Genomic DNA, 54,224 nt, shown 5'->3' on the forward strand with positions numbered 1-54,224 from the left:
GCCAAGCGCTTGCCGACGCCCCACCACCCACCAGGGAGTTTCGGGATCGAGGTCTGGAGGTTTGCGCTACCAGATAGCGGCGAAGGCCACCGCGCCGAGGAGCATCGTCCCCAGCGCAACGGCAGCGAGCGCTGGGGCACCGGGGAGGGCAGGTGATCCGGCCCGAGCCAGGATCTCATCAGCATGGCGCAGCTTGGCGGTGGCCAGCCACAGCACCACGGCCACCACTACCCCAACGATCACGGCCGCCCATGGAGCGATGGAACGCACGACGAGCAAGCCAGCAACAAGGCCCGCAAGCCCCGTGCGCTGCCAGGCTAAGCGGGTGCGCTCGGGTTGGAGGCCGGGATCAAAAAGCTCGCTCACGCTAGCAGCTCGCCCACCAGAATCATCAAGCCGATGATGATGACTACACCAACAATCAACGCCAACGCCGGGCTTGCCGGGAGCGGACGCGCATGGCGCATCGCGCGCTCGGAGGCACCCCAGTGAAACCACGCCACCGCCGGCAGGACGATGGCCACGATCAGCATGATGACAGAGACAACGCGAGTCAGCGTGGTGTTCAGCGGCAACTCGAAGGTCTCCAGCGCCACGCCACCGGCGATAAAGGCCAAGGACGTGCGGATCCAGGCCAAGAACGTGCGCTCATTAGCCATGCTGAAGCGCGGATCAGGTTCCTCCCCTGTTCCATACACCGAGCCCGGGAAACGTGCCTTCGTCATAGGCGCTACTGTAGCGCCCCGCTCCTAACTCCACAGCGCGAGGCACCCCGAGCGCGGCGCCTAAGACTGCGAGAAGGCCTCGAGATCTCCGGGACTACCGGCGACGACGATGAGGTCGCGGTGGGTGAGCTCGGTGCCGTCGTCAAGCGGGCGCCACTGCCCCGGCCCCTGACAGCGGGAGATGAGCTGGACGTTGTGCTCTTCCCACACCTTGTGAAGGTTGAGAGGGCCCTTGCTTATCGACGCCGGCGGGGTCATCGCCGTCACGCCATAATCGGTGGCGATCTCCGCGAAATCCTCGAAGCGCCCGCCCAGCAGGTGTGCCACGCGGCGGCCCGTATCGCGCTCCGGGCGGATCACGTGGTGCACTCCGAGTTGGCGCAGGATGCGGGCATGAGCATCTGAATCGGCCTTGGCCCAGATATCGCTCACCCCGAGCTCCACGAGGTTGGAGGCGGTAAGGATGGAATCCTCCAGATCCGAACCGATGGCCACGACCACGCGCTCTACCTCATCGACGCCGAGCTGGCGGAGGGCCTCGGCGTCGGTAGTATCGGCGGTCACCGCCTCGGTGAGGTACGCGGCGTGCTCGCGCACGTGTTTCTCCTCAGCATCGATACCGAGGACTTCCACGCCATGCTCCATCAGCTCGCGAGCCAGGGAAGAACCAAACCGACCCATGCCAATGACGACGACCGGCGGGATATTAATGGAAGACTTTTCACGCCGCAGGGCGCTGAACATGTTAACCAATGAACGGCCTTTCTTCTGGGTAGCGGTAGCGCAGGGTAATGGTCCGGGCGGCCAGTGCCGCCACGAAGGTGGTGGGGCCTACGCGGCCAACGTACATGATGAGGCACAGCATGAGCTGTGATGGTGCGGACAAACTTGCGGTAATACCCGTGGACAAACCCACGGTGGCGAAGGCAGACATGACTTCGAATGTGACCTGGTCCGCGGTGAACTCGGGGTCCCAGATGCGCAGCGTTGCCACGCCGAGGGCCACGACCACCATTCCGGCGGCCGTGAGCGCGAGGGCTTGGCGGAAGGTGGACAGCGGCAGGCGCCGGTGCCCGATGGAGGTGTCCTCCCGGCCCAAGAATTCCGAGATCATCGCGGCGCCCAGAACGCATGTGGTGGTGACCTTGATGCCGCCCGCAGTACCGGCGGAGCCACCGCCGATAAACATCAAGATGTCCGTCACCATCAACGTCAACGGGTGCGCCTCACCGTAATCAATAGCGTTAAAACCTGCCGTCCGGGGCGAAGCGCTCATGAAGAAGGCGTTGATGAGCTTCTGGCCCAACGGCATCCCGTTCAGCACACCGGAGCCCTCAGAGAGGAAGAAGATCACGGTGCCACCCAGCAACAAGAACGCGGTGGCGCCCAGCGTCATCCGGGCGGTCATGGACATGCGGTGAATGCGCGGCGTGCCGCCGCGCCAGCGCGTTAGCCGTGCGCGGGCCCGTCGCACGAACTCCGCCAGCATGGGATAGCCCAAGCCACCCGTAATCAGGGCGAAGGCGAGAGGAATCAGAATCCAGCCATCGGCGGCAAAGGAAACGACGCTATCGGAATAGGTACTAAACCCGGCATTATTGAAGGCCGAAATAGCGTGAAAAACTCCTTCCCACACCGCGCGTCCTGGTGCCACGCCGTGTTCGGTGGCTAGGCGCACACCGATGAACACGGCAACTGTGGCCTCACAGATCAGGGTCATGACCAAGGTGAGCAAAAGAGCGCGGCGAATGCCACCAGAAGCCACAGCACGGCCTTCCGCAGCCATGGTCCGGCGGGCTTTGAAGCTGATGCGACCAGTCAACAACATGCCTGATAACGATGCCAGGCTCATAATGCCGAGGCCGCCCAGCTGGATGAGCGCGATGATGACCGCTTGGCCGAAAGGCGTCCAATAGGTACCGGTGTCCTCCACTACGAGGCCCGTCAAAGAAACCGCCGAGGTAGCCGTAAAGAGTGCCGGCAGGAACGGGGTCCACTGCGGAACGTTGGCGGAAATCGGCAGCATCAGCAGCAGCGTTCCCACGAGGATGAGGAGGATAAAGCCCGCGGCGGTGAGCCGAGCTGGGCCCAGGAAATGACCGCGTTTCACAGCGCTTCACACTACGCTTCACGCCCTCTCAAGTCACCCCCATTGCCTGTGAATTTGCCGGCAATTTTATTAGTTCACCTTTTGTAATAAATAGCACTAAGAGTAGCTTCCCAATAGACAATTACACGACAGGTATTAGGAACGAATCGGCCCTTTACCCGGATACGAAAGCGAGGCCACCATGGATCATAAAGCGACCACACACACGGCGGACGGCGCTGAAGCTGCCAAACCAAGAATCGAATGGCCAACCATCAAGGCTATCCTCGCCGCTTCCAGCGGAAACCTTGTGGAATGGTTTGATTTTTATATCTACGCCTTCTTCAGCGTCTATTTTGCAGATCAGTTCTTCAGCGGCACCGGCGAAACCGGTGCGCTCATGAAGTCTGCGGGCGTCTTCTTTATCGGGTTCCTCATGCGCCCCATCGGCGGCTATGTCTTCGGGCGCATCGCCGACCGCTACGGCCGCAAGCGCTCAATGCTGATCGCAATCATCATGATGTGTGCCGGCTCCCTCCTCTTTGCGGCCTTACCCACCGCGGCGACCGTTGGTGCCTGGGCCCCAGTGCTGATGCTCATCGTGCGCTGCATCCAGGGACTCTCCGTGGGTGGTGAGTACGGAGCAACGGCCACTTACATGTCGGAGATTGCTTCCTCAGGACGCCGCGGCTTCTACTCCTCCTTCCAATACGTCACGCTCATCGGCGGGCAATTGCTGGCCAGCCTCCTCGCCGTCATCATGACCTCCACGCTGGGAGAAGAAGCAATCACAAATGGGTGGTGGCGCCTGCCTTTCGTAATCGGTGCACTCGCCGCTGTGGTAAGCCTCTGGCTACGAAACGGTCTTGAAGAAACGACGTCGAGCACCGAGCGCAGTGAGGAGGGAGCCGGAACACTTCGCCAACTCATGCAGCACCCGCGCTCGTTCTGGGTCGTCCTTGGTATTACCGCAATCGGCTCACTGACCTTCTACACCTACACCACATACATGCAGAAGTTCCTCATCAATACGGGTGGTTTTGCCAAAGGCGACGTTGCCCGGACGATGACAGTATGCCTCTTCGTCTTTATGATCCTGCAGCCGCTGACAGGCTTGCTTTCTGACAAGATCGGCCGCAAGAACACCATCCTCATTTTCGGTGTGGCATCCACGGTCGGCACCATCCCCGCCTTCATGCTCCTGGAAGCCCAATCCACTCTGATCGGCGCCGGGGCAGTCATCATTCTCATCTTCGTCTTCGAAAGCGGCTACACCTCGATTTCCGGAATTCTCAAAGCCGAGATGTTCCCCACCTACATCCGCGGCCTCGGCGTGGGATTCACCTACGCCGTAGGCAACTCGCTCTTCGGCGGCTCGGCCGAATACGTCGCTCTGGGTCTAAAGAACGCCGGTCATGCTAACGCCTTCCCCATTTATGTCACTGTCATGGCGGCGCTGGGTGTGGTTGCCATGCTCTTCCTACATGACAGCCGCACTCACTCCACAATCGACAACCCCGAAAGCAGCGCCTACGCCAAGAAATAGGCGCTACATCAGCTTGGTCTTGTCCAAGGTCTCCACCCAGCCGTTGGTGAATTTCTCCAACGGCTTGTGGAAGACCACGCCCAGAACAAGCATCGGTACAGCAAAGAGCAGCAGGCACAGCAACGCCAGCCAGTAATCACCGTGGTAGGTTCCGGCGATAGCCGCGCGGAAAGCACGGATGGTATAGGTCGCCGGCAGCCACGGGCTAATGTTCTGGAACCAGTCCGGGAGCACCTGCAAGGGGTAGGCACCGCCCGACGACGATACTTGGACCACCAGCATGAGCACCGCTAGGGCCTTGCCCGCGTTGGCGAAGGACACCACGAAGGTGTAGCAAATCAGCATAAAGATGAGCGAGCTAACCCAGCCCGCCAACAGCATGAGAATCGGGTGCGCGGGCTCAATGCCCACGAAGAAGATGAGGCCCAGAATCAGCATCGTCGACTGCACGAGGCCAACCGCGGCAAACATTCCGAAGCGGCCGAAGAAGCGCTGCATCGGCGAATATGTATCCTTATCCACCACATCCGTGCGCACGCTCACCGCAGTCAGCAGCGCGCCGACCCACAGCGCCAGCGCCGTGTACATGGGTGTCATGCCGGCACCGAAACTCTTGACTGGGTAGACCGCTTGCCTGTCGACGTCCACCGGAGCCGCAATCGCGTGCGCCAGAGCGTCCGGATCGGAACCGATGAGGTCCGCCAGCTTCTTCAGGTCACCAGATGCCGCAGCGGAGTCGATATCCTTCCGCAGGTCGCCGAACTTGTTGGCCTTATCCTGCAGGCCAGAGGCGAGCTTCTGTACTGCATCCCGAGCATCCGTCAGGGAAGAGGAATCAATGGTGACGGGAGTCTTCGCGGTATCCAGATCCGCGCTTACCTGGCCCAGGGAATCCTGCAGCGCGCGCAAGGATTCACGCAGACCAGAGGTGGAGATTCCCTCCACTGCCTTCTTGGCATTGTCGATGCTGGAGAGATCCGGCTTCGTGGGTTCGGGAGCATTCGCGGCCGCAGTGAGGCGCGCGTGGAGAGTGCGCTGCGCGTCGATGGCCTCCTCGATACGGCTGAGCGCCTTCTCTTTATCCCCGGCAGGAATTGGCAGGGCCTCAATGTGGCCGTGCAGGTTCTGATACTGGGCAATGGTGCCTTCTACCTGGCCGGCCAAGGTGTTGAGCGCGGCGACGCGGTCGGCGCGGGAGGCGGAGGCGTCGGCGTAAAGCGCATCAATGCGTTGGCGCACCACGTCATAACTAGCGCTGGTGGCATCGAGCGATTGCTGCAGCGCATCCGTGGACACGTTCAGTGAGGAAGACTGAATCTCCGGCAGCTTCAGGTCCGCCGAGTCCGCAATGCGCTGGGCGCTTTCCATGAGCGGAACCGCAGTATCCACGAGGCCAGCGAGGGAACGCGCGGTACGCGCCGCCATATCCAGCTGAGTCTGCACGCCATCCGCGCGCGCCTGCATCCGGTCCAATACAGCCTTGGTATCGCCCTTGCTCAAGAAATCGGAGAGTGAGGTGACCAGATCGAAGGACACGTTACCGACCGTCGTCGTGAAAGCCTCGGCAACCTGGGCTGACACCCCCTCTGCGCCTTGACCGGTGATCTTCGGCGCCAGCGCGTTCTTCTTCTCATTCATGTAGAAGGACAAATCCGCGGGCTGGGAACCATCCGTGTAGAAGTTCATCATGTCGGTACTGAAATCTTCGGGGAGCACGATGGCTGCGTAATACTCGCCGGACTTGGTACCTTCAATCGCCTCATCAGAGGTGGTCACAACCCAATCCAGCTGATCGTTCGCGCGCAGCTCATTGAGTACTTGGTCGCCAACGTTGATGGGCACCGGCAAAAGATCGCTCTCATAGCCGGTGTCCTTGCTGGCCACCGCCACCTTGAGCTGGCTGGTGTTATCAAAGGGATCCCAGCTAGCCAACACGTTAAACCACGTGAACAGCATCGGAATGACGACGAGACCCACGAGCATCACCGCGCTCATCACGTTGCGGCATGCGGTGCGGATATCGTTGAGGAAAAGATCGAGTGTTCCACGCATTAGTTATCCCCCTCCGTGGACTCTGCGCCGATGCGGGACGGATGAATAAGGTCATCTTCATCCAGCGTCACGAGCTCCGCGGACTGCTTCAGACTGATGCGCAGGTATTCCAGGGTGACCGCGGCGACAATGATGAGGAAGCACCACGCCGTCCAAATACCCAAGAGCAACGGCTTCTGGTCGGGCAAGAGGCCCGAGACGATGATGAGGATGACCACGCCGATAACGCCCGCGATGGCCACCATCTTGAGCCAATAGCCCCAGTTATGAGCGCGGCGGTCCAAATCCCTCTTGAGGCCACTGCGGCTATCCAGCGCCTGGATGACGTCCGCGATGCGGTAGCCGGAGCCCACAACCTGCACGTTTTCATAGTCGAAGAGTTCGGTGTCCCGCAGCTCGCGATTGAAGATGACGTTGAAGTGCGCCAACGCCTTGCGCAGTAGAAGACCGAAGACGAAGAAGAGAATGAACATGAAGGCGAGCACGCCCATCTTCTTGAAGTAATGGTTGCCGTAGAACCCGCCGATGGTTTCGCGCATGGCGTCAATGCCGTACGTGAACGGAAGCAGCGGGTAGATGCTGTGGAAGAAGCTGGGCAGCAGCTCAATCGGGTACAGGCCCGACGCACCTGGAATCTGAATGATGGCAAAGACCACGCAGAGGCCGCGGCCGAGGTGACCCAGAGACGTCGACAACCCATAGATAATGCTCAAGTAGGCCAGCCCCACGAGCACGCCCGTCAGAATGAAGGCAGGCGCGTTCACGGTCTGCACGCCGATGAGCAGATCACCCACGGTCACCGTGACGGCCTGGATGATGACCATCAGGGCCATGAGGAGGAAGCGGCCCAAGTAGGCCTGGCCCACCGTGATGCGGTCGAAGCCCTCCTTATCGACCTCAACCCGGAAGATCACCATGAGGACGAAGGCACCAATCCACAGAGAGAGGTTAGTAAACAGCGCCGCCATGGCGGAGCCGTAGCTGTCCACCGGGTACACGGTTTCGGTCTTCAGCTCGATGGGCTCCGCAAAGAATTTACCGATTTCTTCCGCGTCCAGCCCGGTGACATTTTGAACGACTTTGGAGTTCATCGCGGCACGCAGCGAACCCACATCGCCCTGCATAGCGCGCAGGCTGTCCTGCAGGGCCAGGAGGTTGGTATCGAAATCGGACAAGGTGTCCTTCGTGGCGCGCAGCTGCTGGGCCACGCCGTCCAGGAGACCATTGGCCTCCTGCATGGTTCCCTTCTGAGCTTCCAGGGTGGAGCTCAAAGCACTCGCCATGGAGCTCAGATTGCTCATGGCACGGTTGATTTCGGGCACAGCGGTGGTCACGGTATCGCGCAGCGTTTGCGAGGTGGCCTTGGTATCTGCCGCCGCCTGGTTGATGGCCTCCGCACTTGCCTGCACGTTGTCCGCTGCGGCCTGGGTATCCTTGCTCAGCGCATTCAGGTTCCCCACCAGCTGGCGGTTGGATTCATTGCCCTCATCGAGGCGCTGGATGGCGTCATCGATCTCCTTGGCCACCTGCGGTGAAAGCGTTGCGGAATCGCGCAACGCCTTAAGCTGCGCAATCGATTCCGCACTCGCGTCAATAGCAGTGTTCGCCCGTTGCGTGGCGTAATCGAAACGGTCACCGGCCTGGTTCAGGCCAGCTGTGACATCCGCAATGGATTCCTGCGCCTGTGCGATGCCGTCTGCCACCGCACTTGCGCCACTGACGAAGGCACCGGTGGTCTGGTCGGTGAAGTCACCGATGCCCCCTTGGGCCTGCTCGACTAGGGAGGAGACCTCGGCGAGGGCTGTTTGGGCGTCGCCCAGCGCAGCACTCACATCAGCCACCGTGGACTTGGCGCCCAACGTGGAATCAGCAGCGGCGTCAAGCTTTCCCTGGATCCGCGCGAGGTTCTCACGGTTACCGTCAATCTCCTGCGCGGTCTCCCCGAACGCGGAGCTGGTGTTGTTCATCGCCCGCGTGACTTTTCGCTCGAAGTCAGTACCGGTGTCCTTGACGTTCTCCGCCGCGACGGTGGCCACCTGCTCCTTGAAGGCCGCCGTGATCTGCTTGTCCAGACCTTTGGCACCGGTATCCGTAATCTTCACGGCGATGGCGTTGTTCTTCTCGTTGACGCGGTAAACCAGTTGCGGCTGCGTGAACTTCCCGTCGAGCATGCTCACGAGGTTCTCGCTGAAGTCCTCAGGAATCGTCACCGAGGCATACACGTCTCCCTCTAAAAGGGCTTTCTCGGCTTCGTCGCGCTCGAGGAATTGCCAGCCTAGCTGGTCATTCTTTTTGAGTTTCTCAATGACCTCGCTGCCGACATCTATCTTCCCCGTCAGCTCGTTGTTAGCACCCTTATCCTCGTTGACCACGGCCACCTTGATGTTGTTGGTATGGCCGTAGGGGTCACGAAAAGCCGCGATGTTCACCCATGAATACAACGCGGGGGTGATGATAAGCCCGATGAGGATGATCCACGCCCTGGGGACGCGGCCAAGCCTGGCTACATCTCTAATAAAAATCTTCCAACTTTGGCGCACTGAAGGCAGTGTACCCGTTGAAGCTTCGAGTCTCTAACCTGCCGAAATACATAAAGTAATTTAAATAATTAACAAATAAACTTTAACATGGTTTGCCGGATCAAACCCCTGGCTTGAACATATGGCGATGAAAACTAGACTTCAAGTAGTTGAACTTTTGGTATGGAGATGCCTATGCGTAAGACCTTAATCAGCCTCACCGGCCCCGCCTTCGTTGCTGCAGTGGCTTACGTCGACCCCGGCAACGTAGCCGCCAACATCAGCGCCGGCTCCCACTACGGCTACCTCCTGGTGTGGGTACTCGTCGTGGCCAACCTCATGGCCATGTTCATCCAGTACCACTCCGCCAAACTGGGCCTAGTCACCCACCGCTCCCTGCCGGAAATCATGGGCGAGCGTCTCTCCCGCCGCGCGCGCCTAGGCATGTGGGCCCAGGCCGAGCTCATCGCCGCGGCCACCGACCTCGCCGAAGTCATCGGCGGCGCCATTGCCCTGCAACTCCTCTTCAACCTCCCCCTGTTCGCGGGCGCGCTCATCATCGGCGCGGTCTCCATCATTCTCCTCATCTTCCAGAAGAAGAACCAGTGGTTCGAGGGGCTTGTCATCGGCCTGCTCCTGGTCATCTGCATCGGCTTCCTTGCCGGCCTCGCCATCGCCCCGCCCGACCCCGCCGACGTGGCCGGCGGCCTCATCCCCCGCCTAGAGGGCAAGGACAGCATCCTGCTGGCCGCCTCCATGTTGGGCGCCACCGTCATGCCGCACGCCATTTACCTACACTCCTCCCTGACCAAGCAGCGCTACCCCGACCTGGAAATCCCCCACGTGCTGGCCGGCACCCGCGCGGACATCGCCGTGGCGCTGTCCATCGCCGGGCTCGTCAACGTGGGCCTGCTGGTCCTGGCGGGCTCGGCCCTCTACGGCGTGGACGGCACAGAGACCATCTCCGGGGCCCACACGGCGATTGCCAGCCACCTCGGCCCGCTGGCCGGCGTTCTCTTCGCCATCGGCCTGCTGGCCAGCGGCCTCGCCTCGACGTCAGTGGGCGCCTACGCCGGCTCCGAAATCATGGACGGCCTGCTTCACATCAAGGTCCCCCTACTAGTCCGCCGCCTGGTCACGCTCATCCCGGCGCTGGTCATCATCGGCTGCGGGGTCGACCCCACTATGGCACTGGTGGTCAGCCAGGCACTTCTTTCCCTGGGCATCCCCTTCGCCATCATCCCGCTTTTCCGCTATGCCGGCTCCCGGGACGTCATGGGTGAGTTCGCCGCGAAACCCTGGTCTATGGCCGTGGGCTGGACGCTTGCCGCGCTGGTCATCGCACTCAATCTCGCCCTCGTGCTCCTGCCGCTGCTCTAGGCCGTCTACAATCAGCAGCCATGATTGAAGTAGCAGCCGTCGTCATCCGCAACCCACAAGGCCACGTGCTTACCGTGCGCAAGAAGTCCTCCACCAAGTACCAACTGCCCGGCGGCAAGCCCGAGGCGGGCGAGGCGCTTGTCGACGCCGCCCTGCGCGAAGTTGCCGAAGAAGTAGGCCTCACCCTCGACGCCGAGAGCCTCAACAAACTCGGCACCTTCGACGCTCCCGCCGCCAACGAACCGGGCGAGGTCGTCGTCGGCACCATCTTCACCTACACCCGCACCGTCACCACCGACGAACCCCACGCCGCCGCCGAAATCGGGGACACCGCCTGGGTCAACCCAGCAGCCCCCGACCGCGAGCTTGCACACCTGCTGCGCGACCGCGTCTTCCCCACGCTGGCCTAGCGCCAACTGTCAACACTTCGGCGTCATTGACCTCGAAACCATCAAGAGCTACCCTTTTGAACATGTTCACTGAACACGTTCACTCATCGCGCTCGGCCGCCAAAGCTGGCACCGTCAGCAAGGTCCTAGCCACCGCCTACGAACTCTTCCTCACTCAGGGCTACGCCACCACCAGCATCCGGACTATCGCATCCGAAGCTGGCGTTAGCGTGGGAACCGTCATGGGAGTCGGCGACAAACAAACGCTGCTCATCCGCACCATTGGCCAACACATTTCAGAACTCCACGATGACATCCGGGGACAATCCGATAGCCTTCTCGATGTCCTGAGACCTTTCCTCCAGATGTTTACCGGCCACGAAGAGCTCTCCCGCGCCTTTGGCGCAGCACTCATCCAACAAGGCAATCAAGGCGAAGCGCTCACCGCACTCAAAACGCTCCTGACCGATGAAATCACCCTGCGACTCGGCACCAGGCTCAGCAGCGCCGATGCGGCCGAGTACGCCGACCTGCTGTACAACGTCTACCTCGGCTTACTCATCGGCTGGGCCGCCGGAATCTACGACACCGAGCACCTCACATCCCAAGCCGCCTCATCGATCGAACGCCTCAACACCGCATTCGGAGTAACCCAATGATCCTAGAATCTTCCCCAGCCTGGCCCTCCCTTCTACTAGCAGCCATTCTGCTTGGCGACGCCGCCCTCTCCCTCAAACCAGTCCCCTTCATCGAAGCCTGCCTCAGCGGCGTCAAACTCCCCAAGGACTGGTGGTGGGCGCTCATTGTCATCAAGTGCCTCGCCGCCGTAGGACTCATTGCCGGCCTCTGGTTCCCCGGCGTAGGAATCACAGCCATGATTGGAGTCATCGCCTATTTCTGCGCGGCCGCAGCAGCCCATGTCCGCGCCCACTTCCTCGGTAGCGCATTCTGGATCAACTGCTTAGGCATGCTCGCATTCTCCATCGGAGTACCGATCCTGACGCTCGCACTGACTTAAGACACCAGTCAACCATTCACGGCTTCCAGAAGGAAGATGCATCATCGCACCTATTGATTGATGACTTGATGCTTTCTACCCTAAAGGTATGCACACCAGGATAAACCTCCCCTCCTTCGATTGCGGCGGACCAGCTCTAGTTGATCTCAGCGACAAAGAAGCCGTATGGGCGGTGCTCGATGATCATTCCTGATGTCAACATTCTCGTTTATGCCTTCCACTCCGCAGCACCACAACATAAACCCGCTCAGCAGTGGTTAAGTGGTGCGCTGAATCGGCATGAAACAATTGGGCTCCTGGATGTTGTGGCAACGGGCCTTGTTCGAGTTATGACCAACCACAAGCTATTCCACAAACCACTAACCGCCCAGCAAGCACTGACTGCACTCAATACCATTTTAGCGGCCCCAAACGGGCACTCTTTTGAGCTCCAGCCCAGGGACCTGGACAACCTTCACTGAACTGGTGCGCTTGCACAAGCTTAAAGCCAGCGACATCCCTGATGCCTGGATAGCCGCGTCCGTAATAGAAGAAGAAGCAACCTTACTGAGCCAAGATCAGGGCTTTGCCCGCTTCCGAGAGCTGCGCTGGCACCCGCTTCTAGAATGACAACAACAAACGCAGATCCCGAGCCACCGGTGAACGATGACTAGGGTTCTATAAGTTGAAGCAGCGAAATCAAGCAATCAATAAACCGACAAGCCCTCGACTAAAGCGACAAAATTAACGCACTCTAAAACTTCTCGATGTTAGGACAAGGACTAGTATTGAGGCATCTGCCGATGGCGCTACGTCCGCCGACTAACAAAATACACTCGGCAACAACCAACACCGTCCAAATCCGACTCGTCGCTAGCGCAGGAAGTCGTTGAGCAGATTCCGCCTCCTCTTTTGCGTAGCAGCTGCAACTAGTCGTTAGATAAAGCGGAAAATCTCCTAGCAAACAGGCTGTGTAATTTAACCATTTCCTTTACACTCATTAGAAGAAGAGTCTTCAGAGAGTTTTTCCTCCAGGAAAGAAAGCGGCGTGATAGTAGTATCCCCTTTCCCATTGCCGCCTTCAATGAGGGCCACCAATTCTCCTGCAGGATTATAGACAGGGGCGCCTGAATCCCCAGGTTTTGAAGTCATTTGAGCCTTTAGAGTTCGCGCCTGATATTCTCTCCCATTGATGGAAAATGCCTCACAATATAAGTTCTTGTCGTTGACAACCCCATCAATTCTCCCTCCGAGAAAGGTTTTTGCAAAAATAGCTGAAGGTATTTCGATACTTTTATCACTAATTTTATCAGCCCGAAGAACGTAATCTACCGGAGGATCAAGAAGTATTTCTGAAACATCTATCCCTTGGTTACTCCACAAGTAGTTTTCACCAATACTTCCAATACGCCTACCTTTCGAATACACTTCATCCGCACTTTCACCACAATGACCGGCAGTCAAGGCCCGCTGCTGGGAAATGATAGTCACAGAACACGTCACCGCCCCTCGGGGAGGACCCACCTGCACCTCATCTCCACTTTCAATATATGAAAGAGGATCGAAATTCCTCTGTTGAGCAGTAGATATTGATGAAGCCGTGGCCCCAAAAGATACGCTAGCCAGAAAGAAAAGAGCTAGCCTGCCTACTATAGAAATAGTATTTTGTTTCATAACTTAATAAATAATCAATCTAAAACAGAGGCAGGCCCGCTAAAATACCCACCTCTGCTCAGATATTTACTTCTTCCCAGATGGAACAAACACAAGGAAAATGACCAAAATTGCTAGAGCAATCGTGACCCCATACGGCCACTGAAGTTGAGCGGAAAGCATCATCAATAAAACGCCCACAGTGGCCAATATCTTTTTCCACATATTTTACTCTCCAGAACCATTTCTATTCTTGCCAGGCGGCAGATTCTCTTGGACTGTTATCTGAACAATGCAGAAACATCCATATGGCAAAATTCCAATTACCTTTCCCTAAACCCCTTTCTGTTTAGAGGAAGGATAATTTATTGAAAACCAACCCGCTGAGGATATGCATTATGTGTGAAAGCGCCAGCCACAATCGAACCAATGCCATAGTCTGCATACATACCACCGGGCGCAAGACCAGCAATAGCCCCTCCAGTAGCTAGGATTTTGGAAAGAACTGGCTCGGGAATCCAGACTCCAGCGATTGTGACACCGCCACCCACCCGGTTAATCGTCGTTTTAGACAGTAGCACCCTCACATAAGTCCCATGGAATTCAATTCCATTCCGACCCTCTTGAAAGTATGGATCAATGTCATCATCATCAGCGCTCGAAATCTTCGGCCCTTTTTCCCAGAAAGTTATCGAGTCTCCCGCCACCTTCATCTCAAGGTTACTATCAGCCTTGGCCTCGCTGATCCTTTCGTTCTGAGTCTCTACTTCATTTTTGATTTCTTGCAGTTCCTTTTGCGAAAGAGCGCTTTCTGCCTCTCTAGCAATCGCGAATTGGTCTCCCTGAAGGAAAACATAGGAATCTGCTTTTTCCGCAACTTCTGAGGAAACAGAAGACTGAGAGGCATTATTCTGAGTCGACTCAGCGAGGTCAGTCTCAGTACCGGCACTAGCATTGACTGGTGCAAAAACTGTTGCTGCCGCAACCAGCACCACTAAACGCGTAGATTTCTTGAGACGATACATGTCCATAATCCTTTCTAGAAAAGATGGCTGAAAATCGGACACCCCTAGAGTTACATCCAGTAGGGATAATTGGAAGCAAAAGATGTAAAATGTAGACTATTGTATAAACTTCCTCAAGATTTGTTGCGAGGGCGCACAAGAAGGCATATAATCCCTCCCCTTCCCCGCAAACCCTAGTCTTTTGAGACTCGGGTTAACCAGCGCCCCAAAGACTGGTGGTGGGCGCTCATTGTCATCAAGTGCCGCGCAGCCACAGGAGTCATCGACGGACTCTGGTTCCCAAGCGTAGGAATCGCATCCATGTTTTGAGTCATCGCATATTTCTGCGCAGCCTCAGCAGCCCGTGTCCGCGCCCACTTCCTCGACAGTGAATTCTGGATCAACTGCTTAGGCATGCTCGCGCTCTCAACCGGTGTATTGGTCCTGCCGCTAGTGCTGAATTAGGCGACCAAAAATTCTTCGGAACCACCCCTGCCCCATTTCGCCATCAAGCACATTCGCCCGATATTTACTTCTTTTTCATCCCCCACCTCACTATGCCGTTCGTTGCTTTGGGAAGTGGCTGAGGGGAATAGCACTCATGAATTTTGGAAAGAACAAAATATTCGGACAAAGTTCTCATCGGGATCGATGTTCGCGTTACTTTCCACATCCCAAATTGGCTCTTTTAGTAACTCCATGACGCTCCCAGCCAGCACAGATTAAGGTCAGCGCCTTCATTCTAAGTTCCCTGCTCACGGGCTGTCGGCATACGAAGGAACTGAAAACGTAAAATCCCGAGCCACCGGTGAAACGATGACTCGGGTTCTGTAGTTTGCGGAGACGAGAGGATTTGAACCTCCGGACCTACGCAAGTAAGTCAACTCCTTAGCAGGGAGCCCCATTCGGCCGCTCTGGCACGTCTCCAGCGATTCGCAATGAATCGTCCATCACTCTACCTGAGCGCTTCCCCTAGGGACAAAATGGGGCTTCCCTATTCTTTCCCTGAAGCGCCGCATGCAGCTTAAGGGCAACGTAGAGAGCCGCGCAGCGCCAGCCATCATCCAGCACGCCGGGCCCGAGAATCTCGCGGACGCGGTCTAGGCGGTAGTGCAGCGTGGCACGGTGAATGTAGAGTGCAGCGGCGGTCGCAGAGACGTTGCGGGAATACTCAAAGTAGGTCAGCAGAGTGTGCCAGTAGGAGTTGCGGGGGTCGTCGAGAAGCACGGCGGCATCGGGGCTCATCTCCACCACGGTTGCCGGGGTCAGCTCCCACCCGCGCAGCAGCCGCCACGCGCCGGCCTCTTCCCAGCGCAGTGAATCCTGGCCACAAAGCTTGGCCACGTCCGCCATGAGTCGCGCCTGCGGGGCCGTCGGCGCTGAGCCGCGCGCCACAACCTCAGCGCCGGCGACAAGCGCGGCACTCTGCAGCTCCTCCATGAGGGCCTCGGTGTCCTTGCCATCGCGGCGGCACTCAACGAGCACGAGGGAATCGTGGGAATCCGCGACCAAGAAAGGCCGGCGCGCCAACGGTCGGGCAAGTTCCACGGCCACCGCGCGCTGATCACCCTCCACCAGCACGCGATGCACCGTCAGCTCACCATCGTTAGGCAGGAGATCGCGCTCCCGGGCACCCGCCAGCGCGGCCGGATCGCCGGTGAGCACCTCGCGGGCCAACTCGCCGAGCTGTTGGGCGCGGGCGGCGAGAGGAGCATCGCGTTCGTCGATAAGCCTGGCAAGGGGCGCAAGCAATGAATCCAGGCGGGCCAAGGGGACGTCGCCCAGCGCGGGCTCATCGATGATCCACAGGTAGCCTACCAGCCGGTCCTCGTGACGCAGGGGGATGACCACGCGGGGCAGCATGTCATAGCGCGGGTTGGCGGGCAGGCGTACCGGCAGCACAGCCTCCTGGATGCCGAAGCTGAGCATCCACGGGATGGGCTCCGGGGGCGGGGTGCGATTAAGAATGGAGGCCGCCCTGTTCTTATCGATGGCACCGATCTGCGCACTAGCCGCAATCACCGCGATGGCGGGGGTGGTCACCTCAACGGAGCGCTGCAGGATCTGGGCGCATTCGTCGACGATATCCTGGATGCTCGTCAGCTGCGGGGGTGTCACTTTTGACATATGTCAAAGATACTTCCGAATATTGTCTAGTGACAAACAAAACTGTGCTGCGCAATAATCTCCTACAGCTAAATGACCCACGTCACACATATACGTTCATGAAGGGCGTCTACATGACCACAACCAACAATTCCGTCAGGGCACAGGACGTTGTCGCCAGCGATAACACCAGTGCAGACGACGGCCTGCAGCGCGGCATGAAATCGCGCCACCTGCAAATGATCGCCTTCGGCTCGTGCATCGGCACGGGCCTCTTCTTGGGCTCCGGTGCCTCCATCCAGGAGGCCGGTCCCGGCGTTATCGCCGCCTACGCCATCGGCGGCTTCATCATCTTCCTCATCATGCGCATGCTCGGTGAGATGGCCGTGGAGCACCCCGTCGCCGGCTCCTTCAGCGCCTACGCCCGCGAGTACATCGGCCCTATTGCCGGCTTTGTCACCGGCTGGAACTGGTGGTTCACCACCATCGTTGTCGGCATGGTGGAGCTCACCGCTGCGGGCACCATCATGGACTTCTGGTTCCCCGGTATCCCGCACTGGCTCACCGCCCTCGTCGCGCTCGTCATCGTCACCGCCATCAACCTGGTGCACGTCGGCGCCTTCGCCGAGGCGGAGTTCTGGCTCTCCCTCATCAAGGTCGCTGCGCTCATCCTCATGATCGTCGTCGGCGCGGCCATCGTCTTCGGCCTCACCCCGGAGCCTGCCCTTGGGCTAAGCAATATCACCGAGCACGGCGGTTTCTTCCCCAACGGTGCCGCCGGTGTGCTCTTCTCCCTCGTCGCCGTAATTTTCTCCTTCGGCGGCATCATCTCCATCGGCACCGCCGCAGGCGAGGCCCAAGATCCCGCCAAGAGCCTGCCCAAGGCCATCAACAACGTGATCTGGCGCATTCTCATCTTCTACGTCGGCGGCATCGGCATCATCGTGCTGCTCGCCCCGTGGAATGAGCTCGATACCTCCACCTCGCCCTTCGTGCGCGCGCTGAGCACCCTGGGCATTAGTGCCGCGGCCACGGGCCTTAACCTCATCGTGCTCGTCGCTGCCGTCTCCGTGTTCAACACCATGACCTTCTCCGGCGCGCGTATGTTGCGGGATCTCTCCCGCGGCGGCCAAGCCCCGCCCTTCTTCAATTCCGTCAGCGCCAAGGGCGTGCCGGTTCGCGCTCTGCTTTTCAACGCCCTGCTCATGGGCTCGGCCGTGCTACTTAACTTCCTCTTCGAGGGCAAGATCCTGATTGTTCTCCTCGCCATCATCGTCGGCGCGGAGCTCATCTCCTGGTCCGCCATTGCCGTAGCACACCTGAACTTCCGCAAGCGCTGCCCGGACGCGGCCTTCCGCGCGCCCCTCTACCCCATCGCTAACTACCTGTGCTTGGCCTTCTTCGCTCTCGTCATCGTTTTGATGTTCATGTTGCCCGACTACCGCACCGGCGCCATTGTCCTACCCTGTTGGATTGTGACCTTGGCCCTCATCTGGCTGGGCAAGAAGCGCCACGACGCCCGAAACAAATAGAAAGGACCCTCTCATGCAGACCACCATTGGTGATTTCATCCTGGACCGCCTCAAGGCCATCGGCATTACTGAAATCATCGGCGTGCCCGGTGACTTCAACCTGAGCTTCCTCGAGCAGATCGAGGCCTCCGAGGGCATCCGCTTCGTCGGCGCCTGCAACGAGCTCAACGCCGCCTATGCCGCCGACGGCTATGCCCGCCAGAAAGGTGTGGGCTGCCTGCTCACCACCTATGGCGTGGGCGAGCTTTCCGCCCTCAACGGCATCGCCGGTGCCCGCGCCGAGCACGTCCCGCTGGTGTCGCTGGCGGGTGCCCCGCCGCAGTATGCGACCGAATTCCGCTGGAACCTGCACCACTCGCTTGCCGACGGCGACTTTGCCAACATGCTGGATTCCTTTGCACCCTTCACCGAGGTGGCCACGCGTGTGTCCCCCATGAACGTGGTCGAGGAATTTGACCGCGCCCTACACACCTGCCTGCGCGAAAAGCGCCCGGTGCACATCCAGATTCCTTCCGATATCACTCACCTGACCATCGAGGTCCCCGACGAGCCTTTCTCCACCGAGCTCGCCCCCTCCGATCCCGAGCGCCTGAACGCCGCTGCGGACTACGTGCTCGAACACCTCGCGAAGGCCAAGGACCCGATCATCCTCATCGACCAGGACACCAACCGCCACGGTTTCACGGAGAAGTTCCGCGCCATCATCGACAAGGCCCAGCTGCCCTACTCCCAGCTCTCCTCCGGCAAGGCCATCTTGTCCGAGCGCCACCCGCTGTTCATCGGCACCTATAACGGCGCGGCCTCTGCCCCGGGTGTGCAGGAGCGCATCGAAAAATCCGACTTCCTGGTCACCACGAACCCGCGCTTCATCGAGGTCAACTCCGGCTCCTTCACCCACAACCTGGCCGATGCCCGCGTCTACAACTTCGGCGACCAGCACCTCAACGCCGACGGCGAGTACTTCGTGGGCATTAATACGCTGGAGCTTCTCGACGTCCTCCTCGACCGCATCCCGGAAGCCGGGGCATCGACAAGCGCGGCTTTCGAACCCGAGCCCTTCGAGCCGAACCCGGATGCCCCGCTGACCCAGGAGCGCATCTGGCCGCAGATGCTCGGCTTCATCCAGGAAGATGACGTGGTCATCGCCGAGGCCGGCACCTCCAATATCGGTCTGGGCCAACAGCGCATGCCCGAGGGCGTGCAGTACATCAACTCCACCATTTGGGGTTCCATCGGCTTTACCCTGCCGTGCGTGCTCGGCTCGCAGCTGGCCAACCCGGAGCGCCGCCACGTCCTCTTCATCGGTGATGGCTCCTTCCAGCTCACCGCCCAGGAGCTCTCCACCATCGTGCGTCAGGACCTCAAACCCATCATCGTGCTGGTCAACAACGATGGCTACACCATCGAGCGCTACATCCTGGGCATGGAGCGCGAGTACAACGAGATCCAGATGTGGGATTACACGGCGCTGCCGAAGGTGTTCATGAAGGACACCACGATGGAGTCCTACGTGGCATCGACCGAAGGCGAATTAGCGAAGGCCTTGGAGGACATCGCCGCCCACCCGGAGCGCGGTGCCTTCCTCGAGGTGCGCCTCGACGCTTTCGATGCGCCGAAGGGACTTCAGGCCTTCGGCCCGCAGACCGCTGATTTCGACTTCGGGCCCCGCGGCCCCCGCAACGCCTAAGGTGGAGAACATGATTCGACCAGACCTTTCCTCCCTGCCCGTCTACGTCCCCGGCAAGAATGCCGAGCACGCACTGAAGCTCTCCTCCAACGAGGCAACCCAGGAGCCGCTGCCCGGCGCGCTGAAGGCCATGGAGACTGCCGTCGCGCACGTCAACCGCTACCCGGATATGGGCGCGGTGGAAATCCGCAAGGCACTCGCCGAAAACCTTGGCGTCACCCCGGAGCAGGTCACCACCGGCGCGGGTTCCTCCGCGATTTGCCAGCAGCTGGTGCAGATCACCTCGGTGCCCGGTGATGAGATTGTCTTCCCGTGGCGCTCCTTTGAGGCTTATCCCATCTTCGCGCAGGTCGTGGGCGCTACCCCGATCAAGGTCCCGCTCACCGCGGACCACCGCGTGGACTTGGAGGCCATGGCGGCTGCCATCACGGATAAGACCCGCCTGATCTTCGTGTGTAACCCGAATAACCCCACCGGTTCCATCATCACCAAGGAGGAGTTCGACGCCTTCTTGGCCAAGGTCCCGAAGGACGTCATCGTGGCGCTCGATGAGGCCTACATCGAATACAACCGCAACGAGGCCGTCCCGCTGGCCACCGACTATGTCCACACCCACGACAACGTCATTGGCCTGCGCACCTTCTCCAAGGCTTATGGCCTGGCCGGCATCCGTTTGGGCTATGCCTTCGGCAACGCCGAGATCATCGAGGCACTGAGCAAGGTGGCCATCCCCTTCTCCGTGAACTCGGTGGCGCAGGTTGGTGCAGCGGCCTCGCTGGCCGCTCAGAAGGAGCTGCGTGAGCGCACCGATGAGACCGTTAAGCAGCGCGACCGCCTGGTGGAGCACTTCGCAGACTTTGGCGTTCCGGAGTCCCAGGCCAACCACATCTGGTTCGCCGCCGACTCCATTGCGAAGCTGGGCTCCCCGCAGGAGGTCGCCGCACAGCTCGCGGAGAATGACGTCCTCGTCCGCGCCTTCCCTGAGGGCGTGCGCGTCACCGTCACTACGGCGGAGGAGACCGAGACGCTGCTCAAGGCCTGGGACGCGGCCTTCGGTGCAGAGGGCTAGTTTCCGCGTTAGAGTGCAGTTGTGAAGACATTTATCAATTTTGCACTCAACGTCATTGCCGTCGCGGTGGCCTTCTGGGCCGTGGTGGCGATTGTCCCCGGAATCGACATCGTCCCTGCGACCACCCAGAATTTCCTGCTCATCGCGGCGGTCTTCATCATCGTCAACGAGGTCGTCACCCCGATTCTCCGCTTCCTCGGCGCACCGCTGACCTGCCTAACACTGGGCCTCTTCGCGCTCGTCATCAACGGCGCGGTCCTGCTCCTCGTCAGCGCGCTCATGGACTCACTCGTCATCGACGGCTGGGGTGCTGCCATCATCGGCGCGATTGTCCTCGCGATTGTCTCAAGCGTGGTGAACTTCTTCACCAGCCCGCTGCGGGTCCGCAACTAACCGCCAGCAAAAGGCGGGAGGACATCGACGCGGGAGGCGTCGGCAAGCACGGCGTCTTCCTTTGCGCTCGCGCCATCCACCAGGAATGTGCAGCGCTCCAGCACCTCCGCAAAGCTCATGCCGGCCTCGGTGCTGCCAGTATGCCGAGCACGCAACACGTCCAGCAGCTCCCCCAGCGTCGCCGCCTGTGCTGTGTCCTGCGCGCGCCCCGCGGCGGCGCGGGCTGCGGCAAAGTAGTGTATGTCAACCATGGCTGCCACTATGCCAGCCTCCGTGACAGGAAGGAACTCGATGCGCACTTATGAGGAACACCTTGCCGCCGTTCGCGCGGCCCTTCCGCAGCCCCGGGCGGTCTCCACTCCCCTGGCCAACGCCTTCGGCCGCCGCGCCGCCGTCACCTACCGCGCGGAGCAGGACCTTCCGCCTTTCGATAATTCGCAGATGGATGGCTATGCGCTTTCCACATGTGACGGCGGCACCTTCACTGTCGGCCGCACCATCGCGGCGGGTGATCCTCCGGGGGACCTCACCGAAGGCACCGCCCTCCCCATCATGACCGGCGCGAAAATCCCTGAGGGCACCGCGACCATCGTCCCCGTCGAGCACTGCGAGCCCCCGCGCTTCCCGGAAGAGGGCGCCACGGTCACCGTGCCGGCAGCCCCCGAGCAGTTCATCCGCCGCGCCGGTTCCGATGTCAAGGCCGGAACCACCCTCATCAATGAGCACGCGCTTCTCGACGCCCCCTCCATCGCCACCCTCGCCTCCCAGGGCCTGACCGAGGTCCTCACCTTTGCGCCCGCCCGCATCCTCATCTGCACCGGCGGTGCGGAAATCGGTGGCGAAGGCGAGGCCTCCATCCCCGATTCCAATGCACCAATGCTCGCGGCCTTGGCCGCGCAATACGGCATCGAGGTGGCCGGCTTCGTGCGCACGAATGACGATCCTTCTGTCCTTCGCGCGGACCTCGCCGAAGCAGTCATCACACGCCGCCCCGATGTCATCGTCACCTCCGGCGGCATCTCCCACGGAAAGTTCGAGGTCATCCGCCAAATCTTTGAAGAGGACGGCTGGTTCGGCCACGTGGCGCAGCAGCCCGGCGGCCCGCAGGGCCTATCACGTTTGGGCGAGGTGCCCGTTGTCTGCTTCCCGGGCAACCCTATCTCCACGCTGGTAAGCTTCCGCCTCTACTTGGCCCCCGTCCTTGGACATGCCTCGGAGCCGGTTCGCGCACACCTTACTGAGCCCGCCGAAGGCCTCAACAACCGCGAACAGTTCCGCCGTGGAACTATCAGCATCTCCGACGGCACCGCCCAAGCCTCCTTCCTCGGCGGCACCAGCTCCCACCTGATGTCCCAGGCCATCGGTGCTACTGCCCTTATCCGTATCCCGGCTAACACGCAGCTTTCAGCCGGCGACCTCGTGGAGGTGTTCCCACTCTCATGACCCGACGCGCACTCGTTATCGTTGCCTCCACCCGCGCCGCCGCCGGCGAATACGAAGACCGCTCCGGCCCTATCCTGGTGAACTTCCTGCGTGAGCAGGGCTTCGATACCCCGGAGCCCGTCGTCGTCGCGGACGCCGACATCGACTCAGCCCTCGCCACCGCCTTCGCCGATGCACCCTCCGTCATCCTCACCTCCGGCGGCACCGGCATCACACCAGATGATCGCACCGTCGAGGCGCTCACCCCACATCTTGACCGCGAACTGCCCGGCCTGGCCCACGCCTTCTACGCGCACTCGGCGGCCATCCCCACCGCGGCGCTCTCGCGTACCGTTGCCGGAGTTTCTAACACAACCTTCGCCATGGCCCTGCCCGGCTCCACGGGTGCTGCCAAGGACGGCTGCGCGGTCCTCGAACCAGTTCTTAACCACATCATCAACCAGCTGGAAGGCATCAATGAGCACTAACTTCGGCCTACTCGGCGCGCGCATCAGCACCGAGCCCATCACGGCCCCGGACATCGCCACCGCGGAAACGGGTGCTGTCGTTGTATTCGACGGCATCGTGCGCAACCACGACTCCGGCCGGGGTGTGAAACTCCTTACCTACACCGCGCACCCAACCGCCCAACAGGAAATCGAGCGCGTCGCCGGCGAGGTCGCCGCCGCCTTCCCTGCCGTCCGCCTCTGGTGCGCGCACCGCACTGGACCACTAGAAATCGGCGAATCCGCCTTCATCGTCGCCGCCGCCTCCGCGCACCGCAAGGATGCCTTCGAAGCAGCATCGACCTGCGCCGACCGCGTCAAGGCGGAAGTCCCCATCTGGAAGGAACAACTGCACACCGATGACACCACCACGTGGGTGGGCCTGGAATGAGCTCACGCTACGCACGCCAGGAAGCCCTGTGGGGAACCTCCACACAGGAACAACTTCGCTCTTCCACCGTCGCCGTCATCGGCGCCGGCGGCCTGGGATCGCCTGCCCTTCTCTATCTCGCAGGCGCAGGCGTGGGGCGCATCCTGCTTTTCGACGACGACACCGTTTCCCTCTCCAACCTGCACCGCCAGGTCATCCACACCACGGCGACCGTAGGCCAGCCCAAAACCGAATCAGCCGCCGCGGCCTTAAATGCCCTCAACCCGGAGTGCACCGTCGAGCAGTTCTCACGCCTAACACCCGATACCGCCTTAGACCAGCTGCGCGGCGCTGACCTCATCATCGACGGCACCGATAACTTCTACTCCCGGCACCTGGCCTCCTGGGCCGCCCATGAGCTGGGCATTCCGCACGTATGGGCCTCGCTTCTGGGCTACGACGCGCAGCTCACCGTCTTCCACTCCGGCCACGGCCCGGTCTACGAAGACCTCTTCCCCACCGATCCGCAGGTGCCCTCCTGCTCGCAGGCCGGCGTGATGGGACCGGTCGTCGGCGTGGCCGGCTCCGCCCTGGCGGTCGAGGCACTCAAGCTCCTCACGGGCATCGGCACCCCGCTCATCGGCACGCTGGGCTACTACGATTCCCTCGCCGGGACCTGGGAATACATCCCCGTGCGCGCGAACGGCGCCACCCCGGCGCGCCCCGACAACCCCACGGACATCCGCGAGATCCCAGAGGACGCCACGCTTATCGACGTCCGCACCGCCCCCGAACGCGCCGCCTCCCTCATCCCCGACTCGCAGCACCTCCCGCTCGATAACATCCTCGCTGGCCACAACCCGCCCCTAGATTCTGAGGACCTCGCCGTCCTCTACTGCGCCAGCGGCCTGCGCTCCGCCCAGGCCGTCGAGACCCTACGCGCCCGCGGCTTCAGCAACGTCTACTCGCTGCGCGGCGGCATCGACGCCTGGCAAGAGCACATCTCCGAGCTCGAGTCCGAGGCCGCTGCCGCCCGCCGAGGCGATCTAGAGACCACTTCTCTTGAAGAACTAGAGGCTGAATGTGGCGTGGAAGATTAGCTTCACGCCACTCGGTGCGAAAGCCTTCCGAAAGCTAGCCAGGCCAACGCAGAAGAGAGTCAGCAGGTTTCTTCGCGAAGTCTACGATTAATCAGCCAGCGGGTCAGTTCCGCCGAGCTTCATCTCGAAGCGCTCGTAGTCCTCTAGGTTCGCAAAGTGCCGCGAGTAAAGATCGCAATCGCGGTCTACATAACCATAGAGGGCTGGCGCGACATCCACGATGTGCCGTACCTTCACGTCCTCACCATCGGCCTGCTCGTTCGCCATCGCTTCAACGCGTTCTCGAGCCTTCTCGTCCGACTCCGCATACACAATATAAAAATCCTCGCGGAAGAAGCTTTGGGCAGATGAACTGGACTTCTTAGCAAGCTCCATCACGACAATTCCAACATAAGGTTCCATTGCCGGCTACTGTCCTTTCCGGTTCTTGGTCAGCTTGGGCTCGACTCTACCTGCTCACCCAGACCACGTAGCGTGGAAAGAATCAGCCGGTCGCCCTTTAAGCACATCTCCAATGAAGATCCATTCCGCGCCCACGGCTTCAGCAGCGTCTACTCGCTGCGCGGCGGCATCGACGCCTGGCAAGAGCACAACGACACATAGCCCGCACTCTTGCTCAGTCTCCTCTGCTCACATGGCATCTTGTAAAAGGCATCAACCAGAAGGCGTTTTCAGAGCCAAAAACGCCTTTTACCCCCGCGCAAATGGCGTTTTAATCCCAAAGATGCCTTTTGACAGATGCCTTTTGCCAGACGCCTTTCGCAGAGGTCCTCGGCCGGTCGCCTTGTAAACTCACTGGCATGAGAAGCCGCCAGTATTACGTCGCTACCGCTGTGGTGTGTGCTCTCACGCTGGTGTACATGCTGCTGCGCTGGGATTCGGTGCCTGATCCCATCCCGGTCCACTTCGATGGCTCAGGCAACCCGGACCGCTTCGAGCCCAAATCTTTCCTCAACGCAACGGTCCTGGTGTGGATCGGCGTTGTGTTCGCCATTGCGCTGCCGCTGTGCGTGCCGCCGATCTCGCTGGCTCGAAAAACAATGGATGTTCCGGCAGAGTCAACTCTTCCGTTCTCCGAGGCCACGGCACAGCGCGCGGAGCTGCTCACTGGAAAGACCTCCACGTTCATTGCCCAGACAGTCCTCACCATGACGGCCTGCGTGTGCCTCACTGCGGTCTGCACCGTCATTCCGGATATCCCCTTCTCGGGCTTTCTCCTCGTGGCCGCGTGGATAGCCTTCACCGTGTTCATCATGATTCAGGGCGTCCGATTAACGCTGACATCTGCGAAGGCTGTGAAAGCCATACCAACCGACGATGATGAAAAGGTTCGCAACGAAGCACTTCGTTTTGCCGGTGGCATGGGCGTCTACAACGAGCCCACAGACCCCATGTGCATGGCAGTCTTCCCCACGAATCCATCGAAGCTGCAGATCAACACCGCGCACGAACCGGGCCGGCGCTACCTGTGGCGCATGGGCATCGCCCTCACTGCATCCATAGCATTCTGCGTGCTCATCGACGTACTCTAGGCATATGGAGCACCTGTTTGAGCGCGCACACTCGATTCTTTCTGATGCCACCCACGTCGAGGTGTTCACCGGCGCGGGCATGAGCGCGGATAGCGGCATCGCCACGTACCGCGATGCGCAGACGGGCATCTGGGAGAACGTGGATCCGGTGGCGATGGCGTCGATAAGCGCATGGCGAACCGAGCCAAAACCCATGTTCGCCTGGTACTTGTGGCGCGCACAGCTTGCGCAGCGGGCCGAGCCCAACGCCGGGCACCGCGCAATTGCCGCCGCACGCGGCATGACGGTGACCACGCAAAATATCGATAACCTGCACGAGCGCGCCGAAAGCCAAGACGTGGTTCACCTACACGGCTCCTTGTTCTCCTTCCGCTGCACCGACTGCGATACGCCTTATGACAAGGACATTGCACTGCCGAACGAACCGGTCGAGAGCATCACGCCACCCGAGTGCCCCGTGTGCAGCGGGCTCGTACGCCCGGGCGTGGTGTGGTTCGGCGAAGCCCTGCCCGACGATGAATGGGCTGAGGCCGAGCGCCGCATGTCCACCGCGGACGCGCTGCTCATCGTGGGTACCTCCGGCGTGGTCTACCCCGCCGCCGGCCTGCCACAGATTGCCCACGCACGCGGCATCCCGATCGTGGAAGTCACCCCGCAGCCCACGGACCTCTCGCCGCTTGCCAACGTCGTGGTCACCGCCACCGCAGCGGAGGCGCTACCTCGCATCCTGGCGGGGCGGATCGGATAAACAGCAACCCGATATCCCGCGGCCCTTGCCCACCGAAATGTACAAGATATACATTTGCAGTATGAAAACGATGTCAGTGACATCCAGCCAATTCCGCCAATCCCAAAGCCAAATTCTTGAAGAGGCACAGCACACACCCGTCGCCATCACTAGTCGTGGAAGCCGGATTCGCGCTTTTGTCGTCTCTCCTTCATTTTTCGCCCGCGCAGTCGAAGCACTAGAAGATCGTGAGGATGTTCAGGCCGCTGAACTTGCCCGAGGAGAGTCCGTAGAGATTTCACACGAAGACCTCAAAAAAGAACTCGGACTCACCTAATCGCCTTCTATGGCTGACTCCACTTATCACATCACCTATAAGGCATCCGCAGCCAAGGAGCTACGCAAGCTCGACAGGCCGACACAGAGGCGACTACTTGCTGCAATCGAAGACTTGGCCGTTACCCCTCGCCCGGATGGAGTAAAGAAGTTAAAAGCCTCGGACGACCTGTATAGAATTCGAGTCGGACACTATCGCGTGGTTTACGAGATCTTAGACGGAAAGCTCGTGGTGCTCGTGCTACGCGTTGCTCACCGACGAGATGTTTACCGGAAGTAGGCAAAATTCCTCTCAGATAAACAAAACCTGCCAGCCATTCGATCCCCTCAAAAGGAGATGAATCCATGCTCTACCTTGTTCCAGGAGCCTTAGCAGGAATCACCTTTTACGCCATTCTCACAGCAGTGAGCTGGGCCATCGGGAAAGCCTGGCCACAACGGCGTCTAGGCGCACATAGCCGGTTAGCCATCCACTGCCTTGCCGCAGTTGCATTTTCAATTTTTCTCGCCTTGCCTGGCGGCGGCGGAAACTGGGCCACTCACCTGCAAATTGGCGGATTCCTATTGGCAGGATGCGTTCTGAGCTTCGTTACAGCCGCGCAGGACAAGAAGCAGAGCCTGAACAAATGACCCCCAAAAACAATTGGCGGAGGCGGCGGGATTTGAACCCGCGGTGAGTTTCCCCACGCTGGTTTTCAAGACCAGTGCATTCGGCCGCTCTGCCACGCCTCCTCGTCACGCGTCAGCATGCACCGCGCGCAACACGTTCAGAGTACTAGACTCCGCCGCGGGAGAAGAATTCGCCTCATCACGTTGTGCAAAGCGCCCAACACAACCTACGGAAAACCATTGCCGCACGCACCTTGCTCTGGTTTACTCGGGCCCATGCAGACAGTCGATACCCTCATCATCGGCGGTGGTGCGGCCGGCCTTCAGGCAGCGCTGGTCATGGTCCGCGCCCGCCGCAGCGTCCTCGTTGTTGATTCCGCCGCTCCCCGCAACCGCTTCGCCCACGAAATCCACGGTGCCATCGCCCTCGAGGGCACGCCACCCCTTGAGTTCCAGGAGCGCGGCAAAAAGCAGCTGCGCAGCTACGGCGTAACAATCGCGAACACCACCGTAGATTCCGTTACCGATAATGACCGCACGCTCACCGCCACGTTGAGCAACGGAGAGACCATCGCGGCCCGCTCCATCATCGTCGCCAGCGGCGTGGACGATGTGCATCCTGACATCCCAGGCCTCGAAGAAAACTGGGGAGATACAGTCCTCCACTGCCCTTATTGCCACGGGTTCGAGGTGGCGGACAAGAAGCTCGGCGTTCTCTGCATCGGCGAGTTCTCCCTGCACCATGCGGCACTCCTGCGCCAGTGGTCCAAGGACATCAGCTTCTTCACCAACGGCATGGAGCTCACCGAGGAGCAGCGCGCGGACCTGACTCGGCGGGGCCTTGCGCTTGTCGACGGTCCCGTCACCTCCTTCCAAGATGGAAAGGTTCTGGTTGGGAGCACACCCCATGCCGTCGATGCGCTGTTCTACATGCCTGTTCCTCACCCGCACGATGAGTTCCTCACTGACCTCAACCTTGAGCGCCACAGCCCGCCGGCTGCGATGGGCGGAAGCCTCATCAAGGTGGGCCCAGCCGGTGCCACCAGCCACCCGCGCATCTGGGCGGTGGGCAACGTGGTTAACCCGCCAGCGCAGGTGGCGGTAGCGATGGGCGAGGCCAACGCCGCAGCCATCGCGGTCAACGCGTTTCTCGTCGAGGATGATTGGGTTTAAGTACGGTGGTGTGGCATGAAAGCCATCATTCAGACCAATCTGGAAGACCCACACTCACTGGAGTTGGGGGAAACCGATAAGCCACAGCTCCAAGACGGCGAAGTCCTCGTTAAAGTCAAAGCCGCCGGCGTAAACCGCGCCGACCTGCTCCAGGCCCGCGGGCACTACCCGCCGCCGCCGGGCGCTTCGGAGATTATTGGTCTCGAAGTCGCAGGCGAAGTCGTCGACGCAGGCGACACCGACGTCGAGGTTGGCTCCAAGGTCGGCGCACTGCTGGCCGGCGGCGGCTACGCCGAGTACGTGGCCGTACCCAAGGGCCAGCTGCTGCCCATCCCCAGCGGCTATTCCTTTGCCGAGGCCGCATCCGTCATCGAGGTGGCCTGCACCGTGTGGTCGAACATCGCGATGGAGGCGAAACTAAATAAGGGCCAGACCATCCTCATCCACGGCGGCGCGGGCGGCATTGGCACCTTCGCCATCCAGGTGGCGAAAAACCTCGGCGCCACCGTCGCGGTGACGGCTGGCTCGGACGAAAAGCTCGAGACCTGCAAAGAACTCGGCGCGGACATCCTCATCAACTACAACGAGCAGGACTTCGCCGAGGAACTGAAAAACCAGTGCGATGTCATCCTCGACATCATGGGCGCGAAGTATCTCAAGAAGAACCTCATCGCGCTAGCTAAGGGCGGCCACATGGTCACCATCGGCATGCAGGGCGGCACAAAGGCCGAGCTCAACATGGGCATCCTCCTTAACAAGCGCCTGACCCTGCAGGGCACCACGCTGCGCTCCCGCTCCCTGGAGGGCAAAGCTGCCATCGTTGCGGATACCGTTAAGAACGTCTGGCCTTGGCTGGAGGACGGCAGCGTCAAGCACCACCTGCATCGCACGTTTGCGCTTGCTCGCGCTGCCGAAGCCCACCAAGCCCTCGACTCCGGCGAGGTCACGGGCAAGCTGGTCCTCGAGGTCTAAGCCAGGGACGCGACCACGCGGGTCAAGTGCTCAACGTCGTGGTACGTGCTAAACGGACTCAACGAGACCGTGACGGCACCGCCGACCTCTTCCACGCCCATCTCCGTGAGCAGCGGGGTGTGCGGAGCAATGGTAGTAACCAAGCCATTGTCGAAGAGCCGGCGGTGGATCACATCCGCAGGCACATCCCGCACGGCGAAGGTGAGGCGCGGGAGGCGATCATCGGAGGCGTCGGCAGCCGCCTCACCCGTCACGCCCAGGATGTGAACGGCCGGCAGCGTGCCCAACAAGCTATAGAGATCCCCCGTGAGATCCTCCATGTAACCCGCGAGGACTTCCATCGAACGCGTCAGGCGCACGCGGCGCGAACCGCGCTCCCCGCCGGCGAGTTCCGCTAGATGATCCACCAAGGGCCCAACGCCACCCGCCAAGCCCGCGGAGACCGGGCCAACGACAATCTCATCGAGGCGGCGGAACATCGCGGTATCGCGGAAGACTAGCGCCGCCATCTGCGGGCCACCCAGCGCGCCCACATCCACACCAAGAATGTCTGCCCCAATCGCATCAAAGTCGAGGAGACGGTAGGGGGCGATCGATGAGACGTCGACAAGCGCCCATGCGCGCGAACGCTCATGGACCGCATCAACTATGTCCGAGGCCGACGTGACCGTGCCCAGCAGCTCGTGCGCGGCGGAAAAAGCGACGAATCGCGTCGAGCCATCAACCAGATCGGCGTACTGGAAGGCTGGGAGCTCGCCCGTACCCAAATCCGGCTGCGCCCACCGAATATCAGCGCCCACGTGCTCAAACGCGCGTGTCATCTCCGGCGAATCAAAGCGGGAGAGCACCACCGAAGACTGGCGGCGCAGCAGCGGGCGCAGTGCAACGCCCAAGGACTGGTAGAGCACCGGCAGGGATGGGCCCAGGATGACCCGTTCCGCCGTGGCACCTGTGAGATCCGCCACCGCCCGGCGCGCAGAGGCATACATGTCTGCCGCGTTAAGCTCCCCCGGATCGTTGTGCGCCGAGTGCGCACCCACGGCGTCCTCCAGCGGCTTCACCGTGGCGGACATGCGGAAAGAACGGGCGACGCCAGAGGCCACGCGCTCCGCAATCTGCGGCGCGGCATGCGCGTTCAGGTAGGTCCAACCATCGGACAGACCAGTGTAAAGACCTCGCACGCTGGCGACGTCATACTGTTCCGTCATGCTTCAACCCTTCCTCCTGCTGCGGATGAACGCCCCCTACTCTATACGCCCCACCTGAATCTTTCCTAACCCTCGGTTTTCCCAGCTCGCCCGTGTTTTCCCAGGTTAAGGGCGTGTGTGTAGGTGTTTGTGGGACGTGCGCGCTAGGGTGAAGGGCGTGCAAGACAAGAAAAACCTGCGTGACGACGTCGCCCGCATGACCTCCGCGCCTGCACCCGGCGAGGAGCCGGCCTCGCGTTCCATGACCATGTCGGCGGCCTTCGCCGATCTCCTGCAAGGCGCTCGCCAGCGCGAGCTGTGGTTCAAGCTGGGCATCCAAGACATCAAGCAGCGCTACCGCCGCTCGGTGCTGGGTCCGTTCTGGATCACCATCGCGACCGGTGTGATGGCCGCGGCGCTTGGCCTGCTGTACTCCATGCTCTTCCAGATCCCCGTGGCGGAGTTCCTGCCCCACGTGACCGTGGGCCTGATTATGTGGAACTTCATTTCGGGCGCCATCAAAGAAGGCTCGACGGTCTTCATCGACAACGAGGGCTTAATCAAACAGCTGCCCGCGCCACTGTCGGTGCACGTCTACCGCCTGGTCTGGCGGCAAACCCTCTTCTTGGGCCACAACCTCATCATCTGGCTGTTGCTCATTCTTATCTTCCCGCGACACTTGGGCTGGGAGTTCTTCCTGTTCATCCCGGCACTGGCACTCTTCCTGGTCAACGGCGTGTGGGTGGCCATGTTCTTCGGCATCATCGCCACCCGCTTCCGTGACGTTGCCCCGCTGCTGGAGGCTCTAACCCAGCTGCTCTTCTACGTCACGCCGATCGTGTGGATGACCAACACCCTGAAGGATCAGGGAGGTGCCGTGGCCAGCCGCGCGCGCATCGCTGAGATCAATCCGCTGTATCACTACATGGAGATCATCCGCGCCCCCATGATCGGCGAGCCCGTCGCCGGCTATCACTGGCTCATCGTCATCGGCTGCACCGTCGCCGGCCTGCTCATCGCCGGCTTGGCCATGCGCCAGTGGCGCTTCCGCGTCTCCTACTGGGTCTAGAAAGGATCGTCCATGGTTTCCATTGATACGTATAACGCTTGCGTGGACTTTCCCATCTTTGATGCCAAGTCCCGCTCTCTCAAGAAGGCGATGCTCTCCACGGCCGGTGGCTCCATTGGCAAGAATGACCAGAACGTGGTCATGGTGGAAGCGCTCAAGGACATCAACCTCCACCTGCGTGAGGGCGATCGCGTCGGCCTCGTTGGCCACAACGGCGCGGGCAAGACAACCTTGCTGCGCCTGCTGTCCGGTATCTACGAGCCCACTCGCGGCGCCGCCAACGTGCGCGGGCGCGTGGCGCCTGTCTTTGACCTCGGCGTGGGCATGGACCCAGAGGTCTCCGGCTACGACAACATCATCATCCGCGGCCTCTTCCTGGGCCAGACCATCAAGCAGATGAAGGCCAAGATGGATGAAATCGCGGAATTCTCTGAGCTGGGTGATTACCTCTCCATGCCGTTGCGCACCTACTCCACCGGTATGCGCGTGCGCCTAGCACTGGGCGTGGTGACCTCCATTGAGCCGGAGATCCTGCTTCTCGACGAAGGCATCGGCGCCGTCGACGCCGCCTTCATGGCCAAGGCCCGCGTCCGCCTCCAGGACCTGGTGAAGCGCTCCGGCATCCTGGTCTTTGCCTCCCACTCCAACGACTTCCTGGCGCAGCTGTGCGATACCGCCCTGTGGATCGACCACGGCCAGATTCGCTCGGTGGGCGAGGTCTCCGAGGTCGTCGGTGAATACGAAGGCCCTGAGGTGGGCCAGTACGTGCGGGATCTGCGCAAGCGCTTTGACAACGAGGAAAACGCCTAAGTTTCCGTGAAAACAGGCGACAATTCACTTGTTTTCACGGCAACCTTGCTGTTCCTACTGCCCTAGTTGCCAAACTTTTCGGGCCCCAGCGAATGGTCGGCCATACTTTCGTCACTTAGGGCACCTCACCCCAAGCAGCTCGCCCAGTTCCTCGCTCATGCCACGCACATTCACTTCCGGCCACGGCTGGTAGTCCTCTTTGCGCAGCACGGCCTTGTTGCCTTCGATGGTGTAGCCCAGCTTGCGCGATACAGCCTGCGACGCCTCGTTCCCCGGCTCCCATTCTGAGCGCAGCCGGCGCGCACCCAGGTATTCAAAACAAAAGACCGCAGCGGCGTGGCGGACCTGCGTACCTATCCCGCGGCCCTGAAGGCGATGGTAGATCCACGATCCGGTTACGACCTCATGGTTATCGGGAAAATTCTTCGCCCGCAGATCCACTGAGCCAATGACTTCACCATCAAGGTGCACACCGAAGTCCAGCGACCACTCCTCCGGGGACATCTGCGCGCGGTGCGCCCACCGGAAACTCGGATCCGGCTTCTGCTTCAACCACGGAAACGTGTAATCCGGTAGCGGCTCACCAAAAATCTCAGCGGCGGTAACGCCATGAATCGCAGCGATGTCGCTATCACGCAGCACCCGCAGAGTCAGGTCACCCACGTGGATGGAAACTCTAAAAGGAGCCCACATTTCTTCAACGCTTCTCGCAGTCATAAGGCCACTCTACTGTGCACTGACCCCAGCCATTGGGCCCATGCGCTGGAAAAATGCATACCCCTGTATGGGTGCAGCGCGATAGAAACTTTTTCTATTTGCTTCTTTTCCTCAATCCAATCCACTTAAGATAAGCAAGATCCTGAAGCACAGGAATCGTTCTCTCTAGACTCTAAGGAGCCCTATCATGAAGCGTTTCGCTGCTGGCGTTGTTGCCGCCGCTACCGCACTGTCCCTGTCCGCTGGTGTTGCCTCTGCACAGACCCAAGGCGATTGGGAAGATGCAGGCACGCTGATTGGTGCTGGCATCGTCGGAGCCGTAAACGGTTTCTCCGAGCCTGCACTAGGTTCCGCCCAGACCAGCTCGGACGCTACCGATAGCTGGGATTCGGATGCCCAGCGTGGCTCCGCTAAGGCTTACATTGACGTCAACAAGTCCTCCTGGCAGAACGATGCCAAGAACGGCTACGCTCTGGGCACCACTCACGACATTCTCTGGGGCGTTGGCATCACCGCTGCCGTCCTCGGAGCTGCTTACGCCGCAGTTCAGAACGGCCTGATCCCGGGCGTTTCCCTTCCGTTCTAATCTGAACGCATCAAGCTTTTAGCTTTGAAGTTCTAGCTCCAGTCCTTTGAGGGCTGGAGCTTTTCCATATCGCATACTTTTTAGCCTTCACTTCTTTATCATTTTCTTTACTTTCGCTACCTCTACCTTTCTTCCAAGGAGTACCTCCATGAAGCGTTTCACCGCCGCTGCCGTTGCCGCCGCCACTGCACTGTCCCTGTCCATCGCCCCGGCTACTGCTGCTGAGAAGGGTTCTTCTGAGGTCTCCGAGGCTGAGGTCTTTGGCTACATCCTGAAGCAAGGGGCTAAGGAACTCGTCGGCGGTGACGGCTTCGCCTCCTCCGTGGATTACGGCATTGAGAAGGGCGCTGAAGCTATCAGCAGCAAAGGCAGCAGCGAGGGCAGCAGCACTCCTGAGGAAATCAAAGAAGGACTTGAGACTGCCGGCTCCGCCAAGGACGTGGCCATGTCTTCCCTGAAGAATGACACCGCCAAGGAATACCCGGTGGGCACCACCGCTGAGATCCTCGTTGGCACCTCCATCGCCGCGATTGTGCTGGGCCTCATTGCTGGTGTTGTCAATGCTGTGAACTCCGGTCTCATCAAGATTCCGGGCTTCAACGCCTAAACCTCGGCCACCTCCATGTCACGCACCTGAGCGCCACATGCGGGTGGCACAATAGAACCCATGACTGCCACCCTGTCCCAGGCCGGAACAACGGCCGCTGTGATCGTCACCCACCAGCGCGTGGAGCTGCTACGCGCCTCCCTTGAGCAGGTGGTGAACCAGACGCACCCGGTGCAATGGGTCATCGTGGTGGATAACGGTGCGGAAGCAGCAGTGAAGGAGCTCCTCCACGAACTGGCCGGTGAGCGCGGCGTCTACGTGCCTTCCGAGACCAACCTTGGCGGCGCAGGCGGCTTCGCGCTGGGCTTCCTTACGGCATTGGCCCTCGGGGCAGATGCGGTGTGGTGCGCGGATGATGACGGACGCCCCGCCGACCACCACGTGCTAGAGGAGCTCTACCGGGTTGCGGAAAACAACGCACTCCACGAAGTCTCCCCCGCCGTGTGCAACATCAACGAGCCCGCCAAGCTGGCCTTCCCTCTGCGCCAGGGCCTGGTGTGGCGGCGCTACATGAACGAGCTGGAGGGTGACTTCCTCCCCGGCATTGCCTCCCTCTTCAACGGCGCGCTCATCTCCGCAGAAGCCATGGAAATCATCGGCGTGCCTGACTACCGCCTGTTCATCCGTGGCGATGAAGTGGAGTACCACCGCCGCCTGGTCAACTCGGGCCTAGACTTCGGCACCGCGCTGACCACGAGTTACCTGCACCCGGATGGCTCCGATGAGTTCAAGCCCATCCTCGGCGGCAAAATGCACACGCAATACCCGGAGGGCGAGTTCAAGCGCTTCTTCACCTACCGCAACCGCGGCTACCTGTTGTGGCAGCGCGGCATGCGCAAGCTGCTGCCGCAAGAATTCGCGCGGTTTGGCTGGTTCTTCATCGTGCAGCAGCATGACGTGAAGGGCTTTATGGAGTGGCTGCGCCTGCACAACCGCGGCCGCAAGGAAGACTTCCGCCGGCCCTAAACCTCAAAGGACTTGCGCGTGCTGCGGAAAATCACCCACCGCTGCACAAAGAAGTTGATAAGCGTTGCCGTGCCCTGGGCAATCACGAAAGCGACCGCCAGCGCCCAGGACGAAGGCCAGTCCAGTGTGTGATCAAAGAAGGGGAAGGCCCAGCGATACAGCACAATGTTGATCGCATAGGTCATGGCGTAGGTGGCAAACACGGCAGCAAAGCGGCGCTTCGATGCCCGCGCGTTGAAGGTCCAACGCCGATTCAGCAGGTAGGCCACGAAGGTACCGGCGGCAAAGCCAACGGTCCGCGAGGCCACATCGCCGAACAGACCTAAACCAATTTGAAAGAGCCAGGTCAGGGAGACGTCGATAAGCGCGGCAATGGCTCCCGTGATTGCGAACTTCGCGCCCTGCGCCTGCAGGGAATTCGACCGTGAGAGGCGTTCGGCGCGACCAGCCATGGTTACTTTCCTTTGAAGATGAAGGCGCGCTGAATGGCGAAGTTGGTCACCGTGGCAACGCCTTGTGCGATGACGAAGGCGATGGTGTCCTTGACCGCGCCTTCAAAGCCCAAGCTGATCAGCGGGGCGTTGAGCACCCAATACAGGAAATTCTGTACTGCAAAGGTGGACAGGTACAGCAAGCCCACGGCACCGGCGGTGCGGCCGGAAACCTGGGCACCAAAAGTCCACCGGGCATTGGCCACGTAGGCGGCGATGGTGCCGAAGACCCAGCCAATCGCCTTCGCCAGGGAGCGATGCAGACCCAAATAAGTAAGGAAGAGGGTCAGGCCGTAATCAATCGCCGCGGTGAAAACACCGACGGACACGAAGCGCACGAGTTGGGTCTTCATGCTAGAGGTAGGTTCAGTCACGACGAAATACTCTACCCGCGGATAAGGGCGCGGTAAATGTCCAGGCGGTCCACGGGCGCGACGGCATCTTCGCCATAGGCGCCGAGGGATGACAAAACCTTAAGCGACGCCGAGCACAGCTCCCGAATCGCCGAACCACGTAATTCCTCACCGTCATCGTCGACCCAGCCCAGAGCGGCCATGGCGGTCTCTACGACGGAATCAGTCAACTCGCGCCCGCCCATGCAGGACAGTGCCAGAGCCATGGACCAAAAAGCATCCTTGCCCTCATTCGTCACCTCGCGCGGCAAGGTGCGCAGCTGGCGGAACGCCTGAGCATCAATGCTTACCTCACGCTTCAGGTCCAGAGCTTGGAGGAGCGGAACAAAGTCATAGAGACGGGTTCTCTCAATCAGCGCGCGGACGGGACTAATGACAAGATCCAACACCTCATCGATGGTTTCCTGGCCCGTGAGCTCCGCATTCACGGCGGTGAGATCAAAGGGGGTCTGGAAAGAACCGGAACCGCCCACGCACAGGGCCTCCGGCGTCCCGCTATCGCGCGGGTAGGTCTCCACCACAACGATTTCGAAGTCCCACAGCCCCCAGGCGTAATCGACCTGCTCGCCTTCGCGGCTCAAGAATTCGCGCACGGTGTGGCTCGGATCGATGCGCTGGCCGCGGGCATCTGTGTGCTCAAAGAAGTGCCACGGTGAATCCTCTTGCGGCAGCCCGAAGCAGATTTCAAGAATGTGGTGGAGCTCTTCCAACGTGAGCGCGTCAGAGAAACCGATCTGGCGGTGAACCTCTGCTTCTGCGCGAACATTGGATACCTGGCACAGGAGGGTTTCACCACGATTGGCGCGGACCTGCGCCAAATCTGTGACCTGTGAGCTCATGTGCCCCACCATACGCATTTTTAGTTACGCGCGGTGAGCTCGCGTGCTTCAAGCTCGCTAAGGATGAGGACGATGGCAGCACTAATTCCGCCCCATACCGTCCAGGGTTTTGCCGCCCCACGGCGGCGAATAAACCGGACCACGCTTTGCTCAGTCTTCACGGTGATCCATCCACCCAGCACAAGAATGGCGAAAGCAACTGGGATGGCCCACACGGGAACGTCGGGGGTCTCCGGCTCCGGGCGGTCCTCATGGCTCTCTGCATTAGTGATAGCCACGAGCGCGCCGAATCCGAGGAAGGACAGCACATAGGCGAAAACGAGCGCAGTCTTATTCTTGATCCAGTCAGGGAACGCGGTCATGATGCCCACGGCCGCAGCCTGGGTGATGCGTCCGGCAAGGGTGTCATCCAGCGCATAATTGTCTTGCTTGGGAGAAGTCATACCGCCCCACTTTAGGCGGGCGGTAGGCTACCGTGCATGTACTCCTCCAAAAAAGAGCACCTCACCCCGGCCCAGCGAGCAGCGCAAGATGAGCGCGCCGAGGAAGACAAGCGCCACGGCCACTATCTGGCCACCGAACACACCTCGCTGCCGCTCAATGGTTTCATGACGCGGCTCATCGCCGAGGAACTCCCCATCCTCGATTCCGTCTCAAGGGCAAGAGTCTACGAGATCCTCCGTGAGTATGACGGCCCGGAGATTACCTCCCAGGAAGAGCTGCCGGAAGAGATCCGCGAGATCATGGATCTGTACTAATTCCGAACTAAAACCACATGACCGGACAGTACAAATGTTCCGTTTACTTGGCTTTTGTACCTAATCTCACGTTTTCACTCACGCCACAGGCACTGTCACCTAGGTAGGGTAGAGAACCGACCCATCACATCGAATCAAAGAGTAAGAGATGGAACTGCATACTACTGAGAAGTCCCTCCACGGTTGGGGCCGCACGGCGGCGACAACCGCCCACGTTTTGTCTACCCCAGACGTCGACGTCATCAAGACGGCCGTCGCCCAGGTGGCTGAGGACAACGCTGATAAGCCCGCCCACCTGCGCCGTGGCGTCATCGCCCGCGGTATGGGCCGTTCCTACGGTGACCCCGCGCAAAACGCCGGTGGCCTCGTCATCGACATGCAACCCCTCAACAAGATCCACTCCATCGATCCGGAGTCGGGCATTGTCGACGTCGACGGTGGCGTCACCCTTGACCAGCTCATGAAGGCCGCTCTGCCCTACGGCCTGTGGGTTCCTGTCCTGCCGGGTACCCGCCAGGTCACCATCGGCGGCGCTATCGGCCCGGACATCCACGGCAAGAACCACCACTCCGCCGGTTCCTTTGGTAACCACGTCACCTCCATGGAGCTGCTCGTCGCCGATGGCCGCGTCCTACATCTGAGCCCAGAGGGCTCAGATGAGGATCCAGAAGGAGATCTTTTCTGGGCCACCGTCGGCGGCATGGGCCTGACCGGCATCATCCTGCGCGCGCAGATCAAGATGACCAAGACGGAAACCGCCTACTTCATCGCGGATACCGACCGCACCGATAACCTCGATGAGACCGTGGCCTTCCACTCCGATGGCTCGGAGCACAACTACACGTACTCCTCCGCGTGGTTCGACGTTATCTCCCCGGAGCCGAAGCTGGGCCGCTCCACCATTTCGCGCGGCTCTTTGGCCACCTTGGAGCAGCTCGAGGAGTTCGCCCCGAAGCTGGCGAAGGACCCACTGAAGTTCAATGCTCCGCAGCTGATGACGGTTCCGGATATCTTCCCGAACTTCACCATGAACAAGCTCTCCCTCATGGCTATCGGTGAGGCTTACTACCTCATGGGCTCCCCGGCGCGTAACCAGGTCAAGAACCTCACGCAGTTCTACCAGCCGCTGGATCTCATCGGCGAGTGGAACCGTGGCTACGGTTCCAACGGCTTCCTGCAGTACCAGTTCGTGGTGCCGACCGACGCCGTCGAGCCCTTCAAGGAGATCATCCGGGACATGCAGCGCTCCGGCCACTACTCCGCGCTCAACGTGTTCAAGCTCTTCGGCCCCGGAAACAAGGCCCCGCTGTCCTACCCGATGCCAGGCTGGAATGTCTGCGTGGACTTCCCCATCAAGCCGGGCCTGGGCGCCTTCCTCGACGATCTGGATAAGCGCGTCATGGAATTCGGCGGCCGCCTCTACCTGGCCAAGGAGTCCCGCACCTCGGCGGAGAACTTCCACAAGATGTACCCGGGCCTCGAGGGCTGGCTCAAGACCCGCAACGACATCGACCCGACCGGCGTCTTCGCCTCCGATATGTCCCGCCGCCTCGAGCTGCACTAGAAAGGAATCACCTCATGCTGAATGCAGTAGGCCAAGCACAACACATCCTCCTTCTCGGCGGCACCTCCGAAATCGGCTTGGGCATCGTCGAAGAATTCCTCGAGCGCGGCCCGGCCAAGGTCACCCTCGCGGCACGCGCCAACTCCCCGCGTATCGCGGATGCCCGCGCGACCATCGAGTCCCGCGGCGGCGACGTCGAGGTCATCGACTTTGACGCGACTGACTTCGAGGGCCACGGGGACGTCGTCAAGCGCGCCTTTGAGCGCGGCGACGTCGACGTTGCCATCATCGCCTTCGGCACCCTCGGTGACCAGGAAGAACTGTGGCAGGACCAGGCCAAGGCCGTCGCCTCCGCCCAGACCAACTACACCGCACCGGTCTCCCTCGGCGTCTTGCTCGGCCAGAAGTTCAAGGAGCAGGGCCACGGCACCATCGTGGCGATCTCCTCCGTCGCCGGCATGCGCGTGCGCCGCTCCAACTTTGTCTACGGCGCCTCCAAGGCCGGCGTGGACGGCTTCTTCATCAACCTCGGTGAGGCCCTGCGCGGCTCCGGCGCCAACGTGCTCGTGGTCCGCCCGGGCCAGGTCCGCACCAAGATGTCGGCGGAAGCCGGCGAAGCGCCACTGACCGTCAACGTCTCCGACGTGGCCAAGGCCACCGTCAAGGCGGTCCTGGACGGCAAGCAGTCCATCTTCGTGCACCCGCTGTTTGAGTACGTGTCCTTGGGATTCAAGTTCATCCCGCAGGCGATCTTCCGGAAGCTGCCTTTCTAAAGTTCCGCTATGTCCACGGCGTGTGGGAAACTACTTACATGACTGAGTCTCCCACCATGTCGTCTCCCGCCGTGTCCCCCACCATGGAATATGACGTCGACCGCCTATCGCGTCGCGCCACCCTCGTGGGTATCGCCGCCGCCGCTCTAGGTGGCGGCCTTGTCACGCTTCTTGGCTTCTTTGCCTTCAAAACGGTCTCCCTCCCGGCGTTCAGTACGTCGATGGTGACCCGTGCGTTGAGCACGGCGGGAACTGCGCTCACCGTTCTGCTGGTGGGCGCTCTGTGCGCGTGGTGGGTGATTGGCGCTTCGCCGCGCCCCCGTTGGCGGACGTGGCTCACCACCGCTGTGTGCTACATGTCGCCCGCGCTGCTCACGCTGACCAGCATCGGCCTGCCTCTTGCGGCCTCCCGCCTGTGGCTCGACGGTGTCCAAGTCGACCAGGTATTCCGCACCCAATTCCTCACCCGCGCCACAGAAGCCAGCTCCTATGCGGACATGAACTACGAGGGCCTGCCCACCTTCTACCCGCTGGGCTGGTTCTGGTTGGGCGGCCGGCTGGCCAACATCCTCAACATGCCCGGCTGGGAGGTCTACCAACCCTGGAGCCTCATCTCCCTGGCTGTGGCCGGGTGCATCCTGGTTCCGCTGTGGCAGCGGCTTGCCGGTTCCCTACCTGTGGCCACCGCCATTGCCTTGACCACCACAGCGGTGACCCTGACCATCGGCGCTGAAGAACCGTATTCCGCGGTCATCGCAATGGGCGTACCAGCGGTAGCTGTCCTGTGTTCACACGCCTTCTACGGCTCCTCGTGGTTCTCCGCCGCCGCAATCGCCATCTACCTCGGAATCTCCGCCTGCTTCTACACGCTGTACACGGGAGCCGTGGCGCTTACCATCGTCAGCCTCATTGCACTCGTCACGTGCGTGGGCGACCGTACGTGGACTCCCCTCGTGCGCCTCGCCGCCATCGCGGCCGGATCCCTGGCCATCGCCGCGATTGCTTGGGCACCGTATCTGCACGCCGTCCTGCACGCCACCGCCCCGCTAGAATCCACCGCGCAGCACTACCTGCCGGAGGAGGGCACCCAAATCCCGGCGCCCTTCCTCTCTTTGTCCGTCATCGGCGCCCTCAGCCTTATTGGCCTGATCTACCTCATCTTGCGCGTCGATGAGCCCGAAATCCGAGCTATGGGCACCGCGCTCGTCGGTACCTACCTGTGGACTTTAGCTTCCATGGTCATGACTCTTGCCGGCAGCACGCTGCTGGGCTTCCGCCTGGAGCTGATGGTCGCGGTGCTCTTCGCCACGGCGGGCATTCTCGCGCTGGCCGACGTCCGCCTCATGGGCCTGCCCACCCTCTACCCGGCGGGCATTACTGAGACCACCAGCAAGCGCGTGACCCTGGTCTTTGCCATCATCATGGGGCTGGGCGGTATTTACTATGCGCAGCAGATCCCCGCGACGAACGTGACCGCCTTGGATCACGCTTATACCGATACCGACGGCTACGGGGAGCGCGCGGACCGCTACACCAGCGATTCTTCCGCTAATTACGGAAAGATCCGTGAGTTCATCGACGCCCAGGGCTACGCGGCCGACGACACCGTCGTCCTCACGGACGAAAAGCTCTTCATGGCCTATAACCCCTACTACGGGTTTAACGCCTTCACCAGCAACTATGCCAACCCGTTGGGAGAGTTCAGCACCCGTAACCTGCAGATTGAAGAGTGGGCTTCCAATTCCTGGGACCAGACTCCGAAGGAATTCTCGCATTCCCTCGAGTCTTCACCGTGGCGCGGCCCAGACGTGCTCATCTTCCGCGGTGATATCGAAGAACCCGGGGATGGCTACAAGACGCACTTGGCAGAAGACATTTACCCCAATCAGCCCAACGTGCGCTACCGCGCGGTGTTCTTCAACCCGGAGGTCTTTGAAGAAGGCTGGACCACTAAACAAATTGGCCCCTTCGTCGTCGCGGCCAGATCTTAATAAGCCATGGCGGTGACGTAGACTGATCGCCGTGTCAGATCGGAATACCTCTTCACTGCGAGCACCGCAGTCTCTGCGGCTCACCGCCATCATCGCTGGATTCATCGGTTTCCTGTGCTTTGTGGCCACGCCGCTGCTGCCGGTGAACCAAACCCAATCTTCCTTCGATTGGCCCCAGCAGGAGTCCCTGCAGTCCATCAACGCCCCGCTCATCTCGGTGGCGCCGGAGGAGATCGATGCAGAGATCCCTCTGAAGGCCGTCGATAAGCTGCGCGATGGCCAGGACCTGCTTTACGGCACCGTGCCCCCAGAGTCCAAGAAGGCCTCCAACCGCGGCATGTTTGTCCGCGCCGGCGAGGATGGTCTCTCGGTGACCAGCCTCGATGAGGTCATTTTCTCTCTCACGGCCGAGCAGGTGGCGAAGCTGCCTGAGGACTCCACGCTCCGCATCCAATCCACCGGTGACGGCACCACCGTCTCCTTGGGCAAGCACAAAGAGACCTCCGAGGAGGATCTCCGCCCTCAGGTCACCGGCGTTTATACCGAGATCGACGATTCCCCGGAAGCCCTCGCCGAGCTTGGCGACGACCTCCGCATCCACGTGGAGATCAACTCCCGCTTCACCTCCTCCCCGACACCGCTCAAGCTCATCGCCATGTGGCTGGGCCTGGCCATGGTGGTCATCAGCCTGGTCTGCCTGTGGCGAATCGACCGCCTCGATGGCAAACGCCTCGGCTTCATGCCCGAAACCTGGAAGCAGATCCGCCCGCTCGATGGCGTCGTGGCGGCTGTTCTCGGCTGGTGGTACATCTTCGGTGCTAATACCTCCGATGATGGCTTCATCCTCACCATGGGACGCGTTTCCGATCACGCGACCTATATGGCGAACTACTACCGCTGGTACGGCGTCCCCGAGGCTCCGTTCGGTGCGCCGTACTACGACCTCGTGGCATGGCTGGCGCAATTCTCCAGCGCGTCCATCATCGTGCGCCTGCCTGCGCTTATCTCAGCGCTCATCATCTGGTTTATCTTGTCGCGCGAGATGCTTCCGCGCTTCGGCGCTCGCGTCAACGAGCGCCGCCTGGCGCACTGGACCGCCGCGTTCATGTTCCTGGCTTTCTGGCTGCCCTATAACAACGGCATCCGCCCCGAGCCCATCGTGGCCCTCGGCGTCATGCTGACGTGGGCCTCTTTCGAGCGCGCCATCTCCACCCAGCGCCTCCTTCCGGCGGCGGTGGGCACCATCATCGCCACCATCACCCTGGCCGCTGGCCCCACCGGCCTCACCGCGGTGGGCATCTTCCTGGTCTGCCTGCCCGCCCTGTTCCGCATCATGGGCAAGCGCGCTCCCCAGATCGGCTGGACAGCTCTCATCGCCCCGTTCCTTGCCTGCGGCACCGCTGTCATGGTCGCTGCCTTCGGGGACCAAACGCTAGCGTCGGTCCTCGAATCCACTCGCGTGCGTTCCGCGGTCGGCCCGTCCCTGCCGTGGTATTCGGAGTTCGTGCGCTACTCCACGCTCTTCGAGCCCTCCGTGGACGGCTCCCTGACGCGCCGTTTTGCCATGTTCACCATGCTCTTCTGCTTGGCGCTCATCATCTATGCCTTCATCAAGGACCACCGCGTCGTCGGTGCGGAGGCAGATCCCACCAAGCGCCTGCTGGCCATCATGGCGCTCTCGGCCTTCTTCCTCATGTTCACGCCGACGAAGTGGACGCACCACTTCGGCATTTACGCCGGTGTCGCCGGTGTCATCGCCGCGCTCGGCTCGGTGGTCCTTTCCCAGATTGCCATGCGCTCCCCGCGTGCCCGGACCTTCTCCATCGCCGCGGTGATCTTCCTCCTGGCCATCTCCCTGGGCGGCTGGAACGCCTGGTGGTACGTGTCCTCCTTCGGCATCCCGTGGTGGGATCGCACCGTGCAGTTCAAGGGCATCGAGGCCAACACCGTGGTGCTGGCCATCGCCATGGTGGTCCTGGCGATTGGCCTCTACCAGTCCCTGGTTCACAGCTATCGCAAGAACAAGGCCGAAACCGCCGGCACCCTCGAGGAGTTCGAGGCCGCCAATGCCGCCAAGGTCTCGCGCTGGGCGGGTGTCATGTCCGCACCGATTGCGGCGGCCTGCATTATCATCGTGGCCTTCTCGTGTGCCTCCTTTGCCAAGGGCTACGTGGCCCAGGCGGATTCCTACTCCGTGGGCAAGGGCAACCTGGCTTCCCTGCGCGGCGATACCTGCTCGCTGGCGGATTCCACCATGATGGAGACCAACACCAACGAATCCTTCCTCACGCCAGTCGAGGGCGAATTCCAGGACTCGCTCGTTGACAAGAAGGAGGACAACTTCGGTTTCGGCCCCAATATGATCAAGGAAGATATTGAGCCGGAGAACCTCAACTCGGCGTCGGTAGGCGCTATTGCCAACACCACCAGTGACGACTCCGCTGCGTCTAACGAGCAAACCGAGACCGAAACTGAAGAAAAAGCAACCGAAGTCACCGACTCCTCCGCCGGCGGCGTGCGCGGAACCCTGGGTGTCAACGGCTCCGAGATGCACCTGCCGTTCAACTTGGATTACCGGAAGGTCCCGGTCATGGGCTCCTACGATGAATCGCAGCGCTCGACCGCCACCATCACCACCCAGTGGTATAACTTGCCGGAACCTGGCGACAACACCCCCGTCCTCTCGGTCGCTGCCGCCGGTAAGATTTACCACCACGACGTCAACGGAGTGGAGCAGGAAGGCACCGAGCTCACCCTGGAGTACGGAACACTCAAGGACGGCAAGGTCACCAACAAGGGTGAGGCCGAGCTTTCCGACGTCGGCGCGACCCCCAAATGGCGCAACCTCCGCATTGCTCTAGACGAGCTCCCAGAGGAGGCCAACGTTGTGCGCCTCGTCGCGATCGATGATTCCACCGATGAGGACGATTGGATGGCGTTTACCCCGCCGCGCGTCCCGGAGCTTGCCACCATCAACTCCCAGTTCGATTCCTCTACCCCGGCACTCCTCGACTGGTCCGTGGCCCTGCAGTTCCCCTGCCAGCGCACCTTCGACCACTACGCCGGCGTGACCGAGATCCCGCAGTTCCGCATTCTTCCCGACGCCGCCGCACAAACCTCCCTCACGGACTTCCAGTCCTTCTCCGGTGGTGGTGCGCTGGCAACTGCGGAGGCAGTGAACTACTCCTATGAGATCCCGAGCTACCTCAACAATGATTGGGCGCGCGACTGGGGCTCCATTGAAAAGTATGAGCTGCGCACCAACTCCCGCGGCGAGGCCCCGCTCGAGGCGGATATCGACCAAGAAATTATCCAGCGCTCCGGCCTGTGGAAGAACTCCGAAATGAAGATTCGCCCCGAGGGCGAACAGTAGAACTACAGGAACTCGGCCGAATCTTTAATGCGCTGCCGCGCCACGGCCGGGGTCGAAATACGGTGCATGGACACGTACTCCGCGGTCTGTGCACCGGGGATCTCCACGCGCTCAGCAATCTCATCCTGCGCCGCGGTCTGGACCAAGATGTCGGAATATGCCGCTGGCAGTGCCGCCTCGTCGAGGACGTAGTCACCACGGATCTCCTCCGGCAGCTTGGCCAGCGCGCCAAAGTCGGGGAAGGTGAGGAGGAGGGCGTCGGCAGGCACCAGCGCTGCGAGCGCCCCACCGGAGGAATATCCCCACACCGTCACGCGGTTGGCCCCATGGTCGCGCGCATAATCGACGGCCGCCTGAACCGACTGAACCATCTCCGCCACGGTGTGCTCCGGCGCCAACGGATAATCGACATCAATGATCGTCGTGCCCGACAACTGCGCTGCGGCAGCAACTTCGGGCCGCCATTGCATTTCTAGCGCCTTGCCGTCACCGCGCCACCAGCCGCCGGAGTGCAGCGACACCGCCCAGCGACCAGACTCTTCTGACGGCCTAAAGATCGCTCCCACCTCAGAGTCTTCAACGCTCACGCCTTCCGTAAAAACGGTGCCGGGCAGCGAGTGATCCACCGCAGATCCCAGCACCATCATGGAGGCCTGCACGATACGGTCCGGCAGCAGCGCGCAGTAGCGGTCCGCCTCCGGCGAACCTCCACCGGCCCACGGCGGGCGGAAATCCGGCAGCGGGTAGTGCACCTCCATGTAGGAGGAGAGCTGCTCGAGCTGTTGTTCTGGACTTAGCTGGCGATCCTGGCCGCCGATATTCCACTCACTCATGGCCCCCAAGGGTACTACCAGATGGTGACGCGCTCCTCTGGGACAAGACCACCCTCGACATCAAAAGCCTCGTAGAATTCGTCGATGTTCTCGGCGATGATGTTGCAGCGGAACTCCGCCGGCGAGTGCGGGTCAATGGCCAGGTACTGCGTGGCCATCTCCGGACGAATAGCAGTGCGCCACACGCGCGCCCACGCCAGGAAGAAGCGCTGCAGACCGGTGTACTCGTGCTCTGCCAATTCCGGCTCAGCACCCTCGGCCTCAAACGGCGCTACCTGGCCGTTGATGTCCAGGCCCTTGTCGGCGCAGTAATTCTTGTAGGCCACCACAGCAATACCCAGTCCACCGAGGTCACCGATGTTCTCACCCAGGGTGAAGCTACCGTTGACACCCGCGGAATCGGTGCCCTCCAGCACCTTCGGCACCTGGCCGTGGAACTGGTCCACCAGCTTCGCAGTCAACTTCTCGAAGGCCGCGCGGTCCTCATCCGTCCACCAGGAGTTGAGGTTGCCCTGGCCGTCGTACTGCGAGCCCTGATCATCAAAACCGTGGCCAATCTCGTGGCCAATCACCGCGCCGATGGCACCGAAGTTCTCCGCCGCGTCCGCGTCCGGATTGTAGAAGGGCGGGCGCAGAATCGCCGCCGGGAAGGTGATGTCATTGACTACTGGGTTGTAGAAGGCATTGACCGTCTGCGGGGTTGCGAACCACTCGTCGCGGTCGGCCGGCTTGCCAATCTTGGCCAGCTCATAATCGTGGCTCCACGCACTCCCTGCGCGCACATTGGCCACCAGGTCCGCACCCTTGGGAGAAAACTCCAGGTCGGAGTAGTCACGCCAGGTCTCCGGATAACCAATCTTGGCCTTGAACTGCGAGAGCTTCTCCAGCGCACGCTCACGAGTAGCCGGGGTCATCCACTCCAGCTGCGAAATCCTCTCGCGGTATGCGGCGGTAAGGTACTCCACCAGCTCATCCATCTCGGACTTCGAAGACGGCGGGAAGTGCTTGTCCACGAAGACCTTGCCAATCTCCTGGCCCACCATGTTCTCTGCCAGGCCCACGGCGCGCTTCCAGCGGTCACGCTGCTCGGTAGCGCCAGAAAGCTTGGTTCCGTAGAACTCGAAATTCTTCCTGCCGATCTCCTCAGTAAGGTACGGCGCGCGCGACAGCAGAATGTGCCACGTGGCCCACAGCTGCCAATCCGCCATGCGGCCGGCGGTAAACAGACCCTCCAGATGCTCAAAATACGACGGCATCATAGCTACCGCACGGTGCTCGGGCAGTCCCCCACCCTGCAGGATGGCACGGGTGATGCTGGGCAGCTTGGCGACGTCCACCGGGTTATACGTCTTCACCGCATCACGCGAGGCCACCACATCCCAATGCCCTGCAGCAATTTCCTTTTCCAGATTCACGATGCGCGTAGCGGCCGCTTCCGCGCCCAGCCCGAAGAGGCGAGCCGGATCCAGGAATCCAAGCATCGCTGCGACGTGCTTCTCGTAGGCCTCAAGCGTCTCCGCGTGGGCTTCCTCGCGGTAATAAGCCTCATCTGGAAGGCCCAGGCCGGACTGGATAATGTAGGCCACCGCCTCCTCGGAGCCGGAGTCCTTTTCTACCCAGAAGGTAACCGGGGCGCCGACGCCCTCGCGCTCCAGCACGCCCAGGTTGTGCGCCAGCTCTTCCGGGTCCGCCGCCACCAGCTTGTCCAAATCTTCGGCCAAAGGCGCCGTTCCCGCAGCGTTCACTCCCTCAACGTCCATGTGGGAGGAATACACGATCCCCGGACGGCCTTCGTCTTCCTTAACGATGTCATGGACGAGTTCCTCGGCTTCGTCGCGAAGCGCGTGAAAAGTCCCGTCAACACCGCGGTCATCGGGAATAACGTGGGACTCAATCCAAGGGCCATTAACAAACTGATACAGATCCTTCATGCACTTCACTCTATGTCAGATGTACCCATTAGTGTGGTGTGCATGACTTCTTATCGTTTCCCGCCAGCGAAGATGACGGGGCCGTTTTTCGCTGTGCTTGGGGTGACCCTCCTCGTGCTCGGCACGCCCGCCGTCCTCAGCTTGGCGCTGCCGGACCACGATCCTGAAACCGAGCCTGTTGTCCTCGACGATCCTGAGTGGCGTCAGCCTATCGACGGCGTCGAATGCAGCGTGAACTACGATTCCGTGGCCAACCAGGCGTGGGATTGCGGCGATACCTTGGTCGAGGCCTACCTCACCTCTGATGTCGACGATGACGAGCTGGCCCTGCGCCGAGCTGTGCGCGCCACGACCTTCGGGTCGATGCCGAAAGAAGAAGTAGAAAACCAAGACGGCATCCTCGTACTGCGAACGTATACATACATCCCGGTCGTTGCCTTTAGCGTGGCCAAGGACGATCTCAACTACGAGCTCGTCTTTTCAGACGGAAACCCAGAAGAAATCGCCGATCAGTTTATGGAGGCCTTCAAGTGAGCAAGATCTTCCGCGTGGCGCTGTGGGTCATCATTGGTATCTGCCTGCCTGCAGCTCTGATCAACCTGTTAGGTGCTTTCCTCGTTGCCCCGCTGCCGGGCCTAATAAGCCTGCTGATCGGCTTTGCTTTCTTGGCGCTGGGGCTGTATCTATGGCGCTTGAGCCCAATGTGGGCATCACCTGCCAAGGGATGGGCCACAGCCAGCGTGCTGTGGGGAGCCGGCACCGCGGTGTCTTTGGCGCTCCTATCAGCACTTCCGTTCAGCTCCCTCACCAAGGGCGTGGGATGGGAAGAATCCATGATGTCATGGGCCGGAGCTTATCCGGAGGAGTTCGCCAAGGCGCTGGGCGTGGTTTTTGTGTTACTCAGTTTCCGCCAGCTCAACCGTCCTTGGCATGGTTTCATCGTCGGCGCGCTTGTGGGCTGGGGTTTCGAGGTCTTTGAAAACGTCCTCTACGCTTCTCTCGGCGCCGTCATGCACCCGACGTCTGATTGGATTGGCATGCTGCAGATGTGGGGGCTCCGCCTTGTGGCGGGCCCAGGCCTACACATGTCACTGACGGCCATCGCAGGCTTTGGCATCGGCTGGGCCATTTACGCCGCCCACAAAACGTGGTGGTGGCGCCTCGGAGTGGGCGTGGGCGCGCTTTTTGTTTCCTTCTGTCTCCATTTCGCGTGGAACTACATGTGGGATGAGACATGGCAGCTGGTCACGCAGTACATCGTGGTCGCGCTCATCCTCTACCCCATCGTCATCACCCTGGGGCTTCGCGCCCACCGCCTAGCCAAGGCGGACGATACCTACTCGCACTCGCCCGGCTCAGCCAGCCTGCGCTGAATTAGTCAAACTGCCCCTGCAGGACAGCCACGGCGTCAAGCGGAGTTACGTGATAGGAAATGGGGTTCTGGTTTGCGCCGGCCATGAGGGCGTGGGCGCAGGAGTGGCCCGCTCCCATCATGTGGCCGAGCTCGTGAGCGATGGTTCCCTGAAGCGCCTCTGGGTACTGAGCGGTGGCCGCCTTGATGAAGAGCATCCCGTGGTCCGGGTAGGCCGTACCCTGGACGTAACCATTCGGCTCCGGCTTATAGATGATGGCGATGGTGTCATCATCGGCCTCGGACGGCGCTACTTCCTTCAGAGAAGCCTTGCCGTCGAGAGCATCGTTCCACTCAGCTACCGCGGCATCGAGCTGCTCGCGGTAGGGGAAGTTATCCGCCACCTTGTACTTGAGCACGCCGCTCTTGAAGTAGGAAGGAACGGAATCAGCATCGTGCAGAATCGACGGATCCGGAACCGGCTTTCCTTCGTTTGCCAACTTGGTGATGGAGGTGCAGGTGCCAGGGGAAATGAGCGAACGAGTTTGGTCGCTCTTCGCCGAAGCCGACGGGGCAACGGTCAAAGCAACAACAGCAATGGCCGCGATGGACAGGGCCTTACGCATAGGGAAATACCTTTCGGGTTAGTAACCGCTTATTTGGTAGCCGAGAATATATTAATTTCTCAGTTTCCGCAAAGGTAAAACTTAGCTAAACCCGTGGCCAATCAGCACACGTGCGATGAACTAGGCACAGCGCGCTTCAGCTCCGCACACGCCCTATCGCGCAGGTCCTGAGGGGGCGTCGGCAAGCTCGGCGCTTGCGGCTGTACCTCCACCGCGCCGAGCACATCTGCGGTGAGATCCGCGGGAGATCCATAGGTATTTGCCGCCACACTATATCCAGGACCGAAAGAAGCGCTCGCATGCACCTGCCGGTCATCCGACCACCCAAATTTCGTTCCGATAATGCCCGGAATCCGCGCGGTGCCGAAGTCCTGACGATATCCGTCGGATGCCGTAGGCGCTGCCGTCGCCATACCTTTCATGAGCGGTGCAGCAACTGGGTCACCAGATATCACCCCAATAAAGCGAGCGAGATCCTCCGTCGACGTCGTGGTATTGCCCCAGTAACCGTTGTGATGGGTCTCCCCCAAGCGATATTCCCCGATGATGGAAGGTATGGCCTGCGGATACTTCCGCTCCAGATCGCTAGCGGTGCCATCCTCAGAGAAGCGAACCATGTTTTCCACCCGCGCTTTATCCTCCGGCGCGCCATATTTCAGGACCCACATTCCTAGGTACAGCTTCGCGAGGGATAGCGCAGGACGAGACTCGTGGCCATTTCCAGTGGAAACCGAGTTTCCGTCGGCATAGCGCACGGTCATTTGAGTGCGTGGCGGAACCTTTCCAGGATCAAACGTCAGGGCCTGGGCGGATGGCGCAGCGACGGTCGCTAGCGCAAGACCAGCAATAAGGGAGCGGAGTTTAAGCACTTTCATAGATTAACTCAAGCCACAGCTTCAACAGGCTTGATTGGAACAACGCTGCCCTAGGGGTTCAGCGCGCACTCTTCCCGCCCCAGGGTTCGAACAGGTCTTTCATTAGCCCCTTTCCCATTAGACTCTCCCGCCGAAGCTCAAAGCGGCGGCAGGCTGGGTAAACACAAAATCAGTAGTCACATTCACCTCTCTAATCACAACTTTCCGCCAGGGTATGGACTTTCCAAGCGGTACAGAATAAACTCATTTTTCGAAAAGGAATTCGGACAGTGGGGGTTCGATCCTTCTCAATATCTCTAACAAAAGAGGGGGTTGAATTGTCTTCCGCTACAGAAGCCGTTGTTTCCTATTTTTCTCATTCCAATCCGAACGACCCGGTCTGCATGAAAGGTAAAGCCATACGCCAAGCAGACTACGAGTTTTGGTCTAGCGTCCTTCCCGCCTTGGATGAGGACTCAGATACAGCGTGCATGCGCCTTGGGCTAAAAACCGGCAAAGCGGCCGGGGCGGTTGCTCGCATAGTCATGGGGATTTACCGCCTTAGAGAGCTACCCCAGCTCAAAGCCCTGCAAGATGCCGATTTCTTGCTGGACTTACCTGCGCTGATCGCCATCGACCAGGTCATGGCTAAACTCGGCCAACCTTCCACTGAGGTAGTGGCCACCATTGACGCTGCGTTGGCCCGTTGGCTTACACCTACGAAGCCAAATCAGGTATTTCCCACCACGTCGCAGATTCGTCGTCGCATGCGTGACCTTGTCAAGGTCCATGACGACTCCATCGCAGTGGAGGATAAGCGCACAAAGAATCGATATTCCCTACTCACCCGCGACCAGCGCGCCACCATAGAACTAGAGGTGGATAGCAGCGTTGGAATCATCATCCATGAGGCGATTAAGGCGGCTGCTGAAAAGCATGAGGTGTCTATGGCAGAAGCACTTATCCTTCTAACGACCGGAAAGGTAGAACCAGAAGCTGCCCGCGTAGTGCTCCACACTTATCAAGCGAGTGATGTCGAAGACGCGCCAGTATATGTTGAAGGGCACGGCTGGCAGGTAGAGAATATCCCAGCACAAGCCGTAACGAAAAGGGACTTGAGTACCAAGCCGGAAGCCACTAATGGCTACGGACCAGCCACGTTGGTTCGCAAATATGTTGAAGGGCGCGATGGCACCTGCCGTGCAGCTGGCTGCGGAATGCCGGCGTGGCTGTGTCAATTAGACCACCGTATTAACTATGCCGATGGTGGGCCAACGCATCCGGACAACATGGTGGCGTTGTGCCAGCATCACCACAACATGAAGACCGATGGGCGGGCGTTCTATTTTTTGGATCCCGATACCGGGGATGTGGTCTGGCTCTTTGAGGATGGGACCTGGGCAATCACGGAGCCTTCCGGGCCACTAGCACCAAAGAACAAGCGCTGGGCGCGAAGCGTTGCGCAAGATATTGAAGGGTACCGCGCTAGGAAGCACCGGGAAGCTCAGGAGTTTAAGGCCGAGCTAGATCAAGAACAGCAAGCAAACAAAAATAAGAAGACCGCTTATGGCAAGGGAGATGAAGAAATCCCCTTCTAGATAACTAGGTTCGTCGCTTAAAACGACGAACCACATTGGCGATCGGCTTAGAGGAGGTAATTGAGGTCCGCCGCATCCAGCCCGCATTCAGCGAGCACCACACTATCGCCGCGGTGTGGAATGCCTTCGGCATCCCAATGGGCTTGGGCAGCGGAGGTGTGCGCGCGGCCGGTACTGTTGACCACACGCCACCAGGGCAGATCTTCGCTTTTCGCCATCACCCAGCCCACATAGCGCGCCCCGACCCCTACGACTTTGGCGATCTCTCCGTAGGTGGAGACGTTGCCAGGCGGAATGCGGAGCACAACTTCCGTGACCCTAGAGCTCGACGGGTTCTTCAGGGGCATCCTCGACCTCGCACAAGGTAAGCGTCGCACCCGTGGAATCCTCAATCAGGCACAATCGGCCGAATGGTGAATCGTGGGGCTCGCGGATAACCTGCCCGCCATTCTCCACAACAGCCTTCGCTGCTTGCTCGATGTCCCGCACGCCCAGGTAGGTTTGCCAGAAACTCGGCAGACCTTCTGCATGCCAGAACCCAGCGAAGGCAGCGCCTTCTTCCTCCGCAACCGCATAATGCTCATCACCACGGATTTCCCAATCGAAGAGCTCACCATAAAAGTCCAGCGCTGAGTGAAAATCCTCCGAGACCGTCAGCTCGTGCCACACCGGGGTGCCAGGCTCACCGCCGGCGACGAAGCGGTCGAGCTCCGGCTGCGTCAAGCCAAACATGGCACCGGACTTGTCGAGTACGAGCGCCAGCGGGGCACCTAAAGCGAGGATTTTTCCGCCGAGTTGTTCTACTCGGGCGCAATCGGCTTCCAAGTCGCGGGAGAGGAAATAGGTAGCCCAGGTGTCTTGACCCGGAACAATTTCTGCGATCGGCAGACCTTGAAGGCGGGCGATGCCATCTTCGAATTCCCAGCCCAGCACGGCCGAGTAAAGCTTCTCGGAGGCTTTCACATCAGAACTGGCCAGAGTAATCCAGTAGGGCATTCC

At 60.5% G+C, this 54,224-nt stretch carries 58 protein-coding genes and 2 tRNA genes (1 of these 60 cut by a window edge); 35 read left to right on the forward strand and 25 right to left on the reverse strand.

What is annotated here, in order from left to right; translation table 11 throughout:
• Nucleotides 1-66 precede the first annotated feature (66 nt).
• From HMPREF2808_RS10995 to HMPREF2808_RS11010, 4 genes are read right to left on the reverse strand one after another with little or no spacing between them, the layout of a single operon-like run.
• Complete coding sequence (locus HMPREF2808_RS10995; protein ID WP_070624666.1) at nt 67-366, reverse strand: DUF202 domain-containing protein; 300 nt, start codon at nt 364-366, stop codon at nt 67-69.
• Nucleotides 363-725 (reverse strand): YidH family protein, encoded by a 363-nt coding sequence (locus HMPREF2808_RS11000; RefSeq protein ID WP_010188385.1) that lies wholly within the window; start codon nt 723-725, stop codon nt 363-365. Before HMPREF2808_RS11000 ends, HMPREF2808_RS10995 begins: the two co-directional genes overlap by 4 nt.
• Before the next feature lie 60 nt (nt 726-785).
• On the reverse strand, nt 786-1,469 hold the full coding sequence (locus tag HMPREF2808_RS11005) for a potassium channel family protein (protein ID WP_070624669.1): 684 nt from the start codon (nt 1,467-1,469) through the stop codon (nt 786-788).
• Between the two features lies 1 nt (nt 1,470).
• Nucleotides 1,471-2,835, reverse strand: a complete 1,365-nt coding sequence (locus HMPREF2808_RS11010; protein WP_070624671.1) for a TrkH family potassium uptake protein — start codon at nt 2,833-2,835, stop codon at nt 1,471-1,473.
• Between the two features lie 181 nt (nt 2,836-3,016).
• Between HMPREF2808_RS11010 and HMPREF2808_RS11015 the strand changes: the two genes are divergently transcribed.
• The gene (locus HMPREF2808_RS11015; protein WP_070624673.1) at nt 3,017-4,360 is read left to right on the forward strand and encodes an MFS transporter; all 1,344 of its coding nucleotides are present in this window, start codon (nt 3,017-3,019) and stop codon (nt 4,358-4,360) included.
• A 3-nt stretch (nt 4,361-4,363) separates the two neighbouring features.
• Here HMPREF2808_RS11015 and HMPREF2808_RS11020 read toward each other — a convergent pair whose 3' ends face one another.
• Together HMPREF2808_RS11020 and HMPREF2808_RS11025 are read right to left on the reverse strand one after the other, a co-directional pair.
• Nucleotides 4,364-6,412: a YhgE/Pip domain-containing protein gene (locus tag HMPREF2808_RS11020; protein ID WP_070524600.1), complete on the reverse strand. Its 2,049-nt coding sequence runs from the start codon at nt 6,410-6,412 to the stop codon at nt 4,364-4,366.
• Nucleotides 6,412-8,952: a YhgE/Pip domain-containing protein gene (locus HMPREF2808_RS11025; RefSeq protein ID WP_070624675.1), complete on the reverse strand. Its 2,541-nt coding sequence runs from the start codon at nt 8,950-8,952 to the stop codon at nt 6,412-6,414. Before HMPREF2808_RS11025 ends, HMPREF2808_RS11020 begins: the two co-directional genes overlap by 1 nt.
• Nucleotides 8,953-9,126: 174 nt before the next feature.
• Between HMPREF2808_RS11025 and HMPREF2808_RS11030 the strand changes: the two genes are divergently transcribed.
• The 5 genes from HMPREF2808_RS11030 to HMPREF2808_RS11050 all read left to right on the forward strand — a co-directional run bounded on the left by HMPREF2808_RS11030 (nt 9,127) and on the right by HMPREF2808_RS11050 (nt 12,179).
• A complete protein-coding gene (locus HMPREF2808_RS11030; RefSeq protein WP_011272788.1) occupies nt 9,127-10,311 on the forward strand; it encodes an Nramp family divalent metal transporter in 1,185 nt (394 codons plus the stop codon).
• A 20-nt stretch (nt 10,312-10,331) separates the two neighbouring features.
• Nucleotides 10,332-10,721, forward strand: coding sequence for an NUDIX hydrolase (locus HMPREF2808_RS11035; RefSeq protein ID WP_070564201.1), 390 nt, complete (start codon nt 10,332-10,334; stop codon nt 10,719-10,721).
• 62 nt (nt 10,722-10,783) lie between these two features.
• Entirely contained in the window at nt 10,784-11,359 is a 576-nt protein-coding gene (locus HMPREF2808_RS11040; protein ID WP_005292598.1) for a TetR/AcrR family transcriptional regulator, read from the forward strand.
• On the forward strand, nt 11,356-11,718 hold the full coding sequence (locus HMPREF2808_RS11045; RefSeq protein ID WP_049157746.1) for a DoxX family protein: 363 nt from the start codon (nt 11,356-11,358) through the stop codon (nt 11,716-11,718). Before HMPREF2808_RS11040 ends, HMPREF2808_RS11045 begins: the two co-directional genes overlap by 4 nt.
• 179 nt (nt 11,719-11,897) lie before the next feature.
• On the forward strand, nt 11,898-12,179 hold the full coding sequence (locus tag HMPREF2808_RS11050) for a TA system VapC family ribonuclease toxin (protein WP_083309065.1): 282 nt from the start codon (nt 11,898-11,900) through the stop codon (nt 12,177-12,179).
• Nucleotides 12,180-12,675: 496 nt separating this feature from the next.
• Here the strand turns inward: HMPREF2808_RS11050 and HMPREF2808_RS13400 are convergent, their stop codons facing one another.
• From HMPREF2808_RS13400 to HMPREF2808_RS11065, 4 genes are all read right to left on the reverse strand, one after another.
• The gene (locus HMPREF2808_RS13400; RefSeq protein ID WP_141745871.1) at nt 12,676-13,371 is read right to left on the reverse strand and encodes a chymotrypsin family serine protease; all 696 of its coding nucleotides are present in this window, start codon (nt 13,369-13,371) and stop codon (nt 12,676-12,678) included.
• A 344-nt stretch (nt 13,372-13,715) separates the two neighbouring features.
• Entirely contained in the window at nt 13,716-14,375 is a 660-nt protein-coding gene (locus HMPREF2808_RS11055) for a hypothetical protein (RefSeq protein ID WP_070510733.1), read from the reverse strand.
• 817 nt (nt 14,376-15,192) lie between these two features.
• Nucleotides 15,193-15,281, reverse strand: a tRNA-Ser gene (locus HMPREF2808_RS11060).
• 45 nt (nt 15,282-15,326) lie between these two features.
• The gene (locus HMPREF2808_RS11065) at nt 15,327-16,481 is read right to left on the reverse strand and encodes a PucR family transcriptional regulator (protein WP_070624677.1); all 1,155 of its coding nucleotides are present in this window, start codon (nt 16,479-16,481) and stop codon (nt 15,327-15,329) included.
• A gap of 113 nt (nt 16,482-16,594) precedes the next feature.
• On the opposite strand from HMPREF2808_RS11065, the gene HMPREF2808_RS11070 reads away from it, so the two are divergent.
• The 4 genes from HMPREF2808_RS11070 to HMPREF2808_RS11085 are packed head-to-tail and all read left to right on the forward strand — an operon-like array spanning nt 16,595 to nt 21,141.
• On the forward strand, nt 16,595-17,992 hold the full coding sequence (locus HMPREF2808_RS11070) for an amino acid permease (RefSeq protein WP_246818575.1): 1,398 nt from the start codon (nt 16,595-16,597) through the stop codon (nt 17,990-17,992).
• 13 nt (nt 17,993-18,005) lie between these two features.
• Entirely contained in the window at nt 18,006-19,679 is a 1,674-nt protein-coding gene (locus HMPREF2808_RS11075) for an alpha-keto acid decarboxylase family protein (protein ID WP_070624679.1), read from the forward strand.
• A 10-nt stretch (nt 19,680-19,689) separates the two neighbouring features.
• A complete protein-coding gene (gene hisC / locus HMPREF2808_RS11080; protein ID WP_070624681.1) occupies nt 19,690-20,748 on the forward strand; it encodes a histidinol-phosphate transaminase in 1,059 nt (352 codons plus the stop codon).
• Between the two features lie 21 nt (nt 20,749-20,769).
• The gene (locus HMPREF2808_RS11085) at nt 20,770-21,141 is read left to right on the forward strand and encodes a phage holin family protein (protein ID WP_070624683.1); all 372 of its coding nucleotides are present in this window, start codon (nt 20,770-20,772) and stop codon (nt 21,139-21,141) included.
• On the opposite strand, the gene HMPREF2808_RS11090 is transcribed toward HMPREF2808_RS11085, so the two are convergent.
• The gene (locus tag HMPREF2808_RS11090) at nt 21,138-21,392 is read right to left on the reverse strand and encodes a MoaD/ThiS family protein (RefSeq protein WP_070524618.1); all 255 of its coding nucleotides are present in this window, start codon (nt 21,390-21,392) and stop codon (nt 21,138-21,140) included. The genes HMPREF2808_RS11085 and HMPREF2808_RS11090 overlap by 4 nt on opposite strands.
• 40 nt (nt 21,393-21,432) lie before the next feature.
• Between HMPREF2808_RS11090 and HMPREF2808_RS11095 the strand changes: the two genes are divergently transcribed.
• Genes HMPREF2808_RS11095 through HMPREF2808_RS11110 form a run of 4 tightly spaced genes read left to right on the forward strand, consistent with a single transcriptional unit; the run spans nt 21,433 to nt 24,539 of the window.
• The gene (locus HMPREF2808_RS11095) at nt 21,433-22,584 is read left to right on the forward strand and encodes a molybdopterin molybdotransferase MoeA (protein WP_070624685.1); all 1,152 of its coding nucleotides are present in this window, start codon (nt 21,433-21,435) and stop codon (nt 22,582-22,584) included.
• Nucleotides 22,581-23,051, forward strand: a complete 471-nt coding sequence (locus HMPREF2808_RS11100; protein ID WP_070624687.1) for a MogA/MoaB family molybdenum cofactor biosynthesis protein — start codon at nt 22,581-22,583, stop codon at nt 23,049-23,051. The genes HMPREF2808_RS11095 and HMPREF2808_RS11100 overlap by 4 nt, the downstream gene beginning before the upstream one ends.
• Nucleotides 23,041-23,460 (forward strand): molybdenum cofactor biosynthesis protein MoaE, encoded by a 420-nt coding sequence (locus tag HMPREF2808_RS11105; RefSeq protein WP_070624689.1) that lies wholly within the window; start codon nt 23,041-23,043, stop codon nt 23,458-23,460. Before HMPREF2808_RS11100 ends, HMPREF2808_RS11105 begins: the two co-directional genes overlap by 11 nt.
• The gene (locus tag HMPREF2808_RS11110) at nt 23,457-24,539 is read left to right on the forward strand and encodes a ThiF family adenylyltransferase (protein WP_246818577.1); all 1,083 of its coding nucleotides are present in this window, start codon (nt 23,457-23,459) and stop codon (nt 24,537-24,539) included. The genes HMPREF2808_RS11105 and HMPREF2808_RS11110 overlap by 4 nt, the downstream gene beginning before the upstream one ends.
• Before the next feature lie 87 nt (nt 24,540-24,626).
• Here HMPREF2808_RS11110 and HMPREF2808_RS11115 read toward each other — a convergent pair whose 3' ends face one another.
• Nucleotides 24,627-24,941: a DUF4288 domain-containing protein gene (locus tag HMPREF2808_RS11115; RefSeq protein ID WP_042528787.1), complete on the reverse strand. Its 315-nt coding sequence runs from the start codon at nt 24,939-24,941 to the stop codon at nt 24,627-24,629.
• A gap of 72 nt (nt 24,942-25,013) precedes the next feature.
• On the opposite strand from HMPREF2808_RS11115, the gene HMPREF2808_RS13900 reads away from it, so the two are divergent.
• The 6 genes from HMPREF2808_RS13900 to HMPREF2808_RS11135 all read left to right on the forward strand — a co-directional run bounded on the left by HMPREF2808_RS13900 (nt 25,014) and on the right by HMPREF2808_RS11135 (nt 27,764).
• Nucleotides 25,014-25,142, forward strand: a complete 129-nt coding sequence (locus HMPREF2808_RS13900; RefSeq protein ID WP_256380802.1) for a rhodanese-like domain-containing protein — start codon at nt 25,014-25,016, stop codon at nt 25,140-25,142.
• Nucleotides 25,143-25,339: 197 nt separating this feature from the next.
• Entirely contained in the window at nt 25,340-26,071 is a 732-nt protein-coding gene (locus HMPREF2808_RS11120) for a DUF1648 domain-containing protein (protein ID WP_070533423.1), read from the forward strand.
• 4 nt (nt 26,072-26,075) lie between these two features.
• A complete protein-coding gene (locus tag HMPREF2808_RS11125) occupies nt 26,076-26,819 on the forward strand; it encodes an NAD-dependent deacylase (protein ID WP_070624691.1) in 744 nt (247 codons plus the stop codon).
• A 61-nt stretch (nt 26,820-26,880) separates the two neighbouring features.
• Nucleotides 26,881-27,135 (forward strand): type II toxin-antitoxin system Phd/YefM family antitoxin, encoded by a 255-nt coding sequence (locus HMPREF2808_RS13175; RefSeq protein WP_371325877.1) that lies wholly within the window; start codon nt 26,881-26,883, stop codon nt 27,133-27,135.
• A 9-nt stretch (nt 27,136-27,144) separates the two neighbouring features.
• On the forward strand, nt 27,145-27,414 hold the full coding sequence (locus HMPREF2808_RS11130) for a type II toxin-antitoxin system RelE family toxin (RefSeq protein ID WP_010188336.1): 270 nt from the start codon (nt 27,145-27,147) through the stop codon (nt 27,412-27,414).
• A 65-nt stretch (nt 27,415-27,479) separates the two neighbouring features.
• Nucleotides 27,480-27,764 carry a hypothetical protein gene (locus tag HMPREF2808_RS11135; protein ID WP_070624693.1) on the forward strand — a complete coding sequence of 95 codons (285 nt, stop codon included), beginning with the start codon at nt 27,480-27,482 and terminating at the stop codon, nt 27,762-27,764.
• A gap of 14 nt (nt 27,765-27,778) precedes the next feature.
• Here the strand turns inward: HMPREF2808_RS11135 and HMPREF2808_RS11140 are convergent.
• Nucleotides 27,779-27,866, reverse strand: a tRNA-Ser gene (locus HMPREF2808_RS11140).
• Nucleotides 27,867-28,019: 153 nt separating this feature from the next.
• Between HMPREF2808_RS11140 and HMPREF2808_RS11145 the strand changes: the two genes are divergently transcribed.
• Together HMPREF2808_RS11145 and HMPREF2808_RS11150 are read left to right on the forward strand one after the other, a co-directional pair.
• Entirely contained in the window at nt 28,020-28,916 is an 897-nt protein-coding gene (locus HMPREF2808_RS11145) for an NAD(P)/FAD-dependent oxidoreductase (RefSeq protein WP_070624694.1), read from the forward strand.
• A gap of 15 nt (nt 28,917-28,931) precedes the next feature.
• Nucleotides 28,932-29,888 carry an NAD(P)H-quinone oxidoreductase gene (locus HMPREF2808_RS11150; RefSeq protein WP_070624696.1) on the forward strand — a complete coding sequence of 319 codons (957 nt, stop codon included), beginning with the start codon at nt 28,932-28,934 and terminating at the stop codon, nt 29,886-29,888.
• Here the strand turns inward: HMPREF2808_RS11150 and HMPREF2808_RS11155 are convergent.
• The gene (locus HMPREF2808_RS11155) at nt 29,885-31,096 is read right to left on the reverse strand and encodes an aminotransferase class V-fold PLP-dependent enzyme (RefSeq protein ID WP_070624698.1); all 1,212 of its coding nucleotides are present in this window, start codon (nt 31,094-31,096) and stop codon (nt 29,885-29,887) included. The two genes, HMPREF2808_RS11150 and HMPREF2808_RS11155, sit on opposite strands and share 4 nt — an antisense overlap.
• 196 nt (nt 31,097-31,292) lie before the next feature.
• Between HMPREF2808_RS11155 and HMPREF2808_RS11160 the strand changes: the two genes are divergently transcribed.
• Nucleotides 31,293-32,144 carry a galactan export ABC transporter permease subunit Wzm/RfbD gene (locus HMPREF2808_RS11160; protein WP_070520410.1) on the forward strand — a complete coding sequence of 284 codons (852 nt, stop codon included), beginning with the start codon at nt 31,293-31,295 and terminating at the stop codon, nt 32,142-32,144.
• A 12-nt stretch (nt 32,145-32,156) separates the two neighbouring features.
• Entirely contained in the window at nt 32,157-32,954 is a 798-nt protein-coding gene (locus HMPREF2808_RS11165) for a galactan export ABC transporter ATP-binding subunit Wzt/RfbE (protein WP_070520246.1), read from the forward strand.
• Nucleotides 32,955-33,065: 111 nt separating this feature from the next.
• On the opposite strand, the gene HMPREF2808_RS11170 is transcribed toward HMPREF2808_RS11165, so the two are convergent.
• Entirely contained in the window at nt 33,066-33,671 is a 606-nt protein-coding gene (locus HMPREF2808_RS11170; protein WP_070624700.1) for a GNAT family N-acetyltransferase, read from the reverse strand.
• Between the two features lie 187 nt (nt 33,672-33,858).
• Here HMPREF2808_RS11170 and HMPREF2808_RS11175 point away from each other — a divergent pair, with 187 nt between their 5' ends.
• From HMPREF2808_RS11175 to HMPREF2808_RS11185, 3 genes are all read left to right on the forward strand, one after another.
• Entirely contained in the window at nt 33,859-34,257 is a 399-nt protein-coding gene (locus HMPREF2808_RS11175) for a hypothetical protein (protein WP_070624702.1), read from the forward strand.
• Nucleotides 34,258-34,405: 148 nt separating this feature from the next.
• Nucleotides 34,406-34,864 carry a hypothetical protein gene (locus HMPREF2808_RS11180; RefSeq protein WP_070533443.1) on the forward strand — a complete coding sequence of 153 codons (459 nt, stop codon included), beginning with the start codon at nt 34,406-34,408 and terminating at the stop codon, nt 34,862-34,864.
• A gap of 60 nt (nt 34,865-34,924) precedes the next feature.
• A complete protein-coding gene (locus tag HMPREF2808_RS11185; RefSeq protein WP_070624704.1) occupies nt 34,925-35,830 on the forward strand; it encodes a galactofuranosyltransferase GlfT1 in 906 nt (301 codons plus the stop codon).
• On the opposite strand, the gene HMPREF2808_RS11190 is transcribed toward HMPREF2808_RS11185, so the two are convergent.
• The 4 genes from HMPREF2808_RS11190 to HMPREF2808_RS11205 are packed head-to-tail and all read right to left on the reverse strand — an operon-like array spanning nt 35,827 to nt 38,016.
• A complete protein-coding gene (locus tag HMPREF2808_RS11190; RefSeq protein ID WP_070596272.1) occupies nt 35,827-36,282 on the reverse strand; it encodes a GtrA family protein in 456 nt (151 codons plus the stop codon). The two genes, HMPREF2808_RS11185 and HMPREF2808_RS11190, sit on opposite strands and share 4 nt — an antisense overlap.
• 2 nt (nt 36,283-36,284) lie before the next feature.
• Entirely contained in the window at nt 36,285-36,674 is a 390-nt protein-coding gene (locus tag HMPREF2808_RS11195) for a GtrA family protein (RefSeq protein WP_070520260.1), read from the reverse strand.
• Nucleotides 36,675-36,706: 32 nt separating this feature from the next.
• Nucleotides 36,707-37,573, reverse strand: a complete 867-nt coding sequence (locus tag HMPREF2808_RS11200; RefSeq protein WP_070533529.1) for a plasmid pRiA4b ORF-3 family protein — start codon at nt 37,571-37,573, stop codon at nt 36,707-36,709.
• A gap of 20 nt (nt 37,574-37,593) precedes the next feature.
• Nucleotides 37,594-38,016, reverse strand: a complete 423-nt coding sequence (locus HMPREF2808_RS11205) for a hypothetical protein (RefSeq protein WP_070520265.1) — start codon at nt 38,014-38,016, stop codon at nt 37,594-37,596.
• A gap of 36 nt (nt 38,017-38,052) precedes the next feature.
• Here HMPREF2808_RS11205 and HMPREF2808_RS11210 point away from each other — a divergent pair, with 36 nt between their 5' ends.
• The 5 genes from HMPREF2808_RS11210 to HMPREF2808_RS11230 all read left to right on the forward strand — a co-directional run bounded on the left by HMPREF2808_RS11210 (nt 38,053) and on the right by HMPREF2808_RS11230 (nt 46,032).
• Nucleotides 38,053-38,331, forward strand: coding sequence for a hypothetical protein (locus HMPREF2808_RS11210; RefSeq protein WP_070520269.1), 279 nt, complete (start codon nt 38,053-38,055; stop codon nt 38,329-38,331).
• A gap of 148 nt (nt 38,332-38,479) precedes the next feature.
• A complete protein-coding gene (locus HMPREF2808_RS11215; RefSeq protein ID WP_070533447.1) occupies nt 38,480-39,895 on the forward strand; it encodes a decaprenylphosphoryl-beta-D-ribose oxidase in 1,416 nt (471 codons plus the stop codon).
• A gap of 14 nt (nt 39,896-39,909) precedes the next feature.
• A complete protein-coding gene (locus HMPREF2808_RS11220; protein ID WP_070533449.1) occupies nt 39,910-40,668 on the forward strand; it encodes a decaprenylphospho-beta-D-erythro-pentofuranosid-2-ulose 2-reductase in 759 nt (252 codons plus the stop codon).
• A gap of 38 nt (nt 40,669-40,706) precedes the next feature.
• Nucleotides 40,707-42,659, forward strand: a complete 1,953-nt coding sequence (locus tag HMPREF2808_RS11225) for a galactan 5-O-arabinofuranosyltransferase (RefSeq protein ID WP_070624706.1) — start codon at nt 40,707-40,709, stop codon at nt 42,657-42,659.
• Nucleotides 42,660-42,690: 31 nt separating this feature from the next.
• The gene (locus HMPREF2808_RS11230; RefSeq protein WP_070624707.1) at nt 42,691-46,032 is read left to right on the forward strand and encodes an arabinosyltransferase domain-containing protein; all 3,342 of its coding nucleotides are present in this window, start codon (nt 42,691-42,693) and stop codon (nt 46,030-46,032) included.
• Between the two features lie 2 nt (nt 46,033-46,034).
• Here the strand turns inward: HMPREF2808_RS11230 and HMPREF2808_RS11235 are convergent, their stop codons facing one another.
• A complete protein-coding gene (locus HMPREF2808_RS11235; protein ID WP_070624709.1) occupies nt 46,035-46,865 on the reverse strand; it encodes an alpha/beta hydrolase in 831 nt (276 codons plus the stop codon).
• 14 nt (nt 46,866-46,879) lie between these two features.
• Nucleotides 46,880-48,796, reverse strand: a complete 1,917-nt coding sequence (locus HMPREF2808_RS11240) for a M13 family metallopeptidase (RefSeq protein WP_070624711.1) — start codon at nt 48,794-48,796, stop codon at nt 46,880-46,882.
• A 42-nt stretch (nt 48,797-48,838) separates the two neighbouring features.
• On the opposite strand from HMPREF2808_RS11240, the gene HMPREF2808_RS11245 reads away from it, so the two are divergent.
• Together HMPREF2808_RS11245 and HMPREF2808_RS11250 are read left to right on the forward strand one after the other, a co-directional pair.
• Nucleotides 48,839-49,330 carry a hypothetical protein gene (locus HMPREF2808_RS11245; protein WP_070520291.1) on the forward strand — a complete coding sequence of 164 codons (492 nt, stop codon included), beginning with the start codon at nt 48,839-48,841 and terminating at the stop codon, nt 49,328-49,330.
• A complete protein-coding gene (locus HMPREF2808_RS11250; protein WP_070624713.1) occupies nt 49,327-50,169 on the forward strand; it encodes a PrsW family intramembrane metalloprotease in 843 nt (280 codons plus the stop codon). The genes HMPREF2808_RS11245 and HMPREF2808_RS11250 overlap by 4 nt, the downstream gene beginning before the upstream one ends.
• A gap of 1 nt (nt 50,170) precedes the next feature.
• Here HMPREF2808_RS11250 and HMPREF2808_RS11255 read toward each other — a convergent pair whose 3' ends face one another.
• The gene (locus tag HMPREF2808_RS11255) at nt 50,171-50,773 is read right to left on the reverse strand and encodes a zinc metalloprotease (RefSeq protein WP_070520298.1); all 603 of its coding nucleotides are present in this window, start codon (nt 50,771-50,773) and stop codon (nt 50,171-50,173) included.
• 101 nt (nt 50,774-50,874) lie between these two features.
• Nucleotides 50,875-51,648 carry a hypothetical protein gene (locus HMPREF2808_RS11260; RefSeq protein ID WP_083303761.1) on the reverse strand — a complete coding sequence of 258 codons (774 nt, stop codon included), beginning with the start codon at nt 51,646-51,648 and terminating at the stop codon, nt 50,875-50,877.
• A gap of 269 nt (nt 51,649-51,917) precedes the next feature.
• Between HMPREF2808_RS11260 and HMPREF2808_RS11265 the strand changes: the two genes are divergently transcribed.
• On the forward strand, nt 51,918-53,225 hold the full coding sequence (locus HMPREF2808_RS11265) for an HNH endonuclease signature motif containing protein (RefSeq protein ID WP_246818578.1): 1,308 nt from the start codon (nt 51,918-51,920) through the stop codon (nt 53,223-53,225).
• Between the two features lie 47 nt (nt 53,226-53,272).
• On the opposite strand, the gene HMPREF2808_RS11270 is transcribed toward HMPREF2808_RS11265, so the two are convergent.
• Together HMPREF2808_RS11270 and HMPREF2808_RS11275 are read right to left on the reverse strand one after the other, a co-directional pair.
• Complete coding sequence (locus HMPREF2808_RS11270) at nt 53,273-53,530, reverse strand: MGMT family protein (protein WP_232748534.1); 258 nt, start codon at nt 53,528-53,530, stop codon at nt 53,273-53,275.
• 13 nt (nt 53,531-53,543) lie between these two features.
• Nucleotides 53,544-54,224, reverse strand: partial view of a VOC family protein gene (locus HMPREF2808_RS11275; protein WP_070624715.1) — the 3' portion only. The gene runs 24 nt beyond the window's last position; the window shows 681 of its 705 coding nt (coding positions 25-705); its start codon lies beyond the right edge, outside the window; its stop codon occupies nt 53,544-53,546.

Origin of the sequence: Corynebacterium sp. HMSC078A10 (assembly GCF_001811565.1) — a bacterium.
In the GTDB taxonomy this organism is placed as follows: domain Bacteria; phylum Actinomycetota; class Actinomycetes; order Mycobacteriales; family Mycobacteriaceae; genus Corynebacterium; species Corynebacterium hesseae.

Excerpts from the sequence above, each read along its gene's own strand:
- HMPREF2808_RS11000 (WP_010188385.1), bottom strand. The coding sequence starts at position 725 with ATGACGAAGGCACGTTTCCCGGGCTCGGTGTATGGAACAGGGGAGGAA.
- HMPREF2808_RS11005 (WP_070624669.1), bottom strand. The coding sequence starts at position 1,469 with ATGTTCAGCGCCCTGCGGCGTGAAAAGTCTTCCATTAATATCCCGCCG.
- HMPREF2808_RS11015 (WP_070624673.1), top strand. The coding sequence starts at position 3,017 with ATGGATCATAAAGCGACCACACACACGGCGGACGGCGCTGAAGCTGCC.
- HMPREF2808_RS11020 (WP_070524600.1), bottom strand. The coding sequence starts at position 6,412 with ATGCGTGGAACACTCGATCTTTTCCTCAACGATATCCGCACCGCATGC.
- HMPREF2808_RS11030 (WP_011272788.1), top strand. The coding sequence starts at position 9,127 with ATGCGTAAGACCTTAATCAGCCTCACCGGCCCCGCCTTCGTTGCTGCA.
- HMPREF2808_RS11035 (WP_070564201.1), top strand. The coding sequence starts at position 10,332 with ATGATTGAAGTAGCAGCCGTCGTCATCCGCAACCCACAAGGCCACGTG.
- HMPREF2808_RS11040 (WP_005292598.1), top strand. The coding sequence starts at position 10,784 with ATGTTCACTGAACACGTTCACTCATCGCGCTCGGCCGCCAAAGCTGGC.
- HMPREF2808_RS11045 (WP_049157746.1), top strand. The coding sequence starts at position 11,356 with ATGATCCTAGAATCTTCCCCAGCCTGGCCCTCCCTTCTACTAGCAGCC.
- HMPREF2808_RS11050 (WP_083309065.1), top strand. The coding sequence starts at position 11,898 with ATGATCATTCCTGATGTCAACATTCTCGTTTATGCCTTCCACTCCGCA.
- HMPREF2808_RS13400 (WP_141745871.1), bottom strand. The coding sequence starts at position 13,371 with ATGAAACAAAATACTATTTCTATAGTAGGCAGGCTAGCTCTTTTCTTT.
- HMPREF2808_RS11055 (WP_070510733.1), bottom strand. The coding sequence starts at position 14,375 with ATGTATCGTCTCAAGAAATCTACGCGTTTAGTGGTGCTGGTTGCGGCA.
- HMPREF2808_RS11065 (WP_070624677.1), bottom strand. The coding sequence starts at position 16,481 with ATGTCAAAAGTGACACCCCCGCAGCTGACGAGCATCCAGGATATCGTC.
- HMPREF2808_RS11070 (WP_246818575.1), top strand. The coding sequence starts at position 16,595 with ATGACCACAACCAACAATTCCGTCAGGGCACAGGACGTTGTCGCCAGC.
- HMPREF2808_RS11075 (WP_070624679.1), top strand. The coding sequence starts at position 18,006 with ATGCAGACCACCATTGGTGATTTCATCCTGGACCGCCTCAAGGCCATC.
- hisC (WP_070624681.1), top strand. The coding sequence starts at position 19,690 with ATGATTCGACCAGACCTTTCCTCCCTGCCCGTCTACGTCCCCGGCAAG.
- HMPREF2808_RS11090 (WP_070524618.1), bottom strand. The coding sequence starts at position 21,392 with ATGGTTGACATACACTACTTTGCCGCAGCCCGCGCCGCCGCGGGGCGC.
- HMPREF2808_RS11095 (WP_070624685.1), top strand. The coding sequence starts at position 21,433 with ATGCGCACTTATGAGGAACACCTTGCCGCCGTTCGCGCGGCCCTTCCG.
- HMPREF2808_RS11100 (WP_070624687.1), top strand. The coding sequence starts at position 22,581 with ATGACCCGACGCGCACTCGTTATCGTTGCCTCCACCCGCGCCGCCGCC.
- HMPREF2808_RS11105 (WP_070624689.1), top strand. The coding sequence starts at position 23,041 with ATGAGCACTAACTTCGGCCTACTCGGCGCGCGCATCAGCACCGAGCCC.
- HMPREF2808_RS11110 (WP_246818577.1), top strand. The coding sequence starts at position 23,457 with ATGAGCTCACGCTACGCACGCCAGGAAGCCCTGTGGGGAACCTCCACA.
- HMPREF2808_RS11115 (WP_042528787.1), bottom strand. The coding sequence starts at position 24,941 with ATGGAACCTTATGTTGGAATTGTCGTGATGGAGCTTGCTAAGAAGTCC.
- HMPREF2808_RS11120 (WP_070533423.1), top strand. The coding sequence starts at position 25,340 with ATGAGAAGCCGCCAGTATTACGTCGCTACCGCTGTGGTGTGTGCTCTC.
- HMPREF2808_RS11125 (WP_070624691.1), top strand. The coding sequence starts at position 26,076 with ATGGAGCACCTGTTTGAGCGCGCACACTCGATTCTTTCTGATGCCACC.
- HMPREF2808_RS13175 (WP_371325877.1), top strand. The coding sequence starts at position 26,881 with ATGAAAACGATGTCAGTGACATCCAGCCAATTCCGCCAATCCCAAAGC.
- HMPREF2808_RS11130 (WP_010188336.1), top strand. The coding sequence starts at position 27,145 with ATGGCTGACTCCACTTATCACATCACCTATAAGGCATCCGCAGCCAAG.
- HMPREF2808_RS11135 (WP_070624693.1), top strand. The coding sequence starts at position 27,480 with ATGCTCTACCTTGTTCCAGGAGCCTTAGCAGGAATCACCTTTTACGCC.
- HMPREF2808_RS11145 (WP_070624694.1), top strand. The coding sequence starts at position 28,020 with ATGCAGACAGTCGATACCCTCATCATCGGCGGTGGTGCGGCCGGCCTT.
- HMPREF2808_RS11150 (WP_070624696.1), top strand. The coding sequence starts at position 28,932 with ATGAAAGCCATCATTCAGACCAATCTGGAAGACCCACACTCACTGGAG.
- HMPREF2808_RS11155 (WP_070624698.1), bottom strand. The coding sequence starts at position 31,096 with ATGACGGAACAGTATGACGTCGCCAGCGTGCGAGGTCTTTACACTGGT.
- HMPREF2808_RS11160 (WP_070520410.1), top strand. The coding sequence starts at position 31,293 with ATGACCTCCGCGCCTGCACCCGGCGAGGAGCCGGCCTCGCGTTCCATG.
- HMPREF2808_RS11165 (WP_070520246.1), top strand. The coding sequence starts at position 32,157 with ATGGTTTCCATTGATACGTATAACGCTTGCGTGGACTTTCCCATCTTT.
- HMPREF2808_RS11170 (WP_070624700.1), bottom strand. The coding sequence starts at position 33,671 with ATGACTGCGAGAAGCGTTGAAGAAATGTGGGCTCCTTTTAGAGTTTCC.
- HMPREF2808_RS11175 (WP_070624702.1), top strand. The coding sequence starts at position 33,859 with ATGAAGCGTTTCGCTGCTGGCGTTGTTGCCGCCGCTACCGCACTGTCC.
- HMPREF2808_RS11180 (WP_070533443.1), top strand. The coding sequence starts at position 34,406 with ATGAAGCGTTTCACCGCCGCTGCCGTTGCCGCCGCCACTGCACTGTCC.
- HMPREF2808_RS11185 (WP_070624704.1), top strand. The coding sequence starts at position 34,925 with ATGACTGCCACCCTGTCCCAGGCCGGAACAACGGCCGCTGTGATCGTC.
- HMPREF2808_RS11190 (WP_070596272.1), bottom strand. The coding sequence starts at position 36,282 with ATGGCTGGTCGCGCCGAACGCCTCTCACGGTCGAATTCCCTGCAGGCG.
- HMPREF2808_RS11195 (WP_070520260.1), bottom strand. The coding sequence starts at position 36,674 with ATGAAGACCCAACTCGTGCGCTTCGTGTCCGTCGGTGTTTTCACCGCG.
- HMPREF2808_RS11200 (WP_070533529.1), bottom strand. The coding sequence starts at position 37,573 with ATGAGCTCACAGGTCACAGATTTGGCGCAGGTCCGCGCCAATCGTGGT.
- HMPREF2808_RS11205 (WP_070520265.1), bottom strand. The coding sequence starts at position 38,016 with ATGACTTCTCCCAAGCAAGACAATTATGCGCTGGATGACACCCTTGCC.
- HMPREF2808_RS11210 (WP_070520269.1), top strand. The coding sequence starts at position 38,053 with ATGTACTCCTCCAAAAAAGAGCACCTCACCCCGGCCCAGCGAGCAGCG.
- HMPREF2808_RS11215 (WP_070533447.1), top strand. The coding sequence starts at position 38,480 with ATGGAACTGCATACTACTGAGAAGTCCCTCCACGGTTGGGGCCGCACG.
- HMPREF2808_RS11220 (WP_070533449.1), top strand. The coding sequence starts at position 39,910 with ATGCTGAATGCAGTAGGCCAAGCACAACACATCCTCCTTCTCGGCGGC.
- HMPREF2808_RS11225 (WP_070624706.1), top strand. The coding sequence starts at position 40,707 with ATGACTGAGTCTCCCACCATGTCGTCTCCCGCCGTGTCCCCCACCATG.
- HMPREF2808_RS11235 (WP_070624709.1), bottom strand. The coding sequence starts at position 46,865 with ATGAGTGAGTGGAATATCGGCGGCCAGGATCGCCAGCTAAGTCCAGAA.
- HMPREF2808_RS11240 (WP_070624711.1), bottom strand. The coding sequence starts at position 48,796 with ATGAAGGATCTGTATCAGTTTGTTAATGGCCCTTGGATTGAGTCCCAC.
- HMPREF2808_RS11245 (WP_070520291.1), top strand. The coding sequence starts at position 48,839 with ATGACTTCTTATCGTTTCCCGCCAGCGAAGATGACGGGGCCGTTTTTC.
- HMPREF2808_RS11255 (WP_070520298.1), bottom strand. The coding sequence starts at position 50,773 with ATGCGTAAGGCCCTGTCCATCGCGGCCATTGCTGTTGTTGCTTTGACC.
- HMPREF2808_RS11260 (WP_083303761.1), bottom strand. The coding sequence starts at position 51,648 with ATGAAAGTGCTTAAACTCCGCTCCCTTATTGCTGGTCTTGCGCTAGCG.